Source organism: Chitinophaga sp. (assembly GCF_035761305.1).
In the GTDB taxonomy this organism is placed as follows: Bacteria; Bacteroidota; Bacteroidia; order Chitinophagales; family Chitinophagaceae; genus Chitinophaga.
On record NZ_DASTRI010000110.1, the window covers coordinates 1 to 55989 of the forward strand.

Here is a 55989-nt window from a genome sequence, read left to right on the forward strand (position 1 = left end):
AAGAGATATTTTTCCCTTTATCCTGTTCTCCAAAATATTACAACGTCAGATATCCTTCACTCAATAAAAAATATATAGCCCGCCAAAGCGGGCCATATATTTTTTTGTTTCTCATGGGGCCTGACCTTTTTGGTCAGCCCCTTACGGTTAAATGTTAGTCGGAAAACAGCATGATGCTGCTATAAGGCGCCTGTAATTACCTCACTTCCCCTTATCCGGCACCTGTTGTATTTCATAGCTTGTGCTTGGCAGCTTTACGCCATGCTGCTCCAGCACGCGGATAATGCCTAGGTTCACGGCTTCGCGCAGGGCGGCATATTGCAGGCCTTCTATAATATAGGTGTTATAAATGATCTGCACCAGGTAAGTGTCTTTATTAAAATCGTGCAGGTTTACGGTAAAACCCGGCAGCACGTTGCGGTTGCTGTTCAGCAACCCCTGTATGTCCTTTAGTATCTGCAGCAGGGTATCTGAAGGCGTATCCGTGGGCAGCTCCAGCTTCATGGCTACCCGTTGCTGCGTGCGCAGGGTAAGGTTATCCAGTATGCTGTCGACCATTTTTTTATTGGGTACGGTTACAAATGTTTTTTCCAGCGTGCGGATGCGGGTGCTGCGCAGCCCTATTTTTTCCACCGTGCCCTGGTAGCTGTCTACCTTCACGCTGTCGCCTACACGGAAAGGTTTGTCAAAGAAAATAATAAAGGAGCCGATCAGGTTTTCAATGCTTTCCTTGGCAGCCAGCGCCAGGGCAGCCGCGCCAATACCCAGGCCTGCTATGAGCTTGTTCACCAGCTCCGATCCGAACAGGATGCGGATGAGCACCACCAGGCCGAAAATGGAAATCAGGGCCTTAAAAAAATCCCTGAAGAAGATGATGAACTGGTTATCCGTCGTATCTTCTGTGAGGTCGGCCTGTTTTTCCAGTATCAGCGAAACAAAATCTATCAGGCGCAGGAGTATCCATAAAATACAGATGCAAAAGGCGATCTGCAGCAGGGTATTGGTAAGGTTCCGGAGCGTATAGCCATTATACACGGCTACATTCAGCACCGGTGGAAAACGGAAGTGGTCAATGGTAAGCATAAAGGCCACCAGCACCAGGAAATACTCCAGGGGGCGTAGCAGCAGGTGGGCCAGCTCTTGCCTTTCTATTTGCGGCGACCAGTGTTTTACCAGGTTAAAACCCAGGTTGGCAATGCCTTTTGACAGGAAGCGTTTAATGGCAAACACTACCAGCAGCACAACTGCCAGTATCAGATAGCTACGTACAGGATTACCCAGGATCAGCTGGTCCAGGAAAGATTGCATGTTACGGTATTTCAGCACACAAATATAATAGCATAAAAGTATATATATGCATGCAGCCGCCGGAAGCTATATCCTGCTTTTCATCGCGCAGCCCAACTTTTTCATTCATTTTCCCGTCTACCAGCGCACATCATATCCCATCCGCCATCTACCTGCTCCATCATCTACACATCTGCACATCTGCATATCCGCACATCTGCACATCATCCCATCTACCATCTATCTGGTCCATCATCTGCACATCTGCATAGCTGCACATCCGCACATCACATCTCATACTTCCTGCATCCCTGCGCTCCAATCACTACTACGCCCGGCCGCTTCCCTTTCTCAAAGCTGCCGTACTGCCCTTCAATGCCAAGGGCTTTGGCTCCGTTCAGCGTGGCCCATTGCAGTATTTCAGCCAGGGGTATTTCCGGGAAACGGGTGCGGATGGCCTGTATCTCGGCCCATATGGATAGCTGGTGGTTGGAGGCCAGGCTATCAGTGCCCAGGGTAAGGGTGGCGCCCAGGCGGCGCAGCAGCGGAATGTTGGGTAGGCGGTCTTCGATATACAGGTTAGCCAGGGGGCACAGGCAAAAATACACCGGCAGGGCGCGCTGCAGGGCGGCCTGTATATCGGCTTCACTGCTAAAAGTATTGTGCACCAGCAGCAGGGGGCTGCCGGCCAGGTAAGGCAGGCAGGCCTGCAGGCTGCTGGTTTGCGCGGGGGTAAACCCGCTTATATCCATACCAAAGCGCTGGTAAAACTCCAGGAAAGCGCCGGTTTTATGCTGGTACAGCTCATCTTCTGCCGCACACTCCTGGTTATGGATCGTGAGCAGGGTATTTTCCGGCAAGCCAGCCAGCAGCTCAAATAATGCGTTGCTTACAGAGTAAGGGGCGTGGGGCACTATGGAACTGTGGTGCAGGGGCCCGTTCAGCGCCCGGAACTGCTGGTACACCTCCCGGCTTTGTGCCAGCCGCTGTGCAGCGGCAGCAGGCACAAAGCCCATACATTCTACAAACGACTGGTAATATAAACACCCCTGCTGTTTTAAAGGCAGTGTGGCGGCGGTATTGCAAATATCACCCACAGCTACAATACCTTCTTCCCGCATAATGTTTTCCGCGGCCGCCATGGCTGTGGCGGGGTCGGTGTTCAGCAGGCCCCTTTGCGTCATTACCGCCGTAAGGAATGCGGGTAACCCGGTTTTTTCAGGTATGATGCCCCGCATGTGCGACAGCTCCAGGTGGCAATGCGTGTTTACCAGCCCCGGGCAAAGGATGCCTTCGATGTGCTGCACGCCATCACCGGCGTCGGCTGCGTCCAGTATGTCCAGCACTGTTCCGTCCTGGTTGAGTATCAATACCTTACTTTTGCCTGCCAGCTGCCGCCCGTCAAAAATATCAGTGCCGCGTAATTTAATTGGTTGGGACATTTACCGGTTGTTTATAAATAATTAAATGATGTTAATTTTGCATCCCGCCTGCAACCCGCGGCGGATTTTCAAAGATAATTATGATAGATAAACTAGATGCGATAAAAGGCCGGTTTGATCAGGTGTCACTGGCGCTGACCAACCCGGAAATTGTAAGCGACAATAAGCAGTTCAGTAAGCTTAGCAAGGAGTACCGGCAGCTGGAGAAAATTGTAAAGGCCTATGATGCCTACCGCAAGCTGCTGGATGCCATTGCCTTTAACAAGGAAGCCCTGGAAAGCGGTGATGATGAAATGCGGGAGCTGGCCAAAGAGGAAACCGAAGGGCTGCACCAGCAAAAGGAGGAGCAGGAAGCGTTGATCCGTAACCTGCTGATACCTAAAGACCCGCAGGATGAGAGGAACGCCATCCTGGAAATACGGGGCGGTACCGGCGGCGACGAGGCCAGCCTGTTTGCCGGCGACCTGCTGCGCATGTACCTGCGCTTTTGCGAAAACAAGGGCTGGAGCACTAACCTGCTCAACGAAACCCCCGGCGCGGTAGGCGGCTACAAGGAAGCCGTGGTAGAGATCAGCGGGGACGACGTGTACGGCACCCTTAAATTTGAGTCGGGCGTGCACCGTGTGCAGCGCGTGCCGGCTACAGAAGCCTCTGGCCGAGTGCATACCTCTGCCGCCACGGTGGCGGTGCTACCCGAGGCCGATGAAGTGGATGTAGAAATACGCGACGCCGATATAAAAATGGACACTTTCCGTTCATCCGGCGCAGGCGGCCAGCACGTAAACAAAACAGAATCGGCGGTGCGCCTGACCCATATACCTACCGGCACAGTGGTTGAGTGCCAGGAAGGCCGCAGCCAGCACTCCAACCGCGATATAGCCATGAAAATGCTGCGTACCCGTATATACGAAGCTGCTGTACGCAAGCATGAGGAGGCCATTGCCTCACAGCGTAAAAGCCTGGTATCTACCGGCGACCGCTCCGCCAAAATACGTACCTACAACTATCCGCAGGGCCGTATTACAGACCACCGCATAGGCATGACTATTTATAACCTGGACGCCTTTATGAACGGGGATATCCAGGAAATGATAGATGCGCTGCAGTTTGCGGAGAATGCAGAAAAGCTGAAGCAAGGCGGCATATAAAAGCTAATATGGCTAAACAATTTGCACACGGGCGCTGTTTAATTACATACACAATCACTTTCATAAATGCTATATCACCATGCTGGAAGAACTCCTGAATCTCGTTAAAGAAAATGCGCAAGGTGCGGTTGTAAACAACCCTGCTGTGCCCAATGAGCAAAATGACGCGGTAATGCACGCCGCCACCGCCTCCATTACATCCGGCCTGCAGGAAGAGATGGCGAACGGCAATACCAGCCAGGTGTTAAGCCTGCTGGGCGGCAATAGCGCTGCTGATCCGCAAAACCCTGTTGTGAACAGGATTTCCGGCAACTTTGTCGGCACCCTGCTGGAAAAGTTTCACCTGCCCGCCGGCGCTGCCCAACAGATTGCAGGCAGCCTGATACCCACCGTGCTTGGCTCCCTGGTAAAGAAAACCAACGATCCTAATGATCACAGCTTTAACCTGCAAAGCATCCTGAATTCCCTGACCGGCGGCAAAGCAGCCGGACTTGACTTATCCGGTATACTGGGCCGCTTTTCCGGCGGGCTTGACCGCGACGGTGATGGTGATGTGGACCTGCAGGACCTGATGGGCGCACTTTCCAACGGCGCACGGCAGCAACAACAACAGCAGTCCGGCGGCGGCGGTTTGGCCGGCATGCTGGGAAGCCTGCTGGGATAATCCATTTTAGTTATATAAAGCCAGTTATCCACATATATAATATGTGCATAAAATTTATTGTCTATACCCAACTAGTGCCCAGTAATTTAACAGGAAGAAAAAGTTGCTGATATTACTTTGGCAAAGAATTTGGAATACCGTACCTGTTAAAAAACGGATGCACCTGGGAAAACCCGGCGTTACGTTATAAGCGAAAAATATTACCGGGTAATTTATATGTTACTGCAAAAATGCCCGTCATAACTCAAACAATTGTAATTAGAATCCTTAGAAAAAATTAAAAAACTGTATGATGAAAAAGTTGAATGCAATTGTAGCAATAGCCTTATCTGCCACTGTACTATTTGGCTGCTCAACATGGCAAGGCATGAATAACACCCAGAAAGGTGCTGTTGTTGGCGTTGGCGGTGGTGCTGCCACGGGCGCTGCTATTGGTAAAGCAGCCGGTAACACAGCCCTGGGCGCTATCATAGGCGCCGCCGTAGGCGGAACTGCCGGGGTGCTGATCGGTAAAAAAATGGATAAGCAGGCCGAAGAAATAAAGAGTGAGGTGCCTAACGCCACGGTAGAACGTGTGGGGGAAGGTATTAACGTAACCTTTTCTTCCGGTGTGCTGTTCGGGTTTGACAAATCTGACCTTACCGCCACTGCGCAGGACAACATCCGTCAACTGGCGCAGGTGCTGAATAAATATCCCGATACCTATGTTCGCGTAGAAGGGCATACGGATGACAAAGGCACGGATGCTTACAACATGGGACTGTCCGAAAGGCGCGCCAAATCCGTAGCGGCTTACCTCACCTCGCAAGGTATTGCCAGCAACCGCGTACAAACGTACTGGTATGGCGAAAGCCAGCCTAAAGTGGCCAATGACTCTGAAGAGAACAGGGCCAAAAACCGCCGCGTGGAGTTTGCAATATTTGCTAACGAGAAAATGAAAACTGAAGCCAAGAATGAAGCTGGCAAGCAATAAAGCATAACATCAGATCACTTATTTCCGAAGGAGGCTGTATCAGGTATGATGCAGCCTCTTTTCATAGGCATTAGTTAGAGGGGGCAGGTGGCTTCAGGAACCAGCGCCTGAACAGGCGGAATACCCATACGCCGGCAATAGCGCCAATGGTATCGGCAGCAGCATCGGTCATATCAAAAGAGCGGTCTACCGTAAAGTACTTCTGTATAAATTCTATTAATACGCCGTACATGGCTGCATATAGCACAAACGTAAAAAACGTTAAAGGGCTAATAGCTCTTTTTTGCCAGTAATAGCCCAGGCACAGGAAAAATACAATGCCGCCAAACAGGCCAAAATGTACAATCTTATCCATATGCACCCGCTCCATCCAGCTTTCGTGCGGAAGGTCCTTACCGGGTAAGGTACACATGAACAGGATAAAAATAACCCACAATATGGCCGGAATGTAATATCGTAATGCCTTCATGACTAAATGTGCAGCTGTGCTAATGGTTTGTGTCTTATGGTATCTATGCTAAAAGCAATGTGCAAATATGCAGCAGGTGTTTGGGATATTGCGGCATATTTGCACATTAAATTATAGTTAATCTTATTATTCACCTACCAGCGCCTGGTAAGCAGCTGCATCCAGCAGGCCTTCCACGTCGGCAGGGTTGGTAACGGTCATTTTTATCATCCAGCCTTCACCGTAAGGGTCGGAGTTCACCAGTTCCGGGCTGCCGTCCAGCGCAGGGTTAATTTCATTAATAGCGCCTGCTACCGGCAAAAACAGGTCGGAAACAGTTTTTACAGCTTCTACGGTGCCAAATACTTCTTCCGCGTTCAGGTTTTTGCCTACGGTGGGAATATCTACAAATACAATGTCACCTAACTCACGTTGCGCAAATTCAGTGATACCGATGGTGGCTACATTGCCTTCCAGCAGTATCCATTCATGATCCTTTGTGTAACGCAGATTTGACGGAAAGTTCATAGTTAGTTTGATTTTGGCGGTAAAAGTAAGGAAATTACTATACTCTCCAATGCGGTTAGAAGATGCCCCATTTTTTCACCAGCCGTATTTTCATGGGCACATCGGTTAAGGGCCGGTTGTTCCCGTCTGTTTTCAGCGCCGCAATCTTATCAATCACCTCCATGCCTTTTATTACCTGCCCGAAAATGGTATAGCTTTGGTCCAGCTGCGGGGTGCCGCCAATGGTCTTGTACACTTCCCGCTGGTCAACCGGTATTTTGCGGCCGCCCAGGCGGGTTTGCTCCAGGTGGTCCAGCTCCGCATCTGTCCACTTTTTGCCCTGCACAATATAAAACTGGCAGCCGGATGATGCTTTGGCCGGGTTATCGTCCCTTGCAGCAGCCAGCATGCCTTTGCGGTGGTACAGGTCCAGCCGGAACTCGGCCGGTATGGTGTAATCCGTATCGCCGTTGCCAAGCATGGCGCCGGGCTGCGCGTGTTTCGAGTCCGGGTCGCCGCCCTGTATCATAAACTCTTTAATAACCCGGTGAAACAGCAGGCTGTCATAAAAATGCGCTTTTACCAGCTTAATAAAGTTATCCCGGTGCAGGGGCGTTTCGTCATACAGCTTTATGATCATGGTGCCGTAAGGCGTAATCACCTTTACTTTGCGGTGCCTGCACATGGCGCTCAGGCCAACGGATAGTAACAGTAGTACGAGCAGTAGTTTTTTCATATGTAACAGTTGCGGCGGTTAGCTTACCGCTTTTTTCATTAACCAGTCTGTATCAAGCTGTGAGCCTACTTTAAAGGGATGCTCACCGAACTTTTCAAAGCCTTCGTGCTCATAAAAGCGGCGGGCCCTGGTATTGTGCTCCCACACGCCCAGCCATATGGTGGCAACCTGGTGCTCCCGTGCCACGGCGTATGCGTGCTGTATGAGCGCTTTGCCCAGCTTATGCCCGTGAAAGGCCTGCAGCACGTATATTTTTTCGAGCTCCATTACAGGCGCCGGCAGCCGGGTATGCGCGGCATCATCCGGTTGCTTGCCCAGGTTCAGCTTAATAAAGCCGGCCGGTGTGCCGTTGTAATACAGCAGGTAATACAAGCTGCCGGGTGTTTGCAGCTCCTGCTGCAATGCGGCAGCACTTTTACCTGCCTGTAAAAAAGCGGCCAGGTCTTCGGGCTGGTAGGTATTGCCAAAGGTTTCTGTAAAAGTTTGCTGCTCCAGCTGCACCAGGGTATTCAGCATGGGCAGCTGTACCGGCGTAATGAATACAGGTTGCATGGTTTGGGTTTATTCGTCGTCTTCGTTGTGGTCAAAATACGCAATGATATGCTCCTGCAGAAATCTTTCCTGTTCTGTTAGTCCCATTTTAGGCACCGGCTGCACTTCTTTGAAATGCGGCCATCCGTCTTTATCGTAGCCGGCCAGCTCATAGTACCCGCTCTGGCTTAGCAGGGTGCAGGTGGCAATATGCATCAGGTCCTGTTTTTGCTCTTTCGTGTATTTCTTTTTCATTTGCCCCAGCTCCTGTACGCCTATCAGGAACAGGATAGCCTCCATATTGGGTTTTTTGCCAAAACGTTCGGTTAGCCGGGTTATAACACGGTTCCATTGCTGCTCAAAGTCGCTCATAATTGTATATGTGGTTGTTAGGTAATGATTTGTTACAGGAGCAAAGGTACGTTATAAAAAAAGATGATATAAATATGCCACGGCTTTATTAACTTGAGCCGTAAGCTGATGTAATTACGAATTAGTTAATTACGATGGTGGCGGTAGGCTGTTAAGGCAATAGGCTATGGCGTTATAGATGGTTGAATTGTAAAATGCGTGGTTATTGCCGCGCGAAAAGCAGCAAGCGCTTGTAATTACGAATGATGACAGTGGCAGCTAAGGCAATGGGTGGTTGATGTTATGGGCGGTAGGGTTTAAAAATGAATAAGGGATGGCTGTAGTGATGAATGGCTCAATATAACCTGTAACTATAATTCGTAATTTCAATCTTAACAGCATTTTAACGGGCCTGCCTGGGCTGTGGTACCCGGTTTTGCCGGCAGAATGATTATTTTGCAAATCCGAAAAAATACATATAGCATGGAGAATACATCGCAAGATATCCGTCAATTGAATGAAAAGATCCACCAGGCCAGCGCATTTGTAGACCTGTTGAATATTGAGCTGGGAAAAGTGATCGTTGGCCAGCGCTACATGGTAGAACGCCTGCTGATAGGCCTGCTGGCACAGGGGCACGTGCTGCTGGAAGGGGTGCCGGGCCTGGCAAAAACACTGTCTATCAAATCCCTCTCATCCGCTATTAATGCAAAATTCAGCCGCATACAGTTCACACCGGACCTTTTACCGGCCGATGTGGTAGGCACCATGATATATAACCAGCAGCGCAACGAGTTTGTAGTGCGCAAGGGGCCCATCTTCGCCAACTTTATCCTGGCAGATGAAATTAACCGCGCCCCGGCAAAAGTGCAGAGCGCCTTGCTGGAAGCCATGCAGGAGAAGCAGATCACCATTGGCGATACCACCTTTAAGCTGGAAGAGCCTTTCCTGGTGCTGGCCACCCAAAACCCGATAGAGCAGGAAGGTACCTACACCCTGCCGGAAGCGCAGGTAGACCGTTTTATGCTGAAGGTGGTAATAGGCTATCCCACCAAGGAAGAAGAGCGCCACATTATTCGCCAGAACCTGAACCCCGATGGTATGAGCGCCATTAACCCGGTTATTAACCCCGGGGATATTGTGGAAGCCCGCAAGCTGGTGCGTGAGGTGTACATGGATGAAAAAATAGAACGCTACATACTGGACATTGTATTTGCCACCCGCCATCCGGAGGAGTATAAGCTGCAGAAGCTGAAGCCGCTGATCTCCTATGGCGGATCGCCCCGCGCCAGCATTAGCCTGGCCTGGGCTGCTAAATCCTATGCCTTTATGAAACGCCGCGGTTATGTAATACCCGAAGATGTGCGCAGCATTTGCTTTGACGTAATGCGCCACCGCGTGGGGCTTACCTATGAAGCAGAGGCAGAGAATGTAACTACCGAAAACATCCTGAGCGAAATCCTGAACGCGGTAGAAGTACCATAAGCTGTTGGCTATTAGCTTTTAGCTATTAGCGGGTTAGAGCCGCTCCAATATTATTAATTATTCATTCTTAATTATTAATTACTCAAACGGGTGGATACAGCAGAAATACTCAAAAAGGTAAGACGTATAGAAATGAAGACCCGCGGCCTCTCCAACCACATTTTTTCCGGGGAGTACCACAGCGCCTTTAAAGGAAGGGGCATGTCTTTCAGTGAGGTAAGGGATTACCAGTTTGGAGATGATGTACGGTCCATTGACTGGAATGTAACAGCCCGGTTCAACCATCCCTTTGTAAAGATATTTGAGGAAGAAAGGGAGCTGACCGTAATGCTGCTGGTAGATGTGAGCGAAAGCTCTGTATTTGGCACCGTGCACCAGAACAAACGCAACCTTATTACGGAAATATGCGCCGTACTGGCTTTTTCCGCCATCAATAACAACGATAAGGTGGGGGTGATATTTTTTAGTGACGGGGTGGAGAAATATATTCCTCCCAAAAAGGGCAAATCACATATCCTGTTCATTATCCGGGAGCTGCTGTCTTTCAAGCCTAAAAAGAAGGGCACCAATATCCGGGAAACCCTGCGCTTTTTCAACAACGCCGCTAAAAAGCGAAGCATTGTTTTTCTGCTGAGCGATTTTCTGGCAGGCAACTACCAGGATGCGCTCACCATTGCCTCCCGCAGGCACGATATGGTGGGCATACATGTGTATGACCAGCGGGATAAGGAGCTGCCGCCTGTAGGGCTTATACAAATGGTGGATGCCGAAACCGGCGGCCGCCAGTGGATAGATGCGGCGGATAAAAGGGTGCAGCAGTTTTACACCCAGCAGTTCCTGCAGCAGGTACAGTACTGCCGCACCTCTTTTTTGAAAAGCGGGGCAGAGCTCATCAGCGTACGTACCGATGAGGACTACGTAAAAGCATTGCAAACATTTTTCCAGAACAGGGCATAAGTTTTAAAGCGGAGCAAAAACCATCATGCGAAAAAGAACAATCATCTTACAGCGTATTTTTTTAATTGTATTGCTGGGGTACCTGTGTCCTTTCCGCTTGCTGGCCCAGGACCGTTACGGCATACAGGCCCAGGCAGATACAGACAAAATACGTATAGGCGAACAGGTGAAGCTGCAGCTGACGGCAAAAGTGAACCCCGATCAGCTGAAAGCTGCTAACCTGCGGCTTAATTTCCCTTCCCTGCCAGACTCATTTAACCACTGGGAGGTGGTAAACCGCTCTCCTATTGATACGGTTGCCAGCGCCAATAACAGCGGTACTTTTTTTAAGCAAACCATTACCCTTACCAGCTTCGACTCGGGCCGCTGGGAAATACCAGCCCTGCGGTTTGATGTGCTGGATGCCAGTAATAACGCTACAGACTCCGCCTTTTCCGAACCCATAGGTATAGATGTAAATACGGTTACAGTAGATACTACCAAGGCTTTTAAACCCATTAAAACCGTGCGTGCCGTGCCCTGGAGCATATGGGATTACTGGGTGTACATGGCTATTGGTGCTGCTGCCGTGCTGCTGGCCCTGGGCCTGTGGTGGTATTTCCGAAGGCGTCCGATAAAAGAAAAAGCAGCGCCGGCCGCTCCGCTGGAGCCTGTGTACGACCGTACCCTGCGCCTGCTGAAAGAGCTGGATGCCGAAAAGGTATGGCAGCAGGGGCAGGTGAAGGAGTATTACAGCCGGCTTACCGATATTTTGCGCTCTTATTTTGAAGAGCAGTTTGGCATAGCCGCCCTGGAGCAAACATCGGCAGAGCTGCTGCAGAACATAAAACCGGTAACCATTCTGAACCAGCAGCGCGACAAGCTGCGGGCGCTGTTATCGCTGGCAGACCTGGCCAAGTTTGCCAAGCTGCAGCCCACGCCGGAAGAGCATACAGATAGTATGAATAAAGCAGTGGAAATAGTGGAGTGGACCAAACCGGCCGCCAGGCCGGCTGCAGATGCTGAAGGCAAAACGCAGAACGCAGAAAGCGGGAAGCAGCAGGCCTGAAGTAAAAGGTAAAAGTGCAATGCAGGTGCGCAATGCCGGATGCAAAATGCATAAGGCGAAAAGTAAAAGCGCAGCAAAGCATAAAGCAGCAACACAGAAAAGTGCAAGGATGAAAGTGCCGCCGGCTGACCTACCGCCTTAAGCACGCTGTAATCAACGTAATTGATAATCCGTAATTCGTAATAGACGCAATGGACCTGTCGATCTGGAAAAATATAACATTTGCCTATCCCTGGTGTTTCTGGTTATTGTTACTGATACCGGTATTTATTTACTGGTACATTAAACAGCACCAGCGGCAGCAGGGCGCGTTGCAGGTATCTTCCATACAGGGGCTTAAAGGGCTGCCCGTTTCCTGGAAAGCCCGTATGCGGCCGGTACTGCTGGTGCTGCGCATACTGGCCTATGCCGCCCTGGTAACGGCCCTGGCCCGCCCGCAAACCAGCAATACCTCTGAAAATATTGACAGTGAGGGAATAGATATTGTGCTGAGCATAGATATTTCCGGCAGTATGTTAGCAGAAGACCTGCAGCCCAACCGCCTGGAAGCGGCCAAAAAAGTAGCGGTAGACTTTGTGAACAAGCGTATCAGCGACCGTATTGGCCTGGTTATTTTTTCCGGCGAAAGCTTTACCCAATGCCCCATTACCACCGACCATGCCGTACTGGAAAACCAGATCATGCAGGTGAAAAGCGGTATGCTGCAGGATGGCACTGCTATTGGGATGGGCCTGGCCACTGCCGTAGACCGCCTGCGCAGCAGCAAGGCAAAAAGTAAAGTGATCATCCTGCTTACAGATGGGGTGAATAATACCGGCCTGGTAGATCCTATTACTGCGCTGGAAATTGCGAAGGCGTTTAAGATACGTGTGTACACCATTGGCATAGGCACCTATGGTAAAGCGCCGTTTCCCATGACCATGCCCGATGGCAGCATACAGATGCAAATGCAGGATGTGCAGATAGATGAGCCGCTGATGAAAAAAATATCTTCCGAAACAGGGGGCAAATACTTCCGGGCCACCAATACCGTTGCCCTGCAGCGCATTTATAATGAAATAGACAAGCTGGAGAAAACCAAGGTAGAGATCACTTCTTATAAGCGCTACGCAGAGCACTTTTTCCCGTTAGTCATGCTGGCCCTGGCCTGCCTGCTGCTGGAAGTAGTGCTGCGGTACACGGCCTTCCGCAGCCTGCCCTGAGGCCGCGTACCGGTTGTTAGTAACCTAAATTGTATCTTCGCGCCTAACTACAAACACTAACAACTATCCGTGCAAGGAACAGTTTATAAATCAACCGGCAGCTGGTACCAGGTAAAAACAACCAATGGCGGTTTATACCAGGCCCGTATAAAAGGCGTTTTTAAGATCGATGAGGATATTACCTCCACCAACCCAATTGCCGTGGGTGATATTGTGGAGGTGGAGCAGGAGGAGAAAGACGCCGCCAATGCCATTATAACGGATATAGTCCCCCGCCGCAATTACATTGTACGCAGCTCGCCGCATAAAAAATCGCATAAGCATATTGTAGCCGCCAACCTGGACCAGGCCCTGCTGGTGTGTACCATTAAGGAGCCCCGCACTTCCCGCGGGTTTATTGACCGTTTCCTGGTAACGGCTGCCGCCTACCACATACCGGCCATACTGGTGTTCAACAAAAAAGATCTGCTGAAGGAAAAAGACCGGGAAAAGTTCCTGGAAATAGCAGATGTGTATACGGATATTGGTTACCCGGTACTGATAATATCTGCTGTTAAGGGCGAAGGAATAACGGAAGTAAAGGCGCTGCTGCAGGATAAGGTAACCCTCATGTCGGGCCACTCAGGGGTGGGTAAATCATCCCTTATTAACCAGCTGCTGCCGGGTATGCAGCTGCGTACCAAAGAGGTGAGCGGCTGGAGCGGCAAGGGCCTGCACACTACCACCTTTGCGGAAATGTTTGACCTGCCCGGCGGCGGGCAAATAATAGATACGCCCGGCTTGCGGGAGTTTGGGATCATAGATATTCCCAAAACAGAGCTGTCGCATTATTTCCTGGAAATGCAGCCTTATATTACACAATGCCAGTTTAACAACTGCCTGCATATCAACGAGCCTGGCTGCGCGGTAAAAGCCGCTGTAGAAGAAGGGGAGATAGATGCCGAGCGGTATATCAGCTACGCTACCATACTGGAAACCATTGAGGAAGAACGTTACTAACCCCTTTTTTTCGAAGGCTTGTTCAGCTCATCAATCACTTTTTCCGCTCCCCAGTTCTTGCGGGGCTGCGGGCAGCCGGTTTTCTGCGTTCTGCAGGCGCCCATGGTTATTAAGGCGGTGGCTATCAGCAATAGGGTGATCTTTTTTTGCATGGGTATAGGGGTATGCTAAAATACGCGGCTGTCCATTTGTTTACGGGCCTTACGGTTTTCGCTCTTATTGCTTTTTGTATAAAAGTTGTTGGCCGGGCAGCCGTTTTGGGTAGCGCATCCGGCGGCTACCATGGCGGTAAGCCACAGCAGAAGTAAAAGTTTTTTCATAGGTACCGTATAATTTACTGCAATATAATAAATTTTTATTATTTGAACCAGCTTGAGTACATGAGGTAATTGTTGGCTATACGGTCAATTTCCCCGCTAATAAGCTCCTGGCTGATATCTTTTACCTTTTTGGCCGGCACGCCGGCATAAATAGCGCCCGACTCTACCTGGGTGCCTTCCAGCACTACTGCGCCTGCGGCAATAATGCTGTTGCTGCCGATACGGGCATTATCCATTACAATGGCGCCCATGCCAATCAGTACATTATCATCTACCGTGCAGCCATGCACAATGGCGTTGTGGCCTATAGACACGTTATTGCCGATAATGGTTTTTGTTTTCTCATAGGTGCAGTGAATAACAGCGCCGTCCTGTATATTCACCTTGTTGCCTATACGAATGCTGTTCACATCACCGCGCACCACGGCATTGAACCATATGCTGCAATCGTTGCCCATGGTCACATCTCCTACAATGGTAGCGTTGGGGGCAATAAAACAATTGTTGCCAAATTCAGGCTGTACTCCTTTAACAGGTAATATAACAGGCATAATAAAGGGTTTAAAAAGCAGTTTACGATCACCTTTTTGGCAATTAGTAACAGCTGTTAAGGGCCCAGCAGGTATAACGCAAATTTTTTTCATTCTATTATAACCTGCCGGCACAGCGCTCATTCTTCTTTTGACAATACTTAAAGCTGCTTACCAACTGTCCAAAGTCAGTATTCCGCAAATCTAACAATTACTACCTTCGCATTTGTATGAATAACCGGCAGCTTTTTTTACGGCATGTAGCACAAACGTCAGATGCGCCGCTGGCGCTGGAAATAACCAAAGCCCAGGGCATGTATATGTGGGATGCGGCGGGCAGGCGCATTATGGACCTGATAGCTGGCATCAGCGTATGCAATATAGGGCACTGCCATCCGCAGGTGGTAAAGGCCATACAGGATCAGGCGCAGCAATACATGCACCTGCTGGTGTATGGTGAGCTGGTGCAGTCGCCGCAGGTGGCTTTTGCCGCTAAGCTAACGGAATACTTACCGCCTGCGCTGAACAGCGTATATTTTACCAACTCCGGTACAGAAGCAGTAGAAGGTGCTATGAAGCTGGCTAAGCGCCACACCGGCCGTACGGAGATAGTTGCCTTTAAGAACAGCTACCATGGCTCTACCCAAGGCTCACTGAGCATCATTGGGCAGGAGGAGTGGCGCAATGCCTACCGCCCCCTGCTGCCGGGTATACAACACCTGGATTATAATAATTTCAGCGCCCTGGAACAAATTACCGCCCGCACCGCCTGCGTAATAGCAGAAACGGTGCAGGCAGAAGCGGGCGTACGCCCGCCCCAACAGGCATGGTTACACGCGCTGCGGGAAAAATGCACCCAAACCGGTACCCTGCTGGTGCTGGATGAAATTCAGTGTGGCCTGGGCCGTAACGGTACTTTATGGGGCTTTGAACGTTTTGGCATTGTGCCGGATATATTGTTACTGGGCAAAGCCCTGGGTGGCGGCATGCCCCTGGGGGCTTTTATTGCTGCCCGCGATATTATGTGGAGCCTCACGAATAATCCCGTACTGGGGCATATTACCACTTTTGGGGGCCACCCCGTAAGCTGCGCCGCCGGCCTGGCTGCCTTTAATGCCCTGCAGGAGGCGCAGCTGGTGCCGGCCGTGCAGGCAAAAGAGCAGCTATTCCATCAATACCTGCAGCACCCCGCCATTAAAGCAGTACGTTCCCAGGGATTGCTGATGGCTGTTGAGCTGGAAAATTTCCCCTTTAATAAAAAGGTAATTGACGAGTGCATTAGCCAGGGTGTGCTTACAGACTGGTTCCTGTTTGCACCGGAATGCCTGCGCATAGCGCCGCCGTTGATTATTAATGAGGCGGAGATAAAGGAAGCCTGTGGCACAATACTGCATGCGCTGGATAAAATGAGCAGGCGTTAAGGTTGTGTGGGCAGCATAAATGCAGCGTTATTACTGGACCAGTGAAAAGATAAGCGGGCGTTAAGGTTGTGTTGGCAACAGCAGCCCGGCGCTGCTATTTCAATGAATTGGTACTTTCTGTGCGGTGCGGTATTCCTTTTATGCCGTTAACTACCGGCATGTTAAATTATGACGGCAACTATTTAATGTTAAACGTTGCGTACGCCTGCAAAATAATTTTGATAATTCAATTTTTACAGTAACTTTGAATTACAAAGTGCTTTATATATGAACGAGCAGCAGCATCTGGAAACGTTAAGCGACATTAAACGCATTATGGAACGCAGCAGCCGTTTCATATCGCTTAGCGGTTTAAGCGGCGTATGGGCAGGCATTTGCGGGCTGGCCGGTGCCGCAGTTGCCTATAACTGGTTACATAATTATTACCTGGAGTGGGATGCCCGCGGCGGGTACAGCAGCGGAGAGCTGCCTGCATTGCGTTTTAAGCTGCTGGTGCTGGCTGCCGTTGTGCTGGCAATTACCCTGGCAGGGGGCGCATATTTTACCTGGCGCCGGGCGCGCCGCAATAATGCTTCCATATGGGATGCCACTTCCCGTAAAGTAGCCATCAACCTGGGGCTGCCGCTGGTAAGCGGGGGCTTTTTTATACTGGGCCTTATGTATAATAACTATGAGCCGCTGGTAGCGCCCTCCTGCCTGGTATTCTACGGCCTGGCCCTGGTAAACGCCAGCAAATACACCCTTACGGATATACGTTATTTAGGCATCACCGAAATTATACTGGGCATACTTAACGTGTTCTTTCTGCGCCGCGGGCTGTACTTTTGGGCGGTAGGTTTTGGCGTGCTCCATATTGTATATGGCATAATAATGTGGTGGAAGTACGAACGTGTAAAGAGAACCGTATGAAGTGAAGTTTTTTTTATGGAAATTGTGATGCAATGAATCCTATAGGCAATCTTAATAAATTATTCGACAGCCGCATTCGCCTGGGCGTAATGAGTGTTCTCATGGTGAATGAGGAGGTAAGCTTTAACGACCTGAAGCAGGTGCTGGAGGTAACCGACGGCAACCTGGCGTCGCACCTTACTACGCTGGAGGAGAACGGGTACCTGAAAGTACACAAGGGATTTATTGGCCGCAAAACCAATACCACCTACTCCATTACCAAGGCAGGGGAAAAGGCGTTCAAAGGCCACCTGTCGGCCCTGGAGAATATGATAAAGTCAATGCAGTAAAATTTTTTTTATCCCTGTACTTTGAAATACAAAGTACTTTTTAAAAATCAAGCCATGAACACACCCAACGCCAATGAACAACCGTCGTTTCTGAAAAGGAATGCGTATGCCATTAAAGCCATTATTATCGGCATACTGGTACTGGTATTGCTGATCCCCACGGCCATGATCATGGGGCTTATTTCTGAAAGGGAGCACCGCCAGAATGAGGCTACTGCGGAGGTCAGCCACATATGGGCAAATGACCAGGTAATTACCGGCCCGGTGCTGGTAGTGCCTTACACAACGCTCAATGAAAAAAAGGAGGAGGTAATTAACCAGGCTTTCTTTTTACCGGAAAAGCTGTCGGTTAACGGCCAGCTGCTGCCTGAGCTGCGGCACCGCGGCATTTATGATGTAGCCGTATACAGCTCCAGGCTGCAGCTCAGCGGCTCCTTTGCGCCTATTGATCCTGCTGTGTTAAACATACCGGCCGGCAGCCTTAACTGGAGCAATGCTTACCTGGCTGTTGGCATTACCGATATGCGCGGCATCAGCAACCAGGTACAGGTGGTATGGAACGGGCAGCCGTACATTTGCAACCCCGGCACCCCACCCGGCGGTTTGCTGGGCAGCGGCGTGCAAACGCGCATTCCTTTAAGCGGCGCAGCTACAGACAGCACCGGCGCCAACGCCAGCTTTTCCATTAACCTCGACCTCAAAGGCTCGGGCCGCATTTACTTTTCGCCTGTAGGCAAAACCACGCAAGTAAGCTTAAGCGCTGCCTGGCCGTCGCCAAGCTTTGAAGGCGCCTTTTTACCGGCGCAGCATGCCGAAAATGACAAAGGCTTTACCGCCAGTTGGCAGGTGCTGCACCTGAACCGTAGTTTTCCCCAAAGCTGGACTGCCGGCGATAAATACAACATTAACAATGCGGATTTTGGCGTAAAGCTGTTTATGCCGGTTGACGGTTATGCCAAATCCATGCGGGCTGTGAAATATGCGATCCTTATCATTGGCCTTACTTTCCTGGTGATTTATTTTATTGAGCTGCTGCGGCACCACAACGTTCATCCATTACAATATATACTCATAGGCGTAGCCCTGTGCATTTTTTACACGCTGCTGATTGCCCTGGCAGAGCAGCTGAACTTTAACCTGGCCTACCTTATAGCCACGGTATTAACCATAGGCCTGGTAACCGCCTATGCAGCCAGCGTATTCCGAAGGGCCGGCACCACACTGGCCGTTTGCGGTACCCTGCTTACGTTGTACGGGTTTATGTACGTGATCATCCAGTCGGAAGATCAGGCCCTGCTCATGGGCAGCCTGGGGCTGTTTATTATCCTGGCCATTGTAATGTTCTTTAGTCACAAGATCCGCTGGGACACGCTGGGAGGCAACATCACCGCAGATGATAAAGCCGTTGATGCATGAAAGTTAAAATGATATTGCCGGCGCTAACAGCAGCTAAAAGTGCCGGGCCGGCAAGCACCGCAGCACGGCAGGCTGCAGCCTTCAGTGAATTAAAAAAGGGGCTTATGCAACACTACTGGTTCAGGAAATTCGGGTGGATGTACATTCCCATCAGCATCGCAGGCAGCCTGCTTACAATTGCAGCTATACTGCTGGCAGGCGTTTGTATATGGATAGCAGACCGGCAATGTACAGCGGTAAGCGATGCGCTGCTTCATTTTTTTATTTATTTTACCTGTATTGCTTTCTGGTGGAAATGGCTGGCAGAAAGTACAGCAGATAAAACAACAGAAAAATGATCCCTCCCAAAAAAAGTTACCTGCATCGGCGTGTGCTCAGCTTCCGGTACGCCATTATTGGTATTGTCACCTTTGTTTACACAGAGCCGCATGCGCGCATACATGCCCTGGCTACTGTGCTGGTAATAGCTTTAAGCGCCTATTGCCATATTGCTGCAATGCAGTGGATTGTTATAGGCATTGTTACCGGCATGGTATGGATAACGGAAATGCTGAACACCGTGATCGAAAAAATAATGGACCATATATCGCCGGAATATCACCCGCGGGTAAAATGGATCAAGGATGTAGCAGCCGGAGCCGTACTAATTGCCGCGCTGGTAGCGGTTATTACCGGTGCGGTAATATTTCTGCCGGTTTTGTTTAAATAGCGGCTGAACCAACATTAATTCAACTTTAACCCGAGTGTTAATACATATGCAATTACCTGTTATAGCGGGTAACAGCCGGAAGGCCTTGTGGGTGGCTGTTACTTTCAGTTTAATATTGTTATTGTTCCGTTGTGCCCGTACGGGCAGCTGGCAGTATGCCTTTTTGTTATGGAACCTGTTCCTGGCGTGGGTGCCTTATTACATTACATGGATGATGCAGCGCCTGCACAGCGGCAAATGGCCGCTGGCAGTGTGGGCGCCGGTATTTGGCCTGTGGCTGCTGTACCTGCCCAACGCCCCCTATATTATTACAGACCTGTATCATTTGCCGGAAGGCGGCGCACCCAGGTGGTTTGACCTGATACTGATCCTTTCCTTTGCCTGGAATGGGCTGCTGCTGGGCTTTATATCCATTAAGCAAATGCAGGCCATGTTCCTGCAGCGTTTTCCCAGGTGGCCGGTGCAGCTGTTTATTTTACCGGTTATGCTGCTGTGCGGGTGGGGCGTGTATATAGGCCGTTACCTGCGCTGGAACAGCTGGGACCTGGTAGTGCAGCCGGTGCCGCTGCTGCGCGAAACCGGCGCCATGGTGCTGCACCCGCTGGAATATAGCCATGTATGGGGCTTTACCGTTTGCATGGGTTTGTTCATGCACATCCTGTACCATCTGAAGTTTGCTGCCCAAAAGTAAAAGCAGGCATTAACCATACCGCCATACTATACCTTCATCTACAAAAAAGCGGGTGTAAATTTTACACCCGCTTAACTTTTATCCGTAATTAATCCTTCGCGTTAGAAATCTACCCCCATGCCAAAGTACCAGATAGGGCTGCCACGGAAAAAGGCAACCATGGGCCAGCCGGCATCTACCCGCAGGAAGTAGCCTGCAATAGTAGTACGGGCGCCAAAGCCGTAGCCGCCAACGAACGGGCCTAAGAAACCTTCTTTGATCTTCACGGTTACGCCGTCGTTGTTATAGTATGTGTAGTTGGCATCTTTAAAGCTTAGCTTTTTGTTCCAGGCCGTACCTATGTCAACAAAGGAGGTAAGCTGGAAGTTGCGCAGGAAGGCAGAGTTAATGGGCTTTTCAATAAAAGTGGCAAATACCGGCAGGCGCAGCTCTGTATTGAACAGCATCACATTATTACCATTCTTGGCATTTTGTTTATACCCGCGCAGGTTCACGGCCAGCGTTTGGAAGCCATAATTGGCGGTCATGTCTACCGGCGTTTGTGTATTAATCTTCGGGTTCAGCCAGTTATCTACACCACCCAGGTAATACAGCAGCTTGCGTGTGCCCCAGGAAAGGTCGGCGGCAAAGCGCGTGGCCCATATAAAGTTGCGGTATATTTTTTCATAGTGCCGCACATCTATACCCATGTTGTAGGTAAACTTGCCTTTACCCGCCGCAGTGGGATTAAAGAAGCCATTCAGGTCGCCAGAGATCTGGGCGTTCATGTCGCCGTAAATCTTATAGCGGGTGCCCTGCCATATATTAATCGCCGGGTTAATCGTATTGTCATATACATACTCCAGTCGTAACAGGGCGTAATTTTCTTTGAAGTCCTGCACTTTCAGGCTCTGGTCGTCCGAAGCCAGTATCACCATACGGTCGTTACGGAAGCCTGTTTGCAGGCGCAGGCTGCGCACTTCATCAAACGGGTAGCGCACATCCAGCTGGTACAGGTTGGTCTTTAGCTTAATGGGATATACATTACCCAGTGTAGCCTTATCAACCTTACGGTAGTAGGTGAATTTATAGTCAAAGCGCTTTTTCAGGTAAGCAAAGGAAGCAAAGTATTCCGTACCGTCCAGTGAGGAGGGGAAGCGGAACCCGCCGCTGAACTTATAATCTTCCATCAGATCGCTGATGCCTAAACGAATTAAGCCATTCACCGGGTCGGTAAGGCGTATGGGGCTCACAGGCTGCCCGGTAAAGGGCTGGTACCTGTTAATGAGCACGGAGTTGTCTATCTGCGCTATCAGGTAATCTGATGAGAATTTCAGCTTGTAGGGCAGCAGCCTTGCTTTTTTCAGCACGGCTTCTACCTGCGGCATGGCAACAGGCGGTATGCCTTGTTGTGCGGCTGCAGCAGTATCTGCGGGGTCATTACCAAATTCACTCTGGAAAAAATCGGGCTGCTTGGTGGTGTCCTTGGCCGGCAGGTCGCCATGATAAGTGGGCAGCCCCATGCGAATGCTGTCCTGGTGCATCTGGTACTGGCGGAAGCTGGTGGGGCGGGCCGTAATATTGCGCCTGCGCAGCGTGGCAGTATCTACCTTCAGCTTATATAAACGTTTATAGTCACCAATGGCAATTACATCCGATACCGTACCCTGGTCGCCTGCAATGCGCGACTCTTTAATGCCATACTGGTAGTTGGTTACCGGGAATACATAGGTTGAGTCTTTTGTAATGGTTACCGCCGCTACGGAGTCCGGCGCAGTGGCCCCATAGTCCGACAGCGCGGAGTCCAGCTCGGCTGGCTCAGGATTATGCAATATTTCCGAGCCTACAAAGAACAGGCTGTCAACCCCGGCCCTTTCTGTCTTAAAGAAACCGGCAAAGCGGTTGCGGATGCCGTTTTCGTCTGTTACAAAAGTAAAGTGCGTGTTGTTGTACTGCATGGGCAAAAAGGCGTCGCCATGCTTCATGTCTGTTAACTGGGAAATCTGTTTTTCAGCTGTTTTGTTCCAGTTATCAATCAGGAATATGTTATAGTGGCCGCCGGGCAGCACGGTATCTGCGCTCCGGGCGGTGGGTGAGGGCCGGTTGGAGGAATAGATAATACCGCTTTTACCCGGGAAGGCTACAAAAGAAGGGTCCAGGTCGTCAAACACATCGTTGGTGATCTGTTCTGTTTTGTAGTTGCTGATGTTATAGGTGAAAATATCAGTATGCCCGTTTTTAATGGCGGAGAGCAGCAGGGTATTATCAAACTCAAAGAAATATTTCATATCCACTACCCGGTCAAACATATTCAGGTCCTGCTTGATGGTGATACGGCTGATGAGGTCATACACCATCAGGCGGGTACGGCCTTCATACTCGTACACAATAGCCAGGCGGTTACCTTTCTGGTTCCAGGCTATTTGCGGGTAGTTGGGGTCTACCTGGTTGGCGAACTGCCGTACGCCGCTGCGCAGCAGTACTTTGGGCTTGTTATCGCCTACCTGTATCTGCACGCGGTACAGGCCTTTCTTAAATTCCACTACTGCATAGGAATTGTTCTTGGGATTGGCCTGGAAACGGTAAAAGTCCGATTTATTGATTTCGCGCGCTACTACTGTACGGCCGCGGGTTACCTGCCGGCGGCGGCGGTTATCCTGCTGGTAGCGCTTTATGTTATAGGTCATGAAATCGGCCATGGCCTTTTTGGGCGTTTGGCTCAGCACCTGCTCAAAGCCTCTTTTCAGGCCGCGGTTAATGCGGGTTATGTACATCAGGTAAGGCACCGCATCTTTCCCGTACTTGCTTTCAACATAAAACCAGAAGGCATGGCCTGCCAGCAGGGGATGATCATAGGCCAGGGAATTGAACCTGGTATATTTGCCGGAGAGCATAATAGCTTTCAGCTGCTCATCTTCCTCTGCGCTCCAGTTCTCCGCGGCATAGGCAATAAAACCGTCTGTAAACCACTTGGGGAAATCTATCAATACTGCATTACCGGCAAATTCGCCGATATCTTCACCAAACAGCAGGGTTTCCAGCATTACCCGGGCTATGCCCTGGCGTATTTGCCTGCGCAGGTGGTTATGGTTGCCATCAAAATAAACGATCATTTTGTTGCCTACCAGTTTGGTTACCCCGCCGGTGTTCTGCCATTCCACACCTATGCCGATGTTGGACTGCTTCATTTCCCCAAAGCTGTTATATACCACTATATTCAGCCGCTGGCGGAAAGTGAACTCCATGAACTGTTCCAGGGAAGGTAACTCCTTCTCCGCTACCTGGGCCACGTATTTACCCAGCTCCAGCCCGTTTTGCGCAAAATAGGTGTTGAAATGCCGGGTTTGATAGTACCGCCACTTGAAGTTTTTATGCTGTACGCGGTTCTGCCCGAATTCAACAGTATTGGTCTGTGCCTGGGATAGAAAATACGTGGTTAGTAATAGGGTACCGGTAAAGAATAACCTGGTAGTAAATCGGTTCATACAGAAAGTATTGATAATATTGTATCTGAATTAAAATTAGCAAAAATCGGGTAACAATGATTGAAATCCAATATTTCGCCTTTAATCCGTTTCAGGAAAACACCTATCTGCTTATAAACGAAAAAAAGGATTGTATAATTATAGACCCTGGCTGTTATTTTGAAGAAGAAAGAAAAGAATTACTACAGTATATCGAAAAAGAGGGGTTGAATGTTACGCGGCTGTTAAATACCCACTGCCACCTGGATCACATTTTCGGCAACCGCCTGATCGCAAAAACCTTTAATGTAGGGCTGGAGATACACCGGCAGGAGCAGCCGGTGCTGGATCGTTCCCCGCAGGCCGGCGCTATGTACAATGTGCCTTTTGAGCCCTCTCCCATGCCGGCCCGTTATATGGAGGAAGGGGAAATGATTACCCTGGGGGATGATGTGCTGCAGGTGCTGTTTACGCCTGGCCACTCCCCGGGCAGCGTTGCTTTTTACTGCGCGGGGCAAGGGTTTGTAATAGCGGGTGACGTGCTTTTTTACCAGAGCATTGGCCGTACCGACCTGCCGGGCGGCAACCATCAAACCCTGCTGAACAGCATACGCCGGCAGCTGTTTGTGCTGCCCGATGATGTAAAGGTGTACCCCGGCCACGGCCAGCCCACTACCATAGGGTTTGAGAAACAGCATAACCCGTTCCTCAGATAATTACGAATTGGCAATTACGAATTAAAGTGCAGTATTTGAGCTGCAGTTTTGTGTTAAGGCAGTTATTGGTTAATATTCCTGTTAAGCTAATATCCGCTTCAATCCATTCGTAATTCGTAATTGACAATTCGTAATTCTACCGTAAGTAGCGCCCTATTACCGGCAGCTTTTGAAACTCTTTGCGTTCCATGCGGAGAATAAACCAGCCGTAGCCGGCAAACAGCAGGGTAGCCACCGCCAGCGAAAGCGGTTTCAGCGCATATACATCGCCGGGCGAAAGCACATAGCGGTTCAGCAAATGATACGCATACCAGGTAGCTGCTGCCAGCAAAATGTAGGTAACAATACGGGGCAGGTGGTAAGGTACCGGGTAATATTTCTGCCCCCACACATAGCAAATGGCCATTTGAATAAAGTAGCAGATCATGGTGGCCAGCGCAGCGCCATAATAGCCCATTACCGGTATTAACAGGTAGTTGAATAAAAAGGCCAGGCCCGCGGTGATCAGGGTAATAACCGCGCCTGCCCTTGTACGGTCCGTAAGCTTGAACCAGATGGTAAGGTTATAGTAAATGCCCAGGAACATATTGGCCAGCAGCAGCACCGGCACTATGCGCATGCCCTGGTAGTAAAAGGGCTTGCGCAGAAACACCTTCCACACGTTCAGGTACAGGCTAACAAACAGGAACATAAAACAAAGCAGTATTACAAACAGCTTCATAATACGGGCATATACCTTTTGGGGGTTTTCGCCCTCTGCCTGCTTAAAGAAATAAGGCTCCGCCCCTAACCTGAATGCCTGTATGAACATGGTGATAAGAATGGCCAGCTTATAGTTGGCGCTGTATAAGCCGATAATCACCTTTTTTGCCTCCATATCATTCCCCGGCAGAAACTGCGGCAGAAACCAGGCCCGGTCAAAAGTTTCATTTACCATACCGGCCATGCCCACAATAATCAGCGGCAGCGCATATTGTACCATTTGGCGCCACAGGGCGGTATCAAACTTCCATTCAATGCGCAACAGCTGCGGCAGGAACAGCAGCAGGGTAACGCCGCTGCCCAGCATGTAGCTCAGGTATATATAGCCCAGCTGCGCATCGCCGGTTTGTACATTGGGCAGCCAGGTAATGCCCTGCTGGTACAGCTTCGGGCACAGGTACAGGAAAAAAATATTGAAACCTACGGTAGTGGCTATACCGGTAATGCGGATAATGGCGTACCGTATGGGCCGGCTTTCCAGCCGCAGCTGGGCAAAGGGAATGGCGGTAAGCGCATCAAAGGCCATAATCAGCACAATGTAATTGTAAAAAAGGGGATGCGCGTCCAGGCCGGCCAGCCTGCCTGCATAGGAATGGATAATAGTTCCCCGGAGCATAAACAGCAGCAGGCAGATAATAGTGGTAGACAGCAGCAGCGAAATGGTGGCGCTGCCCAGCACATGCCGCTGGTTCTCCTTTTTGGCAAACCGGAAAAATGCCGTTTCCATGCCATAGGTAAGAATAACATTAAAGAAAGGAATGTAGGCAAATACATTCTGCATTTCCCCATATGTGGCCGGCGGTATCAGGCCCAGGTAAAATGGCGTCAGGAAATAGTTGAGCAGCTTGCTCGCTATATTGCTTAATCCGTAGTAAATGGTTTGTCCAGCCAGTGATTTAATGCTCAAAGCCCTGAATTTTGATCAAATGTAAACTATATGGTCCTATTGTAATACGTTCCGTATGCTAATCCAGGCCACCCCGCCGTAGCTGCTTTTTTTCAGACAGGCGTTTCTTGAACTGCAGCCGCTTTTCTATCATAGCCTTGGTAGGTTTGGTGGCCTTGCGCTTTTTGGGACGTATAAGGGCCTTATGCACCAGCTCCAGCATTTTTTTTACTACCAGCTGTTTATTACCCAGCTGGGTGCGGGCTTCCTGGGAGCGTACCTGCAGCAGGCCATCGGCATTAATACGCTTGGCCAGCTTTTCCTGTACCAGGGCTTTTTGCTCAGGGGTTAAAATGGCAGATTGCGCTACGTGAAAATAGCCTTCCACCATGGTTTCTACCTTGTTCACATTTTGCCCGCCCTTGCCACCACTGCGGGCAGTGCGGAAGCTGATTTCACTGGAAATATCCGGTTGCATGTATGCAATTTATTAACTTCCGCACAAAAATTTATCCAATATGCGCGCAGTTATACAAAGGGTAACACAGGCTGCTGTAACAGTGAACGGGGAAATTACCGGCCAGGTGGGGCCGGGACTGCTGGTACTGGTGGGCATTGAAGATGCAGACACGCAGGAAGATATAACCTGGCTGAGTAACAAAATAGTGAACCTGCGCATTTTTGGCGACGATGCAGGGGTAATGAACCTGTCTGTAAAAGATACCGGCGGGGATATTTTGCTGGTAAGCCAGTTTACCCTGCATGCCAGCACCAAAAAAGGTAACCGCCCTTCGTATATACGCGCCAGTAAACCAGGTATTGCCATTCCCATGTACGAAAAAATGACAGCGCAGCTGGGGCAGGACCTGGGCAAACCCATACAAACCGGCATTTTCGGGGCCGATATGAAAGTGTCGCTGCTGAACGACGGACCTGTAACCATTATAATAGATACCCAGGCCCGGGAGTAGCATGGCTGCCGGCGGTTTTCTTTACGGGCATTGCACCTTTACAAAGGGAATGGTATCAAACTGAATACGGGCAGGGTCTTTCTCAAAAACAGGCACGCCCTGGGCATCGAACAACGATGGCCGGCCTTCATATAAACGCTCCCCATCCAGCTTAAATACAACAGGGCGCGTGCTCAGGGTGCCTTCGCTCATAAAATGATATTGCGCTGTAATAATATTGTCGTGGATGGCGCCTTCAAAATCACCTTTATTGGAATCTTTTTCATAACGATGGTATTCCAGGCGGCCTTTAATACTGTCGTTAGCAGCTTGCAGGTGCAGCAGGGCAGTGTCTTTACCCACTACCTGTGTAAAACACTGCGGGCCGGCGGCTAGCGGCGTGGTAGCAGCCGTAGTTACTGTTTCACTCATTGTATCGGTGCTGCCACCTGTATTATTGCTGTTAGTATTGTTTTGTCCGCAGCTAACCGTTATTACGGCAACGGCTGTCAGTAAAAAAGGAAGTGCTTTCATGCGTAAGTATTTATCGGTTCCCGTTGGAAATGCAACGAATATAATGAATTTATGAGCCTGTAACTTCTGCCTGCTTCCTTCGTTTTATTGTCAAATCCTTTGTACCATGATGCTCCGCAACCGGCTAGGCAAAAGGATTGTTACAGATACAGCTGCGGGCGATACTTATCTGTTAAACCCCCTTATCCCCCAAGTGGCTTACCTGCGCATAGTGCACCCCGGAGCCGCTGCTACGGTAGATAAGCTGCAAATGGATTTCATAGGCGTTGACTGCTGCAGTGCCCGGGTGAAAACATTATCCCTTAACGGCCAGCCGGTTTGCACCAGCTGCGCAAATATTATCAATATTCTTGTTCCCAAATGATCCTGCCCGGTATGGTATTATGCAGCCCTTAAAACTTTATCTTTAAGGGAACTAAAAATATTGTCATGACCATACAGGAAGCACAGGAAAAAATAGATCAGTGGATTAATACCACCGGCGTGCGCTATTTCAGTGAGCTCACCAATATGGCCATTTTAACGGAAGAAGTAGGTGAGGTAGCGCGTATAATGGCCCGCCGGTACGGCGATCAGTCCTCAAAAGAAACCGACAAAAAGAAAGAGCTGGCCGACGAGCTGGCTGATGTATTATGGGTGCTGCTGTGCATTGCCAACCAAACCGGTATTGATATGACCGTAGCCCTGGAAAAGAACTTCGATAAAAAGAACATCCGCGATGCGCTGCGCCACCAGCAGAACGAAAAACTGAAATAACGCCTGCATGACCCCGCCCTTACAGGTATGGTTTTAGATAAGGGATATAGTTATCAGCCTAAATGTTTATTTATGCCGCTCATAAAAGGGATAAAAACCTACTGGGAAATATTAAAGCAAACCTTCAGCGATTTTATTGACGATAAAGTGCTAAAGCTAAGCGCATCGCTGGCCTACTACACCATCTTTTCAGTAGCGCCCATGCTGATTGTGATCATTTTTTTCTGCGACCTTTTCCTGGGCCGGGAAGCCATAGAAGGCACATTATACAGCCAGATAAAAGACCTGGTAGGCAGCGACGCCGCCATACAGGTACAGCAAATGATCCGCAACGCCTCTCTTTCACAGGATATGAGCTGGGCTACCATTGTAGGCGTGGTAACGCTGATTATTGGCGCCACCGGGGTGTTCGCTGAAATACAGGACTCCATTAACACCATCTGGCGGCTAAAATCCAAGCCTAAAAAGGGAAAGGGACTGGTGCGTATGATCATGAACCGCCTGCAGTCCTTTTCCCTGGTGATAAGCATGGGGTTCATACTGCTGGTGTCCCTGGTGGTGAATGGTATTATCAGCCTGCTTAACCAGCATATCGCCAACCTGTTCCCCCAGGTGGCCATGATATTTGTGTACCTGCTTAACTGGGCCATTACCTTTGTTGTTATTACCGCACTTTTTGCCATTATTTTTAAGGTGCTGCCCGATGCCCGCATCCGCTGGCGCGATGTAATAGTAGGCGCCATTGCCACCGCTATCCTGTTCATGCTCGGCAAATTTGCCATTGGCGTTTACCTGGGCGCCAGCAAAATCAGCTCTACGTACGGCGCCGCCGGCTCCATTGTTATTATTCTGCTGTGGGTATACTATTCCGCGGCTATCCTGTATTTTGGTGCGGAATTTACCCGGGTGCATGTACAGCATTTCGGCGCCCGCATTTACCCCAATGACTACGCGGTATGGATAAAACAGGTAGAGGTAGAGGAGGAAACAATGAATTGATGTGCGGATGTGCAGATATGCAAATATGCAGATGGAAAATATAATGTGTTCAACATCAACGCATTAGGTGATTTTTAATTCATCTGTACATCTGCATATCCGCACATTTGCACATTCTCACATTCGCCTTATCTTTGCGCCACTATGGCAACAGATCAGAATAAATTCCAGGCGATTATTTCGCATTGTAAAGAATATGGCTTCGTTTTCCCATCCAGTGAAATATACGACGGGCTGAGCGCCGTGTACGACTATGGCCAGTATGGCGCTGAGCTGAAAAAGAATATACGCGACTACTGGTGGAAAAGCATGACGCAAATGCACGAGAATATCGTGGGGATTGATGCTGCCATTTTTATGCACCCCACCACCTGGAAAGCCTCCGGCCACGTGGATAACTTCAGCGATCCCATGATCGACAACAAGGATAGCAAAAAGCGCTACCGGGTAGATCACCTGCTGGAAGCCCATGCCGAAACCCTGTCGCCCGAAGCCGGAGAAGCGCTGTTGCAGCAAATGAACAAACTGCTGAACGAAAATGATTATCCAGGCCTGAAAAAGCTCATAGAAGACAATAAGATAAAATGTACCGTAAGCGGCACCAGTAACTGGACGGACGTGCGCCAGTTTAACCTCATGTTCTCTACCCAGCTGGGAAGCGTAACGGATGAGGCCAGCGAAATATACCTGCGCCCCGAAACCGCCCAGGGTATTTTCGTAAACTTCCTGAACGTGCAGAAAACCGGCCGCATGAAAATTCCGTTCGGCATAGCACAAATAGGAAAGGCTTTCCGTAATGAAATTGTAGCCCGCCAGTTCATTTTCCGCATGCGCGAGTTTGAGCAAATGGAAATGCAGTTCTTCATTCGCCCCGGCTCACAGAAAGAGTGGTATGCCTACTGGAAAGAAGAGCGTATGAAATGGCACCTGAGCCTGGGTACAGATCCTGCCCGCTACCGCTTTAAAGACCACGAAAAGCTGGCCCACTATGCCGATGCAGCGGTAGATATTGAGTACGACTTTCCCATTGGCTTTAAAGAGGTGGAAGGTATTCACAGCCGTACGGATTTTGACCTGAAGAACCACCAGGAATACAGCAAAAAGAAGCTGCAGTACTTTGATCCGGAAGTGAACCAGAACTACATCCCTTACGTAATAGAAACCTCTATCGGGTTAGACCGTATGTTCCTGCTTACCGTATGCAACGCCTATGAAGAGCAGGACCTGGGCACGCCTGAGAAACCGGACAGCCGCGTGGTAATGAAGTTCCCGCCAAAGCTGGCTCCCATTAAGCTGGCCATCTTCCCCCTCACAAAAAAAGACGGGTTGCCTGAGCTGGCCCATGAGCTGTTTGACCAGTGCAAATCTTCCTTTTACTGCTATTATGAAGAAAAAGACAGCATTGGTAAACGTTACCGCCGCCAGGACGCCATTGGCACGCCTTTTTGCGTAACCATCGATCACCAGACAAAAGAGGATAATACCGTTACCATCCGCTACCGCGACAACATGGAGCAGGAGCGTATACCGCTCAGTGAAGTAAAAGACAGGGTATTAAAAGCCGTTCTGTAACTTTTATGAACGAGGTTCATCAGGATTTGTTTATTTTAGCTATAACCTAATCCTTTGAACCTATGACTGTGAAATGTTACTGTTCTGTTGTATTGCTGCTGTTATGCGGCGCTGTACACGCACAAACCACCGTCCAATCGAATGAGCTAAAGGGGTATAATTCCGTTTATTTCAGCCTGATGGGGCCTGGTAATTTCTATTCTCTCCATTACGATGTACGTTTCCAGCCCAATTATCTTGGCGTAGGCGTTCGTATAGGCGTGGGCAGTACATTGGGGTATACAGAGAGCCACTATTCCGGGGATGAAAGCCGGAACATCAACAATCGTCATCCTGCCCATCTTACCATTCCCTTTGGCCTCAACTACCTGTTTGGTAAGGCCGACCGTGGTGGCCGGCTGGAGGTGGGCGTTGGCTTCACTTATGTAGATGGCGATGCCCTCTGGTTCGACAGCCGCACCACCAGCTCCGCGTGGCTGGCCTGCCCTTCGGTGGCCTACCGGCACTACTACTTTAATAATCATTTAATGTGGAAGGTGGGCTTTACGCCCATTGTATCTTTAACGGAATACGGCGGCTATCCTGTTCCCTGGGCCGAAGGGAGTATTGGTCTTGCTTTCTGATACGGCTACCCGTACAGTTCCTGGTGTATGGCTTTACGGTCGTACCCCATAGCCAGTATACGCTGCTTGGCTTCTTCAATCATATTTTTCCAGCCGCAAAGGAAAAAGTTGGCAGGGGGTTTTTCAGCCGCCAGCATTTCCTCGTAAATAGTATGTACATAACCCTTACGCCCGGTCCAGCCGGCGCTTTCTTCGCGGGATAGGGTGGGTATATAATAAAACCCCGGCAGCGCCGCCTGCAGCTGCTCCATTTCACCCGGGTATAACAGGTCTTTTATGTAACGGCTGCCGTAAATCAGGTAAATGTTCTTATGCGGAATGTTATGCTGGTGAATATAATACGCCATAGAGCGGAACGGCGCAATACCGGTACCGGTGCATATCAGGTACAGGTCTTTATCCAGTTCGGCCGGCAGCGTAAATACGCCCAGGGGCCCGCGCAGCAATAGCTCGCTGCCTTCCTTTATCTCGTTGAACAGGTAGGTGGTGCCGGCGCCGCCTTCCAGCAGCACAATCACCAGCTCTATTTCATTGCTGCCGTTGGGGTGCGATGCAATGGAATAGCTGCGCCAGCGTTTATGCTTGTTCTCGTGAATGGGCAGGTCAAGGGTAACAAATTGCCCGGGCTTAAAATCAAAAAGGTCCATATCCGGTATACGTATCCAGAAGCGGCGGGTATTGTAGGTTTCATCTACAATTTTGGTAACATAACCTTTATACCATTGCTCCGGCATATGGCGTTGTTTTATACTAAATGTAAGGAAAATAGCTGATAGTGTAATGCCTGTACGTGCGCCCTGGCGGCATATTAGCACGTGAACGCTGGGCTGTGGTCCATTTTTTTCTTATCTTTGCACCCTTCATGAATCTACAGGGTGTTTTACAGCTTTTTCAACGAGATACCCGCCTGCAGGAGCTGGTGAAGGGGCTACATATGCCCGCTCCGCAATATTTTCAGCTAACTGGCCTTACCGGCAGCTCCGTAAGCTTTCTGGCGGTAACCTCCTGGCAGCATATGGAAAATGCCAACCACCTTTTTATTTTAAACGATAAGGAAGAGGCAGCCTATTTTCATAACGACCTTGAGCAGCTGAGCCAGGCCCTGGATATTTTTTATTTCCCCGACTCTTTCAAAAAAACCGGCCAGTTCCAGGAGCTTAACAGCAGCCATAGCATGCTGCGTACAGAAGCGCTCATGAAATTTTCCGGCGGAGCTGTACGAAAAAAAATACTGGTTACCTATCCCGAAGCCCTGTGGGAAAAAGTAGCCGGTTCCGCCGCCTTTAATACCAACATGGTGCAGCTAAAGGTAGGCGATGTGCTGAAGGTAGATGAGCTGTTGGAAAAGCTGGTAAACTGGGGCTTTCACTACACCGATTTTGTATATGAACCTGGCCAGTACGCGGTACGCGGCGGTATTGTGGATATTTATTCCTTTGGTAATGATAAACCCTACCGCATAGAGCTGTTCGGGGAAGATATAGACTCCATCCGCCTGTTTGATCCCGAAAGCCAGCTGAGTGAGCGTAAGCTTAACCAGGTAACGCTGATTGCCAACATGGACACCCATGCGGTGGATCATCAGAAAACATCGCTTCCCGACTTTTTGCCGGAGAATACCGTTGTGTGGATGAAAGATCCGGGCTATGTGCAGGAAGTAGTGCAGCAAATGGAGCAGCGCCTGGGTGACTGGCTGCAAACCGGCAACAAGGTAAAGGTGGATGAAGATGAGGACATGACGCTGGCGGAGGATGATTTTGTAAAAGCATCCGTGCTCATGGAGCAGCTGCTGCAGCGCCACTGCATTGTGTTCGGTAACCGTCAGTGGTGGCAGGAAACCGGCCGGCCGGCAAAGGTGATTGCCTTTAGCACGCAGGAGCAGCCCGTGTTTAACCGGCAGTTTGAGCTGCTGATAAAAGACCTCGGCCGCCATAACAGTAACAACTACACGCTATTCATATTTGCAGATAATGCCCGCCAGCTGGAGCGGCTGCGCAGCATTTTTGAGGATCTTAAGGCGGAGTTTGTTTTTTATCCCATACCGGTGGCTATCAGCCACGGGTTTATTGATCATACCTTAAAACTGGTATGCTATACAGATCACCAGATATTCCAGCGCTACCACAAGTACAAGGTAAAGCAGGCTTATAACAAGAATAAGGCTATTACCATGAAAACCCTGCGGGAGCTGCAGGCAGGTGATTTTGTAACGCATATTGATCATGGGGTAGGCATGTACAGCGGCCTGCAGAAAATTGAAGTGGGCGGTAAAATGCAGGAAGCCATCCGCATTATTTACAAGAACAACGACCTGCTGTATGTGAACATTAACTCCCTGCACAAGATCAGTAAATACACCGGCAAGGAAGGGGTAGAGCCGCGCGTGAATAAGCTGGGCAGCGATGCCTGGGATAAGCTGAAAGAAAAGGCCAAAACACAGGTAAAGGATATAGCAAAAGACCTCATACGCCTGTATGCCGCACGTAAGGCGCAGCAGGGCTTTGCCCACTCGCCCGACACTTACCTGCAAACAGAGCTGGAAGCTTCTTTCATTTATGACGATACGCCGGACCAAAGCAAGGCCACTGCCGATGTGAAGCGCGATATGGAATCGCCCCATCCTATGGACCGCCTGGTGTGTGGCGATGTAGGTTTTGGTAAAACAGAAGTGGCGGTGCGCGCCGCCTTTAAAAGCCTGGTAGATGGTAAGCAGGCCGCTATACTGGTGCCCACCACCATACTGGCCTTTCAGCATTATAAAACATTTTCGGAGCGCCTGAAGGATTTCCCCTGCACGGTTGATTACCTGAACCGCTTTAAATCGGCCAAAGAAAAAAAGGAAACCCTGAAAAAGCTGGAGGAAGGGAAAATAGATATTATTGTAGGCACACATGCCCTGCTGAGCAAAGATGTGAAGTTTAAAGACCTGGGTGTGCTGATAGTGGATGAGGAGCAGAAGTTTGGCGTATCAGCCAAAGAAAAGCTGAAGCAGATAAAAGTGAATGTAGATACGCTTACTCTAACAGCTACGCCTATACCGCGCACGCTGCAGTTTTCCCTTATGGGTGCGCGCGACCTTTCCATTATTAATACGCCGCCGCCTAACCGCCAGGCAATTGAAACAGAAGTGCACGTATTTGACCACGACCTGATACGTGATGCCATTTACTTTGAAACAGAACGCGGCGGGCAGGTGTATTTTGTATATAACCGCGTGCACGGGCTGGGTGAAATGGCCACGCTCATACGCGGCCTTTGCCCCGACCTGGCCATAGCTACCGCGCATGGCCAAATGGAAGGCCATAAGCTGGAAGAGGTGATACTGGATTTTATTGACCGTAAATACGATGTACTGGTATGCACCAACATTGTAGAAAGCGGGGTAGATATTCCCAATGCCAATACCATCATCATTAATAACGCCCATCATTTTGGTTTAAGCGATCTGCACCAGCTGCGCGGGCGCGTGGGCCGCAGCAATAAAAAGGCGTTTTGCTACCTGCTGGCGCCGCCCATAAGCACCTTGCCGCCCGACAGCCGTAAACGCCTGCAAACGCTGGAGCAGCACAGTGAGCTTGGCAGCGGTTTCCAGATCTCTATGCGCGACCTGGACATACGCGGCGCCGGTAACCTGCTGGGCGCCGAGCAAAGCGGCTTTGTAGCGGAAATAGGTTTTGATATGTACCAGAAAATACTGGACGAAGCCATCCGCGAGCTGAAGCAAAACGAGTTCCGCGACCTGTTTAAGGAACAGCTGGAGCAGAAAAAGGATTTTGTAAGCGACTGTACCATTGATACCGACCTGGAAATACTGATACCCGACAGCTATGTGGAAAGCATCCAGGAACGTTTAAACCTGTACCAGGAGCTGGATAATATTACCCTGGAAGATAAGCTGAAGGAATTTACGGCCGGCCTGCAGGACCGCTTTGGACCTATGCCCCCGCCGGTAGCAGACCTGCTGACCATGATACGCTGCCGCTGGATGGCCATAGCCCTGGGCTTTGAAAAAATGATGCTGAAAGAAGAAACCCTGCGCTGTTACTTCATTAACAACCCGGACTCTCCTTACTTTGAATCTCCCACATTTAACCATATACTGAATTATGTGCAAACGCGCGTAAACAATGCCCGTTTAAGACAGGTAGGCAAAAACTTTATGCTGGTGGTAGAGCGCATCCGCTCTATGACAGACCTGTACAATTTCCTCAAAGCTATGGAAGACGCACGGCAATAACCCCCGCTGTAACATCCGGCCCGCTCATACGTTCCACTCTCCGTAGCATCAGCAAAAAAATTTTTATGCCCTTTATGGAATACCCCATAAAACCTGCATCATGCTGTTGTAAAAAGCAACATAATCTCTTAACACAAATACATGCATATGAAAAAGGTAATGTTATTATTAGCCGGATTATTGTTAACAGTAAGCACCTGGGCACAGCAAACAGATAATAAGCCTCCGGTACGGAAAATAGAGGTAAACGGCTCCGCGGAAATGGAGATCACCCCGGATGAAATTTACCTCAGTATTACGCTGAAAGAGTACTATCAATCCAGGAATAAAACCAATAAGGTAGATATTAGCACGCTGGAAAAACAGCTGCAGCAGGCGGTTGCCAATGCAGGTATTCCCAAAGAAAACCTGACCATTGAAAACGTGTTTGGTTATAACCCCGACTGGTGGCGTGGTAAAAAGAAGAACGATCCTGATTTCCTGGCAGAAAAGAAATATCGCTTAAAGCTTAACAGGCTGGATAAAACCAATATTATACTGGCTGCAGTAGATGAGGAGGGCATTTCCAGCGTAAATATTGCCTCCTTTACGCACAGCAAAATGGAAGCGTACCGCCGTGAAGTAAAAATGAAAGCCATACAGGCTGCAAAAGCAAAAGCTGCTTACCTGTTAGGCGCTATTGATGAAAATATTGGCAACGTGCTGGAAGTACAGGATATTAATACCGATAACTACAGTGATGATATAAGACCATACCAGGTGAATACATATATGGCAAAGGCGCGGGTGGCCAATGAAGCTGCTGTAAGCGATATAGATTTTAAAACCATTAAGATCCGGGCAGAGGTGAGAACAGTGTTTGCCATTAAATAACCGGTATTTTCTGAGCAATGTATGCCATGCTGTGCCTTACAGCATGGCATTGTTTTGGTACAAAAATAAGCGTCACCAAAACGTTATGTTATGCGTAGTCAGATAAAACTCGGAGATCATACAGTTGAGTCCACTGTTTTGTTAAAAGGTATTGGACTGGGCATTGCAATTGCTGCCGGCGTATTAGGATGGATGTGGAAAAAACGGCAGTCCCGCAGCTTATACATACGTACTCATAGCAACGATAATCATCACGTATTTAAAAAAATGGGACGCAGATGGCCACAGGCAATGCCTGTTAAGTAATTAAAAAGCCCCGCCTGGAAAGGCGGGGCATGCCGATGGAAAAAGATTTCAAAAAAAACGATGATTTAATCAATATTGACTTTAAAAGTCCCGTCCGTTAATGGCTTTTCTGTTTCACCATCTTTTATTAAAGTGCCGTGAAAAGTACCTTCGGCACGTTCACTATTAATGCTTGTAATTTCAACGTCTATTGCGGTTCCTATATAACCAGCCTCTGTAGAGTCCAGCACAGGCATCAGCGCTGCAGCTGCTCCGCCATAAGTGCCAACCGGCATTTCACCATCAGGGGAGGTGATCATTAGCTGCATATGCTCTTTAAAATTATTGGTGACACCATCAATTACCAGTGTTTTTTTGCCGGTAATCACGGTATCTGTATAAAAAGCAGAGGTGCCGCTGGACACATATTGCTTACCATCAAACGTAAAGGAAAATACCGATGCCGGTTGATCTTCTTTCTTGTCACACGCGCTGAAAATCATTGCAACAACCACTAGCATGGCTGCCACTTGGAATAATTTCATAGGTATAGGTTTATCGCTTTCGGTATAGGTATAAATCTGACTGCAAGATAGGAAGAAATGCAATAAATTATATAAATAATCTATAAGTTTTTTTAGTAAAATAATGGTTTTTCATATAGTTTTTTGATAATCAACAAACTGCCTTTGCTAAATTGATTTAGGTTTTTTATTTCTCCTAAAATAGCTATCTGTAGGGGATTATAACTGATGAGTTTGCATAACTGGCTGTTGCTGTACCGGTTATGGCATTTAGCTGAAGCGGTAATATAAAGCAGGCTTGTAAAAGCACAAACCCCGGGTAGCTGCCCGGGGTTTGTTTATAACGTTAAAAACTATACGTATTAAGCGTCAATTTTAGCGTATTTGGCGTGGGACTCAATAAATTCCCTGCGCGGCGGTACTTCATCCCCCATCAGCATGCTGAATACGCGGTCTGCTTCTGCAGCGCTTTCAATAGTTACCTGCTTCAGGGTACGGTTGTCGGGGTTCAGGGTAGTTTCCCACAGCTGCTCTGCGTTCATTTCACCCAAACCTTTATAACGCTGTATCATAACGCTGTCTTCCTTGCCTTCGCCGGCTATGCGGGCTACCGCAGCTTTACGCTGCTCTTCCGTCCACGCATATTCCTGTTCCTTGCCTTTCTTTACCAGGTATAAAGGCGGTTGCGCAATGTATACATAACCTTGCTCTACCAGTGCTTTCATATACCGGAATACGAATGTAAGTATCAGGGTGGCAATGTGGCTGCCGTCTACGTCGGCATCCGTCATGATGATCAGTTTGTGATACCGCAGCTTGGAAAGGTTCAGCGCTTTATCATCTTCTTCTGTACCAATGGTTACACCCAGCGCGGTAAATATATTCTTGATCTCTTCGTTCTCATAAATCTTGTGCTCCATGGCTTTTTCCACGTTCAGGATTTTACCCCTTAACGGTAATATAGCCTGGAAAGCGCGGTTGCGGCCCTGCTTGGCAGTACCACCCGCGGAGTCACCTTCCACCAGGTACAGCTCACATTTTTCAGGATCGTTTTCAGAGCAGTCGGCCAGCTTACCGGGTAAGCCGCTGCCGGTTAATACGCTTTTGCGCTGCACCAGCTGCCGGGCTTTACGCGCAGCTTCGCGGGCCTGCGCAGCCAGTACTACTTTGTTAATGACTACTTTGGCTTCCCGCGGGTGCTCTTCCAGGTAAGCGTTCAGCACATCAGCTACGGCACTGTCCACCACACCCATTACATCGGAGTTACCCAGCTTGGTTTTGGTTTGGCCTTCAAACTGCGGCTCCGGTACTTTTACGCTTACAATGGCGCTCAGCCCTTCACGGAAGTCATCGCCGGTTACCTCTATCTTCGATTTTTCAAACAGCTTGTTCTTATCGCCATAGCTTTTGAACACGCGGGTAATGGCGCGGCGGAAGCCGGCTACATGTGTACCGCCTTCTATAGTATTAATGTTATTAACGTAAGAGAAAATGTTTTCGCTGAAAGAGTCGTTATACTGCAGCGCTACTTCTACTGCTACGTTAGATGCGGCATCGTGCGCTTCTATAAATATAGGTGCAGGCATCAGCGAGTTGCGGCGGCCGTTGCGGTCCAGCATTTGCACAAATTCCAGGATACCGCCTTCACTATAAAAAGTTTCGCTGAGGCTATTGCCGGCATCGTCTTTTTCGCGATCATCTATCAGCTCAATCTTTATTTTCCGGTTCAGGTAGGCCAGCTCACGCAGGCGCCCGGCCAGTATTTCACGGTTGTAAGTGGTTTCCTTGAAAATTTCATTGTCGGGCTTAAAGTGCACAATGGTGCCGGTATCATCGGACGGCCCTATTTCACGCACCGCATACTGCGGCACGCCGCGGTGATACTCCTGCTCAAATATTTTTCCATCGCGGTACACGGTTACATGCAGCATCGTGCTTAATGCGTTTACGCAGCTTACACCTACCCCGTGCAAACCGCCCGATACCTTATAGGTGTTTTTATCAAACTTACCGCCGGCGTGTAACACGGTCATTACCACCTCCAGCGCAGAACGGCCTTCTTTGGTATTCATGCCTGTAGGAATGCCGCGCCCATCATCCTTTACGCGGATGGAATTATCTTCGCAAATAGTAACCTCTATATTCTTACAAAAGCCGGCCAGCGCTTCATCTATGGCATTATCTACTACTTCATACACCAGGTGGTGCAACCCCTTTACGCCAATATCGCCTATGTACATGGCCGGGCGCTTGCGCACGGCTTCCAAACCTTCTAATACCTGAATACTATCGGCATCATAGCTGTTAGTGGCGGCAATTACTTGGGCTAATTCTTCGCTCATATCTTGATGTAAAAATGCTAATTGATTAATTGTGTCGTGAATTGTGCAAATATACGGAAAATGAGCCTTATTTCAATAAAAAACAGGCGGTTTTTAGGCGGTATGGATGCCTTTTTGGGGTGCGGATTAACAGCAGCATTAAATGTGTGAATAGATAGTGTACAACTAAAATACCTATCCGGGTGAAATATCGGATTTTTCGGTTATTAAACCGGGTATGCGCATTTCGTTTTTTTACAGCTTAATGTTGGCGGCAATAGCTGTTTCTTTTATCCCGGTAAAAAGGGTTTTCCAAACCAGGTTAAAGAACGACTTTTTTGGATCGCGCGTGTACTGGGTATGCACCACCTTAACCTTGCCATCACCTGGCGGGTTGCTGTCATTTATGGCAAGCACATTGGCAAACAGGCTCATTAAACCTTTCCGCTTCAGCTGGTGCGTATCATCATCTTTTTTGAGGATGTTGATCTTCAAATGATCATATATAAACTTCACCTGCCCCGTAGCTGCCCGCTCGTTACCCTCCATGCTGAAGGTAAGGTCATGTATGGCGGCCGATTTTATCTCTACCAGCGCCAGCGGCCGCGTTACCGGTGTTAGCTGCCGTCCGTCCATATTTTTTAATTGTCCGGTAATGGCAAAGCGGCCGGTGGTATCGCCCAGGAAAAAGTCAAACCGCGCCCGCAACTTGCCCGTTTGCATAAACAGCGCATCCATATCGGCCACCAGGTGCTTATTTTTTGCTATCATCGTATCTATATTGGTAATATTCCTGAAAACACCATGCACATTTCTGAACAGCAGCGTGCCCGTTTCCTGTGATTTAGGGTTTACCTCTGCATAGGAAAGCTGCACTTTTTTACCCACCAGCGTATCTACATACACGGGTACCGGCAGTTTTAGCAGCAGCTGGTGCGGAAACTGTCCCAGGCGGGTGCCGGGCGCAGTTGGCAGGCTGCGGTTATGGTAAATGGCTATGCTGCCGTTCCCTATCTCCACATGCTGCGCCCATAGCTGCTGCTCCTGCAGCAGGGCCTGGGGCTGCAGCTCCTGCACAAGAATATCGTTCAGCTGCACATCATAGCGGTCGCGCTGGTAGCGCACTTTCCGGTCAAATGCAGCCTTGTTGTAACGCGGCTCCACCTGGAACTGTCCCAGGTGCAGCGTTCGTTCCGCGGCATTATAGCTTACATCCCGTACAATCATCCAGTACAGGCTGTCCCTGGTGCGGTGCCGGTACGCCTTCAGGTGCAGCTCGTAGTTACGCGCATACAGGAACCGGGAGGGATCTTCTATAGCTACAGAGTCTATAAGCAGGTCTTTTACGTGTATACTTAGCCGGTGCAGCTGGGTAATAATTAAACCGCTGTCTTTTTTCACATACGTGTATTTCAGGTTAGTGCTGTCCAGCTTCAATGCGCCTATGGACAAGGACTTAATGTGGCGCGACAGGTTTTCGTATGCAGACCGGTGCCGGCTGGTATCTATATTCCGGGTGTTTTGCTCCAGCACAATGCTGGGCTTTTCCAGCACCAGCGATCCCGCGCTTAATTCCTTTTTTATAAAATAGCGCCAGGCTTTGAAGAACTGAACCGACACCCGGTTGGCGCTAAAGGCATATAACATGGCAGGGGCCTTTTGCTGCTGCTGCAAACGGTGATATACCGCCGTATCTCTTACCAGGCTTACACTGTCAATCGTAAGGCTGCCGCTCAGTATATTCAGCCTTACCTGCTTATAATTAAGAATATACAGGCTGTCAGACATTTCCGTAGTGTACTCCTTTAACTGGCTGCGTAGCTGGTTGCTCCAGTGCCGGCTAAGGTATAAACCAGTGCCTATCACTACTAACACTAACGCCCCTATGATAATGAGGAATATTTTTAAAAATTTTTGCAGGCCGGCGGATTTCTTCATGTCATTAAAGATGCTAAATCTATACCAATAGCATTTATTATAACCGGTAAAGACCGGCCGGGTATTTTATTCCACAACTATCACTCTATTGTCATTGTTCCCGGGCTAATTTGTTAAATAAACGTGAATACCTAAATTTGTGAGGTTTTTACTTACAGTTAATTGGAGATGAAGGAGCTACAGGACATATTATCACTGGCCATTCCGCAGCCCGCCATGAGCGACCAGCTGCAATTGGCAGAAGAGGACATTATCAATGTGCCTGATTGCCTTGATTTTACCCTGCAGCGCTTCACTTACGATAAACCCCTGCCGGTAGAGGATGTGGCAATGGTAGTGTACCAGCCGGCCAAAAGAGGCCAGTCCGCCGCCGTGGAGCTGCGCTACTGCGTAGCCGGTAACCGGTACTGCCAAAACCCCGCCTGTACGGACCAGCTGTGTGTGAAAGGCCAGCATAGCGACTGCCATGATAAAGTAGCGTCGGTAGATATGATTACCGTGCGTTTTCAGCCCGCTTTTATACAATCCCTTCAGAAAGGCGCCACCAACACCACCTTATTTGAATTACAATCCCGTAAGCCTTTTGTAAAAACCATACAGCCCTGCACCCGGTCTAAAAACGTGCTGGAGCAGATGGTGCATCATAACTACGAAGGGGTGCTGAAGCATATTTTCCTGCAAAGCAAGGCGCTGGAGCTGCTGTTGTTCAGCTCCGACCAGTTTATGCAAAATGATACGGAGGAGCGCTATGGCTGCCGTTTTCTTACCCAGATGGAAGACCGGGAAAAGATTGAAAAGGCCCGGAGCATTCTGCTGGAGCAGCTGGATGCGCCCATTACTATCCGCGACCTGGCCCGCCGGGTTGCCATGAATGAGTGCTACCTGAAAAAAGGCTTTAAGGCCATGTATGGCACTACTATTTATGATTATTTTCAGAAAGAGCGCATGGAAAAGGCCCGGGGCCTGCTGTATGAAAAAGGCATGTCTGTTTCCGATGTAGCTATTCTCATGGGCTATTCCTGTATTTCCCACTTTTCTACTGCCTTTAAAAAGCACACCGGTTTAAAACCCTGCGAGCTGCTGCTGCGCTAAGCCGCGAATAGTGTTTATCCAGGTGCCTTTATCCCCTGCGATCTATATCTGTGCTGCACTTAGGTTTTAGCTTTAATGCGAAGATCTTGTCCTAAATGCCGCTGTAGTTACGTTCACCGTTAGATTACATTTTACGTTTTTACAGCGCCTCCGGCAAACCAAATGGCCCTGTAGTTATACCTGTTTTACGTTTATGCCCGCCGGGAAACCATAAAATGCCGTTGTAAAGGGCAAGCATTTCACACCGTTCCAAGCTTTTCCCTTTTCGATCATTTCTTTTCCCGATCTCGTAAGCTCATCCACATAATTTGGCGTTTCTTTGTATCACGATCGGCAGATATCTATCCCGATTTTATAAGCTTCCTTATCAGATTTGACCATTGGAGGGAGACTTACCAGGCAATAAGTGAGTAAAGCCATACATTCTTGCACATTATCAAACACCATTGACCTTAGTGCATATTGCCGGTGAGTTTCCCGCCATCATACAAAAAAGCCACCGTCTAATACAACGGTGGCTTTTTGTATATACAACACATTTGACCTAACCTGGTTGTAAAACAATTGCCTGCAGCGTACAGGTTTCGTATATATAACGGATTTGATAAGTGGAGGACGTTGCCTCACAGCTCTTAATGCCCATCTGTGGCTTTTAGACCGGCTTTCCGGCATAGTGCTTTTACAATGGCTGGCACGGCTTTCTCCTCACCTGGCGCGGGAAAACCAAATGGTTCCGCTGCCTTTGCGGCTTACGCACATAATATTCCCGCGCTGAGCGCCGGAAGGCAGCTGCCATTGCTGCAAAAAAACTGCTATTACCGCATAAAAAAGAAAACCCCGCCCAAAAGAGCAGGGTCTGTCCTATTTATCCCTATACCTATGAAATACTATTGAATACTGTAGTTATTCTGTAACGGTACCGGCTTCATTAATCAAAACCGACTTTTCTGTACCATTATCCTGAATATTCACTTTATAGTAAGCAGCTACATCTGCTCTTTCTATCTTCCAGCCATCTTTTAAAACGGCGGTCGGATATTTTTCTTTTAAAGTTGTGGTTACGGATTCCGGCAGCTGATCTGCCTTGTATTCACTGCGGGTAGCTATCCAGTTTCCGTTTGCCGAATATTCTGCGGCTGTTTTTATGTCGTCTTTGGAAAAATTGGCTGTCCAGTTGCCTGAACTACCTTTACTCCATTTAGCATTTGTAATGCCTGCAAAATTTTGTTCAAAAGCGCCCTTTACGGGTTCCGGAGCAACTACTGTCTTTGTAACAGTATGCTTACTCTTTTTTGCAGTCTTGTGTTGAGCAAAAGCTATGCCGGAAGTGAACAATGTAGCACAAAAAAATAACATCAACTTTTTCATATAAACGATATGGTTTGTCCGTTGGGTTAAGGTTTTGAACTTATTTTTCTTCCAGGCTTCTGAGCTAAAACGGTGCCAAAAAAGCAAATGTATTGGTTCCGAGTGTAAAAATAGTAAAAAAATTAAAAAAACACACACTTATCTACTCTTTTTAACCCTTTTTACGATTTTGGTCCCGCCCTATTTCGTAACTTTGCACAATTTTAATTACCGATTCGACTTAATAACGCTCAAAAGGCGGAAAATGTTTTATGGCCAGTCAATATCAGGAATATAATCAGCTGAATTTACCGCAAATAGGAAAGGACATACTACAGCAATGGGAGGCCGGGCAGGCATTTGAAAAAAGTGTAACACTACGGGAAGGCGCCACCCCCTTTGTATTTTATGAAGGACCGCCCAGCGCCAACGGTATGCCTGGTATTCACCACGTAATTTCACGTACCTTAAAAGATCTCGTGTGCCGCTATAAAACCATGCGCGGCTACCAGGTTAAACGTAAGGGCGGCTGGGACACCCACGGCCTGCCTGTAGAGCTGGGCGTGGAAAAAAGCCTGGGCATTACAAAAGAAGATATCGGTAAGAAAATATCCATCGCAGAATATAACGATACCTGCCGCCGGGAGGTATTGAAGTATAAAGATAAATGGGACGAGCTCACCCAGAAAATGGGCTACTGGGTTGATTTACAGCATCCCTATGTAACTTTTGAGAACAATTATATCGAAAGCCTGTGGTGGTGCCTGCAGCAGCTGTATAATAAAGGCTACCTGTATAAAAGCGTAAGCATACAGCCCTACTCGCCCGCTGCCGGTACCGGTTTAAGCTCCGCGGAGCTGAACCAGCCCGGCTGCTACAAACCGGTAAAAGATACCACGGTAGTGGCCATGTTCAAGGCTGTTGAAGGGGAGCGCTCCCGCTTTCTGTTTGAAACAGCGGGCACCGACCAGGTGTTTTTCCTGGCGTGGACCACCACGCCCTGGACGTTACCCTCCAACCTGGGCCTTACGGTAGGCGCTAATATAGAATATGCGCTGGTGCGCACCTTTAACCCTTACACCCACCTGCCGGTATGCGTAATATTGGCCAAGGACCTGGTAGACCGCTATTTCAAAAAAGAGGGGGAAGACGGCGATTTTGCCGCTTATAAAGAAGGAGATAAAGTAATTCCCTGGCAGATATTGTCTGTTTTCCGCGGCAGCCAGCTGGAAAATATCCGCTATGAGCAGCTGCTGCCTTACGTTCAGCCTGAGGAGGGAGATCCTTTCCGCGTGCTGATAGGCGATTTTGTAACCACGGAAGATGGTACCGGCATTGTGCATACCGCCCCTGCTTTTGGTGCAGATGATAACCGCGTAGGTAAAAAATATGGCATCGGCATACTTACACTTGTAGACCGACAGGGGAAATTTTTGGACACTGTGGGTGAGTTCGCTGGACGATATGTGAAAAATTACAAAGATGATCCACAGTACAAAGATGTAGATGTTGACATTGCTGTAAAGCTCAAAAAAGAAAACCGGGCTTTCCGGGTTGAAAAATACGAGCACAGCTACCCGCATTGCTGGCGTACCGATAAGCCGGTGCTGTACTACCCGCTGGATGCCTGGTTCATTAAAACCACGGCGCTGAAAGACAGGATGGTAGCGCTGAACAACACCATTAACTGGAAGCCGGCATTTACCGGCACCGGCCGTTTTGGCAACTGGCTGGAAAATATGGTCGACTGGAACCTGAGCCGTAGCCGCTTTTGGGGTACCCCGCTGCCGATATGGCGTACTGAGGATGGCACTGAGGAAAGGTGCATAGGTAGTGTTGCTGAGTTGAACGAAGCCATCAGAAAGGCCAATGAGGTGCTGGGCGGAGATGTAAATAAGAACTACCTGCACGAAGGCATCCTGGACCTACACAAGCCTTATGTAGATGATATCATACTGGTGAGCGACAGCGGCAAACCCATGCGTCGTGAGCCGGACCTGGTAGATGTGTGGTTTGACAGCGGCGCCATGCCGTATGCACAATGGCACTATCCCTTTGAAAACCACGATGTTTTCAATAAAAACTTCCCTGCCGATTTTATTTGTGAAGGGGTAGATCAAACCCGCGGCTGGTTTTATACCCTGCATGTGCTGGGTGTCATGTTGTTTGACAGCGTGGCCTATAAAACAGTCGTATCTAATGGTTTGGTGCTGGATAAGAACGGGGTGAAAATGAGTAAGCGCCTGGGCAATATAATAGATCCCTTTAAAACCATAGAGGAGCTGGGCGCCGATGCTACCCGCTGGTACCTGGTTACCAACGCCTCCCCCTGGGATAGCATGAAGTTTGATGTAGATGGAATACGGGAAGTGCAGCGTAAGCTGTTCTCCACCCTGTACAATACCTATAACTTCTTTGCAATGTATGCCAACCTGGATAATTTCTCGTTCAAAGAAGCATATATTCCATTAGAGCAGCGGCCGGAAATAGACCGCTGGATTATTTCACTCCTGAATACCCTGGTAAAAGAGGTAACTGCTTACCTGGACGATTATGAACCTACCCAGGCAGGCCGTATTATACAGGAATTTGTGGATGAGCATTTAAGTAACTGGTATGTGCGCTTATGCCGCCGCCGTTTCTGGAAAGGGGAGTATGAGCATGATAAAATATCGGCCTATCAAACCCTGTACGAGTGCCTGGAAAAGATATCCCAGCTGATGGCGCCGGTATCGCCGTTCTTTGCAGATTGGTTATTTGGCAACCTGAACAAGGTAGGCCGGCGACATGCAGCCGCCTCTGTGCACCATACTGATTTTCCGGCACCTGTAACAGCAGCAATAGACAGCGAGCTGGAAGAAAGGATGCAGCTGGCGCAGGATATATCATCTCTGGTATTATCCTTGCGTAAGAAGGTGAACATTAAGGTAAGGCAGCCCCTGCAGAAGATATTAATACCGGTGCTGAACCCTCATATGCAGGTGCAGATAGAAAAAGTGGAGCATCTGATAAAAAGTGAGGTGAATGTAAAAGGTATTGACTATCTTACGGAAACAGAAGGCTTCATCAAGAAAAAGATTAAGCCGAACTATAAGGCGCTGGGTAGCAAGATGGGAGCAAAAATGAAAGCAGTAGCAGGCGCTATCAATGCTTTCACGGATGCAGATATAGCAACACTGGAGCGTGAAGGGGCTTACAACCTGCTGATAGACGGGGAACCGCTATCGTTACAGCTTTCCGATGTAGAGATCATTTCCGAAGATATTCCAGGGTGGACTGTTGCAAACAAAGGTGCATTAACCGTTGCACTGGATATTACCATTACACCACAGCTGCAGGATGAAGGTCATGCCCGGGAACTGGTAAACCGCATACAAAAAATCCGGAAGGATAGCGGTTTTGAATTAACGGACCGTATTATGGTAAAAGTGGCAGCAGCAGAAACGCTGAAGTCGGCGATTATTCACTATAATGACTATATTTGCACGGAAATTTTGGCAGATAGCTTGGAATTAGTGCCGCAATTACAAGATGGTACCGAAATAGAGGTGAATGACCTTAAATTCAATGTATTAGTTAACAAAAAAAGCTAATCCCATGGCAACAAAGAAGAAGGTTGCTAGCAAAAAGACCCAAAAAGCAGCTCCGGCCAAGAAACCGGCAGCAGTAGCAAAAAAAGCAACTGCTGTGAAAAAGGCTGCTGCCAAACCGGCGGCTGCGAAAAAGGCAGCACCGGCGCCAAAGAAAGCAACTGCAAAAAAGGCAGCGCCTAAGGTAGCCGTTAAACCGGCTAAGCCGGCTGCTGCAAAAGCCGTGGTGAAAAAGGCGCCCGTTCCAAAAGCGGCCACTACCAGGAAAACTGCCGTCACCAAAACAACCGCCGCACCCCCGGCCAAACAGATTGTCAAAAAAACAACGGCTCCTGTTGTAAAGACCGTTGCAAAGAAGGTTCCTGCTGAAAAGCAGAAGGTGGTAACCAAAAGCGTTTCCGCTGAAAGAGAAAGCGAAGTAGTAAAACCATTGATTTCAAAGCAAGAAGAAAAAGAAGTTATAATGCCAGTAAAGAAATCAGATAAGGAAAAAGAAACCGGTAAAAAAGCAGCAGCGGAAAAAACCGAGAAAACCGAAAAGGTTGAAAAGGTAGAAAAAACGCCTGCACCGGCTAAATCGGAAAAACCGGAAAGAGCCGAGAAAAGAGGCTCTAAATCGGCTACCACGCTGGTTTCCTACCAGCCAGAGTTCACTAAGTCCGTACTGGACCAGCCCGAAACCCCTTCCGGCCCGGTATTCCGCTACAGCGATGCCGACCTGCAGGAGTTTAAGGACCTGATCATGAAAAAGCTGGAGGCAGCAAAAAAAGAACTGGTTTACCTGCAAGGCCTTATTACCCGTAAGGACGAAGCCGGTACAGATGATACTGAGAACAAATACATGAGCATGGAAGATGGCAGCGGCTCCCAGGAAAGAGAGCAGCTGAACCAGATGGCCAGCCGTCAGATACAGTTCATTGATCACCTGGAAAAAGCCCTGGTACGTATTGAGAACAAGACCTATGGTATTTGCCGTGTTACCGGTAAGCTGATAGACAAAGCCCGCCTGCGTGCGGTGCCGCATGCTACATTAAGCATTGAAGCCAAATTGGCTAAAAGCAAGTAGTATAATTAATAATTAATAGAGAATAATTAATAATAAGAAGGCGCTGGTGCTTTAAAACACCAGCGCCTTTTTTGTTTGCGGTTAAATGTTATTTATAACTAAACAATAAAGGGAAGTGCTGTTTATACAACACTTCCCTTTATTATTATTTCTTTATGCTTAATTATTTAACTGCCCGGCCATTTGAGGTACTCTCTATACCTGAAGCCACACTACATTTATTATTAATTCTTCATTCTTAATTATTAATTAATTCCTCATTCTTTTTCAGCTGCCGGGTTGCCAGGTACACCAGGCTGGCACCTGCCAGCGCCACCAGGCCGCCAATGCCAATGCGGCGAACCTGCTTTTTACTGATGGGGGGCAGCTTTAACCGGAACTTTTCCGGGCTGGCTTGGGCTATGCTCAGCAGGGGCAGCATATAGGGGCCGGGAATAATTTTATCAGCTACTTTTTCAATGTATGCAATGCGCGAGTCAAAGGCCACACCTATGCCCGCTTCCTTCAGCAGGTCAGATCCATCTGCGCCGCTGCCCACATAAATAATATTCTGCGGCATTACATGGTACTTGTCTGCTATATAAGATAAAATATGCCGCTTGTTATAGTGCGGCAGCGCATCCTGCCCTTCTTCATTATGCTGCAGGAAATATTCGGGAATGGTAAGCTCGCCGGTAGCCACGCTGTCATACAGGTGCAGGCGGTTGGCAAACACAAAGTCCATTCCCAGCTTGTTCTTGATATGGCGGGCCACGCATTCAAAACCATCGGTCACAAGGCCGCAGGCATATCCTCTTTTCTTCAGCTCTGTTACTACCGATTTAATATCCGGCACAACATCTATGGCGTCTGCAACTTCCAGCAGCTCTGCCAGGTTACGGTCGCGGAACAGGGAGGCGGTGTGTTCCAGTATGGTTATGGGATCGCTGTAGTGTTCCTGTATTTGCTGTAATGATACTTCACAGTCGAATGCGGCAGCGGCCAGCTCCATATAATCTTCGGTAAACACGGCCTCATCCAGGTTAAAGATCACCATTTTGTGCAGCTTGTCAATCGACTCGAGAATGGAGTATTCCATCTGCTCCCGTATCAGGTTAATATTACCCAGGGTTTCCAGGTTCTCCTGCGGCAGGTTCATATGTTCGGCCTTGTGCAGAATGGTGCGGGAAACTTCGCGCGACATTTTACTGAGCTGCTCCCAGGTTTGCATGGCATTTTCCACTTTTCCTATATTCACTTCCGTTATACGGGCGCCCAGCACATGCATATCTATAAGCAAGCCAATATCTACCCCGTAATCGTTCTCGAACTGCACGCGCGACAGGAAGGATTTATGCCCGGCTATCATACCGCTCAGCGGCTGCTGAAAATGCGCCAGGTCCGGGAACAAAATGCTCAGCAGCGGTTTAGCTACCAGCTGTGTAACCCGGCCGGCCTGCCGCTGAAAATAAGACTTCACAAAATCCGCTTCATCATTTACAATCGGATCGGTCAGTAACTCCACAATATTATCCGGGTAGGTGAGAATGTCCCCATCTACATATACTACAATATCATATTTTGCCGCCATCAGCCCTTCCCGCATAGAGATGCCTTTGCCGCGCTGGCTGCTGGTGATTACCCGTACGCCCTCTTTCATGGCTTCCTCCACTGTATTATCCCGGCTGTTATCATCCACTATAATGATCTCGACCTTACGCGCGGTTTTTTTCACCGTTCTGATCACCTGCCGTACTGTAGCCCCTTCGTTTAAAACTGGAATAACGATTGAAATCATAGGGAACGCTTTAATTGTTATGGGTGAAAAATAAAGTGTCCTGGAAAAACAAATAGTAATGGCATATTGCGCCGTTCACCTGGCTCAAAAATGGTACCAACAGAAGCTGTGTCTGACAGAAGGGAAGTTACTTAAATTCCTGCATTTCAACGAGCCGTTTATATATGCCGTTCAATGCAATTAATTCATCATGCGTACCACGTTCTTTTATTTCTCCTTTATCCAGCACTACGATTTCATGTGCATGCTGAATTGTAGAAAGGCGGTGTGCAATTACCACTGTAGTGCGGTTTTCCATTAACTTATCCAGCGCTTCCTGCACCAGTTTTTCTGACTCGGTGTCCAGCGCGCTGGTAGCTTCGTCTAAAATTAATATAGGCGGGTTCTTGAAAATGGCCCTGGCAATAGTAAGGCGCTGCCGCTGTCCGCCGCTCAGCTTCATACCACGGTCGCCAATGCTGGTATTGTAGCCGTCATCCAGCTGTATAATAAATTCATGCGCATTGGCAATTTTGGCAGCCTGTATTACAGCCTCTCTGTCGGCATCGGGCTGGCCAAAAGCAATGTTGTTAAACACTGTGTCGTTGAACAGGATGGCTTCCTGCGACACCATACCCATAAGGCTGCGCACACCTTTCATTTGCAGGTTGCGTATATCCTGCCCGTCAATACAAATGCTGCCAGCCGTTACATCGTAAAAGCGCGGCAGCAGATCGGCCATGGTTGATTTGCCGGCGCCGCTTTTACCTACCAGGGCTATCATTTTACCCTTTTGAATAGTAAGGTTAATGTTGCGCAGCACATCCTGCTGCTCGTAGCGGAAGGTAACATTGTTATACGCTATCTCTTTTTCAAAACTACGTATAGGCATTGCGTTAGGGCTGTCCTCTATGGTAACCGGTACGTCCAGTATGCGCAGCACGCGCTCCCCCGCAGCCAGTCCGCGTGGCATTACCGCAAAAGCATTGGCAATGTTTTTAGCCGGAGCCAGTATCTGGAAATACAGGGCAATGTAGGCAATAAAGGCCGATGCTGTCAGCTGGCCGCGTCCCATCAGTATCAGGTTGCCTGCGTAAACCATAATAATAATGATCACCAGCACGCCCATTGTTTCAGACAGCGGAGAGGCCAGCTCCCGCTGGTTTTGTATAGCCTTTACTGTACTGGCGTAATCGCCGTTTTCTTTTCCGAACTTTTTGCGCATAAAGCCTTCCGCGTTAAACGCTTTAATAATACGGATGCCGGACAGGGTTTCTTCTGCTGTATTCAGTATTTTGCCCAGCAGGCTTTGGCTTATCACTGCCTTTTTTTTCAGCCGTCCCGTGATCGTGGATATAAGGTACCCTGAAATGGGAAATACCAGCAACGTGAACAAGGTAAGCTGTTTGGAGATTACGAACAGTGTAATGAAGGTGGCAATTACCTGCAGCGGATCCCTGAAAATAGTTTGCAGGGAGGTAACAACAGACGCTTCTACCTCTACCACATCGCTGCTGATGGTAGACAGCAGATCGCCTTTACGCTCCTGCTGGAAAAAGCGCAGCGACTGCGTGCTGAACTGCGCATACAGCTTTTCACGCATTCTCATTACAATGGTTACACGCATACGCGTTAGCACCTTTTGCCCCATGAAACCAAAAAAGTTTTTGAGCAGCACGGCTACCAGCACCATCAGGCACACATATACCAGCACGCCAAACGTGTCGTAGGAAGCCTTATAGTAGGTAAGGTAGTAGTTAAATACATCCTTAATATAACCGGCAGAAAGGGAAAAGGCCGGTAAATGTGTAACCACTGCCTGCTTGCCCGTAGCAAACAGTGCATCCATTAAAGGCATTACCAGTGTAAAGCTGAACAGGCTGAAAATTGTATAAAGAAAAATATATATTATATATTCCGGTACATAATGGTGGTACGGCCGGGATAATTGCAGTAAGCGAAAGAATGTTTTCATCCGTTAATAATTGTTCTTTTTACAGGCAGCACGGAACCGGGATAATACCTGTGGCATTACCTGCCGGTTTCACGTATCTTTGCCATAGCAGAATAAGTGCGCAAGTTACTATATTATATGGTTGTATTGTATGCAGCCATACAACCGAACAACTTTACATTATGCAGGAAACTAAAAGGCAGAAGCAAGTAGGACAGTTATTGCAAAAAGAGCTGAGCGATATTTTTCAACGGATGGGCTATAACGTTACTGAAGGAGGCATGATCTCCATTTCAGCCGTACGTGTTACGCCCGATCTGCTGGAGGCCAGGGTATACCTGAGCATGTTCCAGATAAAAGATGCGGCCGACATGCTGGAGCGCATTAAGGAAAGGGGCTGGGAAATACGGAAAGAGCTGGGCCTGCGCGTAGGCAAGCAGCTGCGCCGGGTGCCGGAGCTTACCTTTTTCCTGGATGATACCCTGGATTATGTGTTCCGGATGGAAGAGCTGTTTAAGAAGATCAGGGAAGACGATGCCGGCAAAGAAAATAAGTAATCCTATTTAAATACGCCGGCACCAAGGCTGTAAAGCCCGTGCGGCGCTTATACAGCATAAACTGGTGAAATGATCTGGCAATTTGCTTCGCGGTACTTCAGGGCCAAAAAATCAACAAATGCTATTAATATTATAGCATGGGTAAGCGTATTAGCCATTGGCGTAGGCGCCGGTGCGCTGGTTGTTATCCTCAGCGTGTTCAACGGCTTTGAAGGCCTGGTGAAATCCCTGTACTCCTCTTTTTACCCCTCCGTTAAAGTAAGCCCGGTTACCGGTAAAACCATTACGCTTAGCAACGCGCAGCTAAAACAAATAGCTGCTGTAAAAGGCGTGGCGCACTTTTCAGAAGTGGTGGAGGAAAAAGCCGTGATGCAGTTTGGCGAAGAAAAAACCATTGCCACTATAAAGGGCGTTGATAGCCATTATAATGAAGTAACCAGGGTAAAAGACAATGTAGTACGCGGCCACTTTGATACCGGCGATGAAAACGCCTACCACGCGGTGCTGGGCATTGAGCTGGAAAGCGCGCTGGGGGTGGATGTAGAGCGCAGCATGGTGCCGGTAGACGTATATGTTCCCCGCCGTAATGCCGGCGGGCTGCTGCCCAATGAAGCGCTGAACAGCAGTTATTTATACCCCACAGGCTCTTTTGCCATTCAGCAGGAGTTTAACAGCAAGTATGTAATAACCCATATTGATTTTATGCGCAAGCTGCTGGAGCTGCAACCCGATCAGATGTCGGCCCTGGAAATAGCAGCCGCCCGCGGTACGGATGATATGGCCCTGAAACACCGGCTGCAGCAGCTACTGGGCCCCGGGTTTAAGATACAAACCCGTTATGAGCAAAACCAGGCGCTGTATGCTATTATGCAAACGGAAAAGTGGGCCGTATACGTGATCCTTAGCTTTATACTGGTGATTGCGGCGTTTAACATGATCGGCTCCCTGTCTATGCTGGTAATAGAAAAGCAAAAAGACATTACCATCCTGAAAGCTATGGGCGCCCGGCGGCAGCTGATCATGAAAATATTCCTGGCAGAGGGGCTGATTATTGCGGGCATAGGAGCGGGCCTGGGTTTTGGCCTGGGTACGCTGGTATGTATAATACAGCAGCAGTTTGGCATTATAAAGCTGGAGGGCACCTCTTTCCTGGTAGATGCTTATCCTGTAAGCATGCACCCCATGGATTTTGTGCTGGTAAGCGTTACCATTATTGTAATTGGCCTGGCTGCCAGCTGGTACCCTGCCCGGCGGGCGTCAATGATGGATATTGAGCTGAAAGCAACGTAAGCAGGCCGGCAGTAATACTATTTTAACATTCATAAGCCGGGCTGCCCTGAGTGAAGGGAAACCAGGGAACGAAGCGGCAAAAAACTGTACAGGAAAAGTGGGGGGTATAAAAATAAGTTACCGGCTACAGGCCGCGCCTTCAAAGAACTGTATACAGCCTTTTGCACTTCAGCCGGTAACCGGTAATACTATCTATATAATTATTAATAATCGCCCAGGGAAGTAGCTGGCAGCTGTTCCAGCGCTTTGGCCAACTGCTCGTCGCTGGGGGCAATGCCATGCCATTCATGGTGGCCTTCCATAAAGTCAACGCCTTTACCCATAACGGTTTTCATGAGTATGGCAATGGGCTGTCCCTTACCGGTAAGGCCTTTAGCCTTTTCCAGGGTAGCGGCCACTTCATCCACGTCATTACCGTTTTCCAGTATAATTACATTCCAGCCAAAAGCCCGGAATTTGGCAGGCAGGTCGCCCAGGCCGCCTACCTGGTCGGTAGGGCCGTCAATCTGCTGGCCGTTCCAGTCAACTGTAATAACCAGGTTATCCACTTTATGGTGAGGGGCAAACATAATGGCCTCCCATACCTGGCCTTCCTCCAGCTCACCATCGCCATGCAGGGAAAATACCAGGCTTTTATCGCCGTTCAGCTTTTTGGTAAGCGCGGCGCCAATAGCCACGCTCATGCCCTGGCCCAGGGAGCCGGTGGCAATGCGTACGCCGGGCAGGTGCTCATGGGTAGTGGGGTGGCCCTGCAGGCGGGAGTTAATTTTCCGGAAAGTGCCCAGTTCCGTAACGGGAAAATAACCCGACCTGGCCAGCGCACTGTAATATACCGGCGAAATATGCCCGTTAGACAGTACAAATACATCCTGGTCTTTGGCGTCCATATCAAAAGGCTGCGGGTTATGCTGCATTACCTTGAAAAACAGCGCGGTAAAATAATCTGTACAGCCCAGGGAGCCTCCGGGGTGGCCGCTTTGCACGGCATGTACCATGCGTACAATGTCCCTTCTTATCTGAGTGGCAATTTCTTGAAGCTTCGGCATGATAGTTGCATTTTTTTTAAAATGGCAAAACTAAGAGATATTTACCAAGATTTAGAGCGGGATCCACAAACTTTTGCGAAATTAGTGCCGGGGTAATCAACTTTTTTAGTTTTTGAATTTTACTGATATTCATTCAATTGAAATTAATATCTTTGTATAATCTAGTATTATAACCCCCTACTGATGGAGAATGTATTAATTGCAAGCGTCCTGAGTTTTGTTGTGACCTATTTTGCAATACCTGTGTTAATAAGGGTTGCGGAATTGAAACACTTGTACGACGAACCGGATGAAAGAAAATCGCATAAGACCAAAATTCCTACATTAGGGGGTATTGGCTTCTTTTCAGGTTTTGTGATGGCTGCAGCGGTATGCGTGCCATCGCTGACCAATTCCCCTTTTCAGTACATGATAGCAGCCTTCTTCGTTATCTTTATGGTGGGGTTGAAGGATGATATTATAGGGCTGTCGCCCTTAAAAAAGCTCATTGGCCAGCTGGTGGCTTCTTTTGCCGTTATTTACCTGGGTAACCTGCAAATCAACAGCATGTACGGCTTTTTGGGCATTCATGCATTGCCTCCGCACTTTGGGCTGCTGCTCACCTATTTCACTTTCCTGGTAATTATCAATGCTTTTAACCTTATTGACGGGGTCGACGGCCTGGCCGGCAGCATAGGTATGCTGGTTTCCTGCATAATGGGCACCTACTTCCTGTACGCCGGTGAAACGCTGTATGCGGTATTAGGCTTTGGCCTGGCCGGCGGGTTGG

The 55989-nt window shown here is 48.8% G+C and carries 53 protein-coding genes and 1 pseudogene; 31 read left to right on the top strand and 23 right to left on the bottom strand.

Features of this window, described 5'->3' with window-relative positions; translation table 11 throughout:
• Nucleotides 1-201: 201 nt before the first annotated feature.
• Together VFS25_RS09555 and VFS25_RS09560 are read right to left on the bottom strand one after the other, a co-directional pair.
• The gene (locus VFS25_RS09555) at nucleotides 202-1308 is read right to left on the bottom strand and encodes a mechanosensitive ion channel family protein (protein ID WP_326461909.1); all 1107 of its coding nucleotides are present in this window, start codon (nucleotides 1306-1308) and stop codon (nucleotides 202-204) included.
• A 266-nt stretch (nucleotides 1309-1574) separates the two neighbouring features.
• Entirely contained in the window at nucleotides 1575-2729 is a 1155-nt protein-coding gene (locus VFS25_RS09560) for an amidohydrolase family protein (protein ID WP_326461910.1), read from the bottom strand.
• Between the two features lie 80 nt (nucleotides 2730-2809).
• On the opposite strand from VFS25_RS09560, the gene prfA reads away from it, so the two are divergent.
• The 3 genes from prfA to VFS25_RS09575 all read left to right on the top strand — a co-directional run bounded on the left by prfA (nucleotide 2810) and on the right by VFS25_RS09575 (nucleotide 5514).
• Complete coding sequence (prfA, locus tag VFS25_RS09565; RefSeq protein WP_326461911.1) at nucleotides 2810-3877, top strand: peptide chain release factor 1; 1068 nt, start codon at nucleotides 2810-2812, stop codon at nucleotides 3875-3877.
• 79 nt (nucleotides 3878-3956) lie between these two features.
• Nucleotides 3957-4541, top strand: a complete 585-nt coding sequence (locus VFS25_RS09570) for a hypothetical protein (protein WP_326461912.1) — start codon at nucleotides 3957-3959, stop codon at nucleotides 4539-4541.
• A gap of 367 nt (nucleotides 4542-4908) precedes the next feature.
• Entirely contained in the window at nucleotides 4909-5514 is a 606-nt protein-coding gene (locus VFS25_RS09575; RefSeq protein ID WP_326461913.1) for an OmpA family protein, read from the top strand.
• A 70-nt stretch (nucleotides 5515-5584) separates the two neighbouring features.
• Here VFS25_RS09575 and VFS25_RS09580 read toward each other — a convergent pair whose 3' ends face one another.
• The 5 genes from VFS25_RS09580 to VFS25_RS09600 all read right to left on the bottom strand — a co-directional run bounded on the left by VFS25_RS09580 (nucleotide 5585) and on the right by VFS25_RS09600 (nucleotide 8108).
• On the bottom strand, nucleotides 5585-5983 hold the full coding sequence (locus VFS25_RS09580; RefSeq protein ID WP_326461914.1) for a VanZ family protein: 399 nt from the start codon (nucleotides 5981-5983) through the stop codon (nucleotides 5585-5587).
• A gap of 126 nt (nucleotides 5984-6109) precedes the next feature.
• The gene (gcvH, locus tag VFS25_RS09585) at nucleotides 6110-6490 is read right to left on the bottom strand and encodes a glycine cleavage system protein GcvH (protein ID WP_326461915.1); all 381 of its coding nucleotides are present in this window, start codon (nucleotides 6488-6490) and stop codon (nucleotides 6110-6112) included.
• Nucleotides 6491-6545: 55 nt separating this feature from the next.
• The gene (locus tag VFS25_RS09590; protein ID WP_326461916.1) at nucleotides 6546-7205 is read right to left on the bottom strand and encodes a peptidylprolyl isomerase; all 660 of its coding nucleotides are present in this window, start codon (nucleotides 7203-7205) and stop codon (nucleotides 6546-6548) included.
• An 18-nt stretch (nucleotides 7206-7223) separates the two neighbouring features.
• Entirely contained in the window at nucleotides 7224-7757 is a 534-nt protein-coding gene (locus VFS25_RS09595; RefSeq protein ID WP_326461917.1) for a GNAT family N-acetyltransferase, read from the bottom strand.
• 9 nt (nucleotides 7758-7766) lie between these two features.
• A complete protein-coding gene (locus tag VFS25_RS09600) occupies nucleotides 7767-8108 on the bottom strand; it encodes a hypothetical protein (protein WP_326461918.1) in 342 nt (113 codons plus the stop codon).
• A gap of 462 nt (nucleotides 8109-8570) precedes the next feature.
• Here VFS25_RS09600 and VFS25_RS09605 point away from each other — a divergent pair, with 462 nt between their 5' ends.
• The 5 genes from VFS25_RS09605 (at nucleotide 8571) to rsgA (ending at nucleotide 13778) form a co-directional block, all read left to right on the top strand.
• Complete coding sequence (locus VFS25_RS09605) at nucleotides 8571-9572, top strand: AAA family ATPase (protein WP_326461919.1); 1002 nt, start codon at nucleotides 8571-8573, stop codon at nucleotides 9570-9572.
• Between the two features lie 90 nt (nucleotides 9573-9662).
• Nucleotides 9663-10529 carry a DUF58 domain-containing protein gene (locus tag VFS25_RS09610; protein ID WP_326461920.1) on the top strand — a complete coding sequence of 289 codons (867 nt, stop codon included), beginning with the start codon at nucleotides 9663-9665 and terminating at the stop codon, nucleotides 10527-10529.
• Between the two features lie 25 nt (nucleotides 10530-10554).
• Nucleotides 10555-11577: a BatD family protein gene (locus VFS25_RS09615; protein WP_326461921.1), complete on the top strand. Its 1023-nt coding sequence runs from the start codon at nucleotides 10555-10557 to the stop codon at nucleotides 11575-11577.
• 191 nt (nucleotides 11578-11768) lie between these two features.
• On the top strand, nucleotides 11769-12779 hold the full coding sequence (locus VFS25_RS09620) for a VWA domain-containing protein (protein ID WP_326461922.1): 1011 nt from the start codon (nucleotides 11769-11771) through the stop codon (nucleotides 12777-12779).
• 69 nt (nucleotides 12780-12848) lie between these two features.
• Entirely contained in the window at nucleotides 12849-13778 is a 930-nt protein-coding gene (gene rsgA / locus VFS25_RS09625; RefSeq protein ID WP_326461923.1) for a ribosome small subunit-dependent GTPase A, read from the top strand.
• On the opposite strand, the gene VFS25_RS09630 is transcribed toward rsgA, so the two are convergent.
• From VFS25_RS09630 to VFS25_RS09640, 3 genes are read right to left on the bottom strand one after another with little or no spacing between them, the layout of a single operon-like run.
• Nucleotides 13775-13930, bottom strand: a complete 156-nt coding sequence (locus VFS25_RS09630) for a hypothetical protein (RefSeq protein WP_326461924.1) — start codon at nucleotides 13928-13930, stop codon at nucleotides 13775-13777. The two genes, rsgA and VFS25_RS09630, sit on opposite strands and share 4 nt — an antisense overlap.
• A 15-nt stretch (nucleotides 13931-13945) precedes the next feature.
• On the bottom strand, nucleotides 13946-14098 hold the full coding sequence (locus tag VFS25_RS09635; RefSeq protein WP_326461925.1) for a hypothetical protein: 153 nt from the start codon (nucleotides 14096-14098) through the stop codon (nucleotides 13946-13948).
• Nucleotides 14099-14136: 38 nt separating this feature from the next.
• Complete coding sequence (locus VFS25_RS09640) at nucleotides 14137-14649, bottom strand: gamma carbonic anhydrase family protein (RefSeq protein ID WP_326461926.1); 513 nt, start codon at nucleotides 14647-14649, stop codon at nucleotides 14137-14139.
• 209 nt (nucleotides 14650-14858) lie between these two features.
• Between VFS25_RS09640 and VFS25_RS09645 the strand changes: the two genes are divergently transcribed.
• From VFS25_RS09645 to VFS25_RS09675, 7 genes are all read left to right on the top strand, one after another.
• A complete protein-coding gene (locus tag VFS25_RS09645) occupies nucleotides 14859-16049 on the top strand; it encodes an aspartate aminotransferase family protein (protein ID WP_326461927.1) in 1191 nt (396 codons plus the stop codon).
• A 267-nt stretch (nucleotides 16050-16316) separates the two neighbouring features.
• Nucleotides 16317-16958 (top strand): hypothetical protein, encoded by a 642-nt coding sequence (locus VFS25_RS09650; protein ID WP_326461928.1) that lies wholly within the window; start codon nucleotides 16317-16319, stop codon nucleotides 16956-16958.
• 32 nt (nucleotides 16959-16990) lie between these two features.
• Nucleotides 16991-17287 (top strand): transcriptional regulator, encoded by a 297-nt coding sequence (locus tag VFS25_RS09655; RefSeq protein WP_326461929.1) that lies wholly within the window; start codon nucleotides 16991-16993, stop codon nucleotides 17285-17287.
• Nucleotides 17288-17341: 54 nt separating this feature from the next.
• Nucleotides 17342-18703: a cell envelope integrity protein CreD gene (creD, locus tag VFS25_RS09660; protein ID WP_326461930.1), complete on the top strand. Its 1362-nt coding sequence runs from the start codon at nucleotides 17342-17344 to the stop codon at nucleotides 18701-18703.
• Between the two features lie 104 nt (nucleotides 18704-18807).
• Nucleotides 18808-19041: a hypothetical protein gene (locus tag VFS25_RS09665; protein WP_326461931.1), complete on the top strand. Its 234-nt coding sequence runs from the start codon at nucleotides 18808-18810 to the stop codon at nucleotides 19039-19041.
• Nucleotides 19038-19412 carry a diacylglycerol kinase family protein gene (locus VFS25_RS09670; protein ID WP_326461932.1) on the top strand — a complete coding sequence of 125 codons (375 nt, stop codon included), beginning with the start codon at nucleotides 19038-19040 and terminating at the stop codon, nucleotides 19410-19412. The genes VFS25_RS09665 and VFS25_RS09670 overlap by 4 nt, the downstream gene beginning before the upstream one ends.
• Before the next feature lie 46 nt (nucleotides 19413-19458).
• On the top strand, nucleotides 19459-20103 hold the full coding sequence (locus VFS25_RS09675) for a DUF1361 domain-containing protein (RefSeq protein WP_326461933.1): 645 nt from the start codon (nucleotides 19459-19461) through the stop codon (nucleotides 20101-20103).
• Between the two features lie 101 nt (nucleotides 20104-20204).
• Here VFS25_RS09675 and VFS25_RS09680 read toward each other — a convergent pair whose 3' ends face one another.
• Nucleotides 20205-23567 carry a hypothetical protein gene (locus VFS25_RS09680; protein ID WP_326461934.1) on the bottom strand — a complete coding sequence of 1121 codons (3363 nt, stop codon included), beginning with the start codon at nucleotides 23565-23567 and terminating at the stop codon, nucleotides 20205-20207.
• Between the two features lie 56 nt (nucleotides 23568-23623).
• On the opposite strand from VFS25_RS09680, the gene VFS25_RS09685 reads away from it, so the two are divergent.
• The gene (locus tag VFS25_RS09685) at nucleotides 23624-24262 is read left to right on the top strand and encodes an MBL fold metallo-hydrolase (RefSeq protein ID WP_326461935.1); all 639 of its coding nucleotides are present in this window, start codon (nucleotides 23624-23626) and stop codon (nucleotides 24260-24262) included.
• A 136-nt stretch (nucleotides 24263-24398) separates the two neighbouring features.
• Here the strand turns inward: VFS25_RS09685 and VFS25_RS09690 are convergent, their stop codons facing one another.
• On the bottom strand, nucleotides 24399-25931 hold the full coding sequence (locus VFS25_RS09690; RefSeq protein ID WP_326461936.1) for a polysaccharide biosynthesis C-terminal domain-containing protein: 1533 nt from the start codon (nucleotides 25929-25931) through the stop codon (nucleotides 24399-24401).
• Between the two features lie 58 nt (nucleotides 25932-25989).
• A pseudogene (gene arfB / locus VFS25_RS09695) lies at nucleotides 25990-26370 on the bottom strand (alternative ribosome rescue aminoacyl-tRNA hydrolase ArfB); the annotation flags it as partial.
• Nucleotides 26371-26428: 58 nt separating this feature from the next.
• Here arfB and dtd point away from each other — a divergent pair.
• Entirely contained in the window at nucleotides 26429-26881 is a 453-nt protein-coding gene (dtd, locus tag VFS25_RS09700; RefSeq protein WP_326461938.1) for a D-aminoacyl-tRNA deacylase, read from the top strand.
• 21 nt (nucleotides 26882-26902) lie between these two features.
• Here dtd and VFS25_RS09705 read toward each other — a convergent pair whose 3' ends face one another.
• Nucleotides 26903-27394: a hypothetical protein gene (locus VFS25_RS09705; RefSeq protein WP_326461939.1), complete on the bottom strand. Its 492-nt coding sequence runs from the start codon at nucleotides 27392-27394 to the stop codon at nucleotides 26903-26905.
• 106 nt (nucleotides 27395-27500) lie between these two features.
• Between VFS25_RS09705 and VFS25_RS09710 the strand changes: the two genes are divergently transcribed.
• From VFS25_RS09710 to VFS25_RS09730, 5 genes are all read left to right on the top strand, one after another.
• Nucleotides 27501-27758, top strand: a complete 258-nt coding sequence (locus VFS25_RS09710; RefSeq protein ID WP_326461940.1) for a hypothetical protein — start codon at nucleotides 27501-27503, stop codon at nucleotides 27756-27758.
• Between the two features lie 65 nt (nucleotides 27759-27823).
• Complete coding sequence (locus VFS25_RS09715) at nucleotides 27824-28150, top strand: nucleotide pyrophosphohydrolase (RefSeq protein WP_326461941.1); 327 nt, start codon at nucleotides 27824-27826, stop codon at nucleotides 28148-28150.
• Nucleotides 28151-28222: 72 nt separating this feature from the next.
• Nucleotides 28223-29149: a YihY/virulence factor BrkB family protein gene (locus tag VFS25_RS09720; protein WP_326461942.1), complete on the top strand. Its 927-nt coding sequence runs from the start codon at nucleotides 28223-28225 to the stop codon at nucleotides 29147-29149.
• 144 nt (nucleotides 29150-29293) lie between these two features.
• On the top strand, nucleotides 29294-30721 hold the full coding sequence (locus tag VFS25_RS09725; protein WP_326461943.1) for a glycine--tRNA ligase: 1428 nt from the start codon (nucleotides 29294-29296) through the stop codon (nucleotides 30719-30721).
• 62 nt (nucleotides 30722-30783) lie between these two features.
• Complete coding sequence (locus VFS25_RS09730) at nucleotides 30784-31344, top strand: hypothetical protein (RefSeq protein ID WP_326461944.1); 561 nt, start codon at nucleotides 30784-30786, stop codon at nucleotides 31342-31344.
• A 5-nt stretch (nucleotides 31345-31349) separates the two neighbouring features.
• Here the strand turns inward: VFS25_RS09730 and VFS25_RS09735 are convergent, their stop codons facing one another.
• Nucleotides 31350-32078 (bottom strand): ferredoxin--NADP reductase, encoded by a 729-nt coding sequence (locus VFS25_RS09735; protein WP_326461945.1) that lies wholly within the window; start codon nucleotides 32076-32078, stop codon nucleotides 31350-31352.
• A gap of 128 nt (nucleotides 32079-32206) precedes the next feature.
• On the opposite strand from VFS25_RS09735, the gene mfd reads away from it, so the two are divergent.
• The 3 genes from mfd to VFS25_RS09750 all read left to right on the top strand — a co-directional run bounded on the left by mfd (nucleotide 32207) and on the right by VFS25_RS09750 (nucleotide 36760).
• Nucleotides 32207-35581: a transcription-repair coupling factor gene (mfd, locus tag VFS25_RS09740; protein WP_326461946.1), complete on the top strand. Its 3375-nt coding sequence runs from the start codon at nucleotides 32207-32209 to the stop codon at nucleotides 35579-35581.
• 147 nt (nucleotides 35582-35728) lie between these two features.
• Nucleotides 35729-36454, top strand: a complete 726-nt coding sequence (locus VFS25_RS09745) for an SIMPL domain-containing protein (RefSeq protein ID WP_326461947.1) — start codon at nucleotides 35729-35731, stop codon at nucleotides 36452-36454.
• A gap of 90 nt (nucleotides 36455-36544) precedes the next feature.
• Nucleotides 36545-36760 carry a hypothetical protein gene (locus VFS25_RS09750; RefSeq protein WP_326461948.1) on the top strand — a complete coding sequence of 72 codons (216 nt, stop codon included), beginning with the start codon at nucleotides 36545-36547 and terminating at the stop codon, nucleotides 36758-36760.
• A 65-nt stretch (nucleotides 36761-36825) separates the two neighbouring features.
• Here VFS25_RS09750 and VFS25_RS09755 read toward each other — a convergent pair whose 3' ends face one another.
• The 3 genes from VFS25_RS09755 to VFS25_RS09765 all read right to left on the bottom strand — a co-directional run bounded on the left by VFS25_RS09755 (nucleotide 36826) and on the right by VFS25_RS09765 (nucleotide 41522).
• Nucleotides 36826-37284 (bottom strand): hypothetical protein, encoded by a 459-nt coding sequence (locus VFS25_RS09755; RefSeq protein ID WP_326461949.1) that lies wholly within the window; start codon nucleotides 37282-37284, stop codon nucleotides 36826-36828.
• 341 nt (nucleotides 37285-37625) lie between these two features.
• Nucleotides 37626-39605 (bottom strand): DNA topoisomerase (ATP-hydrolyzing) subunit B, encoded by a 1980-nt coding sequence (gene gyrB, locus VFS25_RS09760; RefSeq protein ID WP_326461950.1) that lies wholly within the window; start codon nucleotides 39603-39605, stop codon nucleotides 37626-37628.
• Between the two features lie 234 nt (nucleotides 39606-39839).
• On the bottom strand, nucleotides 39840-41522 hold the full coding sequence (locus VFS25_RS09765; RefSeq protein WP_326461951.1) for a hypothetical protein: 1683 nt from the start codon (nucleotides 41520-41522) through the stop codon (nucleotides 39840-39842).
• A 168-nt stretch (nucleotides 41523-41690) separates the two neighbouring features.
• On the opposite strand from VFS25_RS09765, the gene VFS25_RS09770 reads away from it, so the two are divergent.
• Entirely contained in the window at nucleotides 41691-42614 is a 924-nt protein-coding gene (locus VFS25_RS09770; RefSeq protein WP_326461952.1) for an AraC family transcriptional regulator, read from the top strand.
• Between the two features lie 903 nt (nucleotides 42615-43517).
• On the opposite strand, the gene VFS25_RS09775 is transcribed toward VFS25_RS09770, so the two are convergent.
• On the bottom strand, nucleotides 43518-43982 hold the full coding sequence (locus tag VFS25_RS09775; protein WP_326461953.1) for a PepSY-like domain-containing protein: 465 nt from the start codon (nucleotides 43980-43982) through the stop codon (nucleotides 43518-43520).
• A 251-nt stretch (nucleotides 43983-44233) separates the two neighbouring features.
• On the opposite strand from VFS25_RS09775, the gene ileS reads away from it, so the two are divergent.
• Nucleotides 44234-47554, top strand: coding sequence for an isoleucine--tRNA ligase (ileS, locus tag VFS25_RS09780; RefSeq protein ID WP_326461954.1), 3321 nt, complete (start codon nucleotides 44234-44236; stop codon nucleotides 47552-47554).
• Here the strand turns inward: ileS and VFS25_RS09785 are convergent.
• Complete coding sequence (locus VFS25_RS09785; protein WP_326461955.1) at nucleotides 47534-47941, bottom strand: hypothetical protein; 408 nt, start codon at nucleotides 47939-47941, stop codon at nucleotides 47534-47536. The two genes, ileS and VFS25_RS09785, sit on opposite strands and share 21 nt — an antisense overlap.
• A 73-nt stretch (nucleotides 47942-48014) precedes the next feature.
• Between VFS25_RS09785 and VFS25_RS09790 the strand changes: the two genes are divergently transcribed.
• Nucleotides 48015-48617 (top strand): TraR/DksA family transcriptional regulator, encoded by a 603-nt coding sequence (locus tag VFS25_RS09790; protein WP_326461956.1) that lies wholly within the window; start codon nucleotides 48015-48017, stop codon nucleotides 48615-48617.
• A gap of 238 nt (nucleotides 48618-48855) precedes the next feature.
• On the opposite strand, the gene VFS25_RS09795 is transcribed toward VFS25_RS09790, so the two are convergent.
• Together VFS25_RS09795 and VFS25_RS09800 are read right to left on the bottom strand one after the other, a co-directional pair.
• Nucleotides 48856-50394: a glycosyltransferase gene (locus VFS25_RS09795; protein ID WP_326461957.1), complete on the bottom strand. Its 1539-nt coding sequence runs from the start codon at nucleotides 50392-50394 to the stop codon at nucleotides 48856-48858.
• A 127-nt stretch (nucleotides 50395-50521) separates the two neighbouring features.
• Nucleotides 50522-52222, bottom strand: coding sequence for an ABC transporter ATP-binding protein (locus tag VFS25_RS09800; RefSeq protein ID WP_326461958.1), 1701 nt, complete (start codon nucleotides 52220-52222; stop codon nucleotides 50522-50524).
• Nucleotides 52223-52509: 287 nt separating this feature from the next.
• Between VFS25_RS09800 and rbfA the strand changes: the two genes are divergently transcribed.
• On the top strand, nucleotides 52510-52884 hold the full coding sequence (rbfA, locus tag VFS25_RS09805) for a 30S ribosome-binding factor RbfA (RefSeq protein ID WP_326461959.1): 375 nt from the start codon (nucleotides 52510-52512) through the stop codon (nucleotides 52882-52884).
• 69 nt (nucleotides 52885-52953) lie between these two features.
• Nucleotides 52954-54174 (top strand): ABC transporter permease, encoded by a 1221-nt coding sequence (locus VFS25_RS09810; RefSeq protein WP_326461960.1) that lies wholly within the window; start codon nucleotides 52954-52956, stop codon nucleotides 54172-54174.
• 203 nt (nucleotides 54175-54377) lie between these two features.
• Here the strand turns inward: VFS25_RS09810 and VFS25_RS09815 are convergent, their stop codons facing one another.
• Entirely contained in the window at nucleotides 54378-55220 is an 843-nt protein-coding gene (locus tag VFS25_RS09815) for a transketolase (RefSeq protein ID WP_326461961.1), read from the bottom strand.
• Nucleotides 55221-55484: 264 nt separating this feature from the next.
• Between VFS25_RS09815 and VFS25_RS09820 the strand changes: the two genes are divergently transcribed.
• On the top strand, nucleotides 55485-55989 hold a 505-nt coding region (locus tag VFS25_RS09820), incomplete at its 3' end, for an MraY family glycosyltransferase (protein WP_326461962.1).

Bases quoted from the DNA above. Each gene is read 5' to 3' on its own strand.
- mfd (WP_326461946.1), top strand. From the start codon at position 32,207: ATGAATCTACAGGGTGTTTTACAGCTTTTTCAACGAGATACCCGCCTG.
- VFS25_RS09665 (WP_326461931.1), top strand. From the start codon at position 18,808: ATGCAACACTACTGGTTCAGGAAATTCGGGTGGATGTACATTCCCATC.
- VFS25_RS09595 (WP_326461917.1), bottom strand. From the start codon at position 7,757: ATGCAACCTGTATTCATTACGCCGGTACAGCTGCCCATGCTGAATACC.
- gyrB (WP_326461950.1), bottom strand. From the start codon at position 39,605: ATGAGCGAAGAATTAGCCCAAGTAATTGCCGCCACTAACAGCTATGAT.
- VFS25_RS09620 (WP_326461922.1), top strand. From the start codon at position 11,769: ATGGACCTGTCGATCTGGAAAAATATAACATTTGCCTATCCCTGGTGT.
- VFS25_RS09790 (WP_326461956.1), top strand. From the start codon at position 48,015: ATGCCAGTAAAGAAATCAGATAAGGAAAAAGAAACCGGTAAAAAAGCA.
- VFS25_RS09770 (WP_326461952.1), top strand. From the start codon at position 41,691: ATGAAGGAGCTACAGGACATATTATCACTGGCCATTCCGCAGCCCGCC.
- VFS25_RS09720 (WP_326461942.1), top strand. From the start codon at position 28,223: ATGCCGCTCATAAAAGGGATAAAAACCTACTGGGAAATATTAAAGCAA.
- VFS25_RS09580 (WP_326461914.1), bottom strand. From the start codon at position 5,983: ATGAAGGCATTACGATATTACATTCCGGCCATATTGTGGGTTATTTTT.
- VFS25_RS09775 (WP_326461953.1), bottom strand. From the start codon at position 43,982: ATGAAAAAGTTGATGTTATTTTTTTGTGCTACATTGTTCACTTCCGGC.
- VFS25_RS09605 (WP_326461919.1), top strand. From the start codon at position 8,571: ATGGAGAATACATCGCAAGATATCCGTCAATTGAATGAAAAGATCCAC.
- VFS25_RS09630 (WP_326461924.1), bottom strand. From the start codon at position 13,930: ATGCAAAAAAAGATCACCCTATTGCTGATAGCCACCGCCTTAATAACC.
- VFS25_RS09710 (WP_326461940.1), top strand. From the start codon at position 27,501: ATGATGCTCCGCAACCGGCTAGGCAAAAGGATTGTTACAGATACAGCT.
- VFS25_RS09600 (WP_326461918.1), bottom strand. From the start codon at position 8,108: ATGAGCGACTTTGAGCAGCAATGGAACCGTGTTATAACCCGGCTAACC.
- VFS25_RS09755 (WP_326461949.1), bottom strand. From the start codon at position 37,284: ATGAAATTATTCCAAGTGGCAGCCATGCTAGTGGTTGTTGCAATGATT.
- VFS25_RS09555 (WP_326461909.1), bottom strand. From the start codon at position 1,308: ATGCAATCTTTCCTGGACCAGCTGATCCTGGGTAATCCTGTACGTAGC.
- ileS (WP_326461954.1), top strand. From the start codon at position 44,234: ATGGCCAGTCAATATCAGGAATATAATCAGCTGAATTTACCGCAAATA.
- VFS25_RS09795 (WP_326461957.1), bottom strand. From the start codon at position 50,394: ATGATTTCAATCGTTATTCCAGTTTTAAACGAAGGGGCTACAGTACGG.
- VFS25_RS09705 (WP_326461939.1), bottom strand. From the start codon at position 27,394: ATGAAAGCACTTCCTTTTTTACTGACAGCCGTTGCCGTAATAACGGTT.
- VFS25_RS09675 (WP_326461933.1), top strand. From the start codon at position 19,459: ATGCAATTACCTGTTATAGCGGGTAACAGCCGGAAGGCCTTGTGGGTG.
- VFS25_RS09635 (WP_326461925.1), bottom strand. From the start codon at position 14,098: ATGAAAAAACTTTTACTTCTGCTGTGGCTTACCGCCATGGTAGCCGCC.
- rbfA (WP_326461959.1), top strand. From the start codon at position 52,510: ATGCAGGAAACTAAAAGGCAGAAGCAAGTAGGACAGTTATTGCAAAAA.
- VFS25_RS09750 (WP_326461948.1), top strand. From the start codon at position 36,545: ATGCGTAGTCAGATAAAACTCGGAGATCATACAGTTGAGTCCACTGTT.
- dtd (WP_326461938.1), top strand. From the start codon at position 26,429: ATGCGCGCAGTTATACAAAGGGTAACACAGGCTGCTGTAACAGTGAAC.
- VFS25_RS09575 (WP_326461913.1), top strand. From the start codon at position 4,909: ATGAATAACACCCAGAAAGGTGCTGTTGTTGGCGTTGGCGGTGGTGCT.
- VFS25_RS09650 (WP_326461928.1), top strand. From the start codon at position 16,317: ATGAACGAGCAGCAGCATCTGGAAACGTTAAGCGACATTAAACGCATT.
- VFS25_RS09800 (WP_326461958.1), bottom strand. From the start codon at position 52,222: ATGGATGCACTGTTTGCTACGGGCAAGCAGGCAGTGGTTACACATTTA.
- VFS25_RS09590 (WP_326461916.1), bottom strand. From the start codon at position 7,205: ATGAAAAAACTACTGCTCGTACTACTGTTACTATCCGTTGGCCTGAGC.
- VFS25_RS09810 (WP_326461960.1), top strand. From the start codon at position 52,954: ATGATCTGGCAATTTGCTTCGCGGTACTTCAGGGCCAAAAAATCAACA.
- VFS25_RS09670 (WP_326461932.1), top strand. From the start codon at position 19,038: ATGATCCCTCCCAAAAAAAGTTACCTGCATCGGCGTGTGCTCAGCTTC.
- VFS25_RS09570 (WP_326461912.1), top strand. From the start codon at position 3,957: ATGCTGGAAGAACTCCTGAATCTCGTTAAAGAAAATGCGCAAGGTGCG.
- VFS25_RS09685 (WP_326461935.1), top strand. From the start codon at position 23,624: ATGATTGAAATCCAATATTTCGCCTTTAATCCGTTTCAGGAAAACACC.
- VFS25_RS09735 (WP_326461945.1), bottom strand. From the start codon at position 32,078: ATGCCGGAGCAATGGTATAAAGGTTATGTTACCAAAATTGTAGATGAA.
- VFS25_RS09815 (WP_326461961.1), bottom strand. From the start codon at position 55,220: ATGCCGAAGCTTCAAGAAATTGCCACTCAGATAAGAAGGGACATTGTA.
- gcvH (WP_326461915.1), bottom strand. From the start codon at position 6,490: ATGAACTTTCCGTCAAATCTGCGTTACACAAAGGATCATGAATGGATA.
- VFS25_RS09715 (WP_326461941.1), top strand. From the start codon at position 27,824: ATGACCATACAGGAAGCACAGGAAAAAATAGATCAGTGGATTAATACC.
- VFS25_RS09655 (WP_326461929.1), top strand. From the start codon at position 16,991: ATGAATCCTATAGGCAATCTTAATAAATTATTCGACAGCCGCATTCGC.
- VFS25_RS09615 (WP_326461921.1), top strand. From the start codon at position 10,555: ATGCGAAAAAGAACAATCATCTTACAGCGTATTTTTTTAATTGTATTG.
- VFS25_RS09730 (WP_326461944.1), top strand. From the start codon at position 30,784: ATGACTGTGAAATGTTACTGTTCTGTTGTATTGCTGCTGTTATGCGGC.
- VFS25_RS09640 (WP_326461926.1), bottom strand. From the start codon at position 14,649: ATGCCTGTTATATTACCTGTTAAAGGAGTACAGCCTGAATTTGGCAAC.
- VFS25_RS09725 (WP_326461943.1), top strand. From the start codon at position 29,294: ATGGCAACAGATCAGAATAAATTCCAGGCGATTATTTCGCATTGTAAA.
- creD (WP_326461930.1), top strand. From the start codon at position 17,342: ATGAACACACCCAACGCCAATGAACAACCGTCGTTTCTGAAAAGGAAT.
- VFS25_RS09645 (WP_326461927.1), top strand. From the start codon at position 14,859: ATGAATAACCGGCAGCTTTTTTTACGGCATGTAGCACAAACGTCAGAT.
- VFS25_RS09765 (WP_326461951.1), bottom strand. From the start codon at position 41,522: ATGAAGAAATCCGCCGGCCTGCAAAAATTTTTAAAAATATTCCTCATT.
- VFS25_RS09560 (WP_326461910.1), bottom strand. From the start codon at position 2,729: ATGTCCCAACCAATTAAATTACGCGGCACTGATATTTTTGACGGGCGG.
- VFS25_RS09680 (WP_326461934.1), bottom strand. From the start codon at position 23,567: ATGAACCGATTTACTACCAGGTTATTCTTTACCGGTACCCTATTACTA.
- VFS25_RS09745 (WP_326461947.1), top strand. From the start codon at position 35,729: ATGAAAAAGGTAATGTTATTATTAGCCGGATTATTGTTAACAGTAAGC.
- prfA (WP_326461911.1), top strand. From the start codon at position 2,810: ATGATAGATAAACTAGATGCGATAAAAGGCCGGTTTGATCAGGTGTCA.